The following is a 57,463-nucleotide window of genomic DNA, read 5'->3' as shown; positions in this document are numbered from 1 at the left end:
CTTTAGCCGCCTCGGCCATGGCCTGCATCACCTCGGGCGGATTCCAGGAAGGATCACGAAAGCCAGAAGGAGGAAGCGGATCGGGATCGCCATCGGCGGCGGTTTCGATGCCCCCGGGCGACACGCAGTTGACGGTGATCCCGTCGCGCAGCACTTCACCAGCGAGCGTCGCCGTCAGCCCGACCATCGAGCCCTTGCCTACGCCGGCCAGGATGGTGTGAAAGGGAAAGCCGGTGCGCCAGGCCTCACCGCCGATGTTCACGATGCGGCCGTACTTCTGTTCGAGCATGACCGGCAGCACAGCCTTGGAGCAACGCAGTGTGTTCCATACGTTCCACTGCACGCCCTTCTGCAGCAGTTCCTCGCTCATGTCCACCAGCTTCAACCGGATGAGCGCCGCGGCGTTGTTCACCAGGGCATCGATGCGCCCGAAGCGTTCCTTCGTCTCGCTGGCCATGCGGTCGGCGATGCCGGCTTCACTCAGGTCGCCGGCGAAGGACACGAAACGGTCACCCAGTTCGTCGCACAGCTGCTTCGCGGTGCGCTCGGCGCGTTCGCCCTGAATGTCTGCCACGACGACACTGGCGCCTTCCTGGCCAAGACGGTGCGCGATGGCGCGGCCCAGGCCTTGTGCCGCGCCGGTGACGATCGCAACCTGGCCCTCGAAGCGGCGACATTGGTTGGGAACGGCGTAAGGAAGGGATGCAAAGGCGGTTGCCTGCATACGGGTCTCCGGGTAGGGATGAGGTGTGGCCTAGAAATTGACCGCTTCGCGGCCCTTCAGGGCAAGGATCTGGCGGGCCTCGGCCGGCGTTGCAGGTTCGAGCGACAAGGCCTCCAGCACGGCCCTGATGCGCCGGACCTGCGCCGCGTTGCTCTCGGCGAGCCGGCCCGGACCATCCCACAGCGAGTCTTCGAGCCCCACCCGCACGTTGCCACCCATCGCCGCTGAAAGCGTCGCAATGGGCATCTGGTTTCGTCCAGCGCCCAGCACCGACCACACGTAGGCGTCGCCAAACAGGCGGTCGGCGGTTCGGCGCATGTGCATCACGTCTTCGGGATGGGGGCCGACACCGCCACGCAGGCCGAAGACGCTCTGGATCAGGAAAGGCGCCTTGATCAGCCCGCGGTCGACAAAGTGCGCGGCCGTGTAGAGGTGCGCGGTGTCATAGCATTCAATCTCGAAGCGGGTGCCGTTGGCGGCGCACGATTCCAGAATGTGGGCGATGTCGCGAAAGGTGTTGCGAAAGATCAGGTCATCGCTGTTCTTGAGGTAAGGACGCTCCCAATCGTGCCGAAACTCCTTGAACCGGTCGAGCATCTCGTACAGGCCGAAGTTCATCGAGCCCATGTTGAGAGACGCCACTTCGGGTGCGAACTGCAGCGCGGGCTGCAGCCGCTCCTGAACACCCATGGTGGGTGCACCGCCAGTGGTGATGTTGACCACGACTTCGCTGCGTCTCTTGATTTCGGGCAGGAACTGCCTGAACACGGCAGGGTCCTGCGTGGGCTTTCCGTTGACCGGGTCGCGCGCGTGCAGGTGCACGATCGCTGCGCCAGCCTCTGCCGCTCCCAGTGCGGCATCCACGATTTCTTGCGGCGTCACCGGCAGATACGGCGACATCGATGGTGTGTGAATGGCGCCGGTGACGGCACAGGTGATGATGACTTTTCGTTGGGCCAAGGGTGAATTCCTGACAGATCGGAAACGGATGTGCGCCTTACGCGTCCGGATACACGCGGCCCTGTTCAGGCATGAACCGCGCCGTGTTGAGGATCATGGCCAGCGTGCTGTAGTAGCCGCAGAGCGCCAGCAGTTCCAGCACGCCCTGGCGGCCGAACAGTTGGTTCGCCGCTGCGAACGAAGCGTCCGATGCCTCACCGGTGCGGTGAACGTCATGCGCGAAGTGCCACGCTGCCGACTGCTGCTCCGTCATGTTCTCAGGCTCGCTGCCCGAGTGCAGCGCGTCGAGGGTGGTCTCGTTCAAGCCGTACTTGCGTCCGATTTCCGAATGGATCACCCACTCGAAATGGCACTTCCAGCGAGTTGCCGTGTACAGCACGACGAGTTCGATGACGTCCTTGGGCAACGAGCACTCGAAGCGCAGGTATTCGCCGATGCGATGGATGCGGCTCTCGAGCTCCGGCGCGTGCAGCAGCACCTTGAACGGACCGATCAGCGAGCCGCGAGGGCCGGCGCAGATCTCGTCGTTCACAGCGCGTTGCTGCGGCGTCATCGCTTCCAGAGGGATGGTGGGGAACCGTTCAGTCATGTGCGGAGTCCTGTTCGATCTCGCCCACCGTCGCCTTGCGCGGGTCGAGGAAACTGCGCCAGTAGTCGTACGACTCTGGAATGGGTTCGAAGACGCGCGGCTTGCGGTAGCCGTGCTCCGGGAACTCCTCCATCCCGAAGCTGTATTCCAGGGTGATCCCGTCGGGGTCGAGGAAGTACAGGAACATGCTGCCGGACGCCGGATGCCGGCCGGGGCCGTTGACGATGGCGACCTTCTCGCGCGAGAAGCGTGATATCGCTTTGCCGATGTCGTCGACCTCCGTCACCATGAAGTTGACGTGGTGCAGCAGCGGCGCAGCGCCATGCCCGACCCCGATGCCATGGTGGTATGGATTGGGATGGAATCGCATGAAGCAAACCTGATCGCCGACCCGGTCGGAGATCTTGAACTCGAGCACGTCGGTCCAGAACTTGATGGCCTGCGCGAAGTTGGGGCTCTTCATCACCACATGACCAAGGCGCTGGATCTTGGTGTGAGTGTGCACGTAGGGCTGTCCACCGAACTGCCGCATGGTGCTGTAGAACTCGAACACCGTTGTCGTGGTGGGGTCCGATACGCGCAGGGTGCGACCCTGGTGCCAGGCGGTGCATTCTTCCGGCGGGACGTCGTAGTGACGGACGCCGTGGTGCTTCAACCGATCGGCAAGCTCATCGATCGCCGCGTCATCCTGCATCTCCACACCAATCCGCTTGAGGCCCGGTCTTTGCGAGGGGCACAGGACAATGTTGTGATGGTCCAGGCTGCAACGAAGAAACGCGTGGCCCTGTTCGCTGGTGCCGCTGTACTGCAGACCGACCACGCGTTCGTAAAAATCGCGCGATCGTTCCACATCGGTGACGTTCAGGGCCGTGTAGCCCAGCTTCTCGTAGCGCATGCTTACTCCGGCTTGATGTTGGCGCTTTCCACCATTTCCTTGGCACGGGCGGTCTCCTCCCGGTTGCGCGCCGCGAGTTCCTTCGGACCGCCGTCGAGAATCTGGAAGCCGGCCACCTGCCTGGCAAAGTCCGGCTCCTTGAGGATGGCGCGCACGTCGGCAGCGATCTTGTCGACGACCGCCTGTGGCGTGCCGGCCGGTGCAAACAGGCTGTGCCAGATCGACACCTGCAGCCAGGGCATGCCGAGTTCCGTGGTGGTCTTGACGTTGGGCATGCTGGGATCGCGCTCCGGACTTCCGATGGCAAGTGGCTTGAGTTTCCCGGCTTCGATCAGTTTGCCCGCCACCGCATAGCTGCCCAGAGACAGTGGGATCTCGTTGCCCATCATGGCTGCCATCACCGGGGCCACGCCCTTGTAGGGCACATGCAGGATGTCCAGGCCCTCGCGCTTGTTGAGCAACTCGTAGGCGAGCTGTGGCGTGCTGCCGGACCCATACGAGCCGTACGAAAACTTGCCTTTCTGCTGCTTGGCAAGTGCCACGAGTTCCTTCAAGTCCTGCGCAGGCACTTCAGGCGTGGCCAGAAACATCTGGTTGGCCTGCACCATCATCGCCACGGGTGCGAATCCCTTGTCGGGATCGTAGGGAAGTGACTTGTACAGGTAGCGATTCGCCACCATCACCTGGTCTTGCGCGGCCAGCAAGGTGTACCCATCGGGCTTGGCGTTCTGCACCGCCTGCGCACCCACACCGCCGCCGGCGCCGGGACGATTGTCGATGATCACTGGCTGCTTCCAGCGCTCGCTCAGGCGCTGCGCCACTGCGCGCGTCACGGTATCGAGTCCACCACCAGCAGCGATCGGAACGACGATCCGGACGGCCGAACTGGGGTATTCCTGGGCCAGCGCGCCTTGCGCGACCAGCATCGATGCGGCGAGCAGTGCCACTTTGTACTTGTTCATGTCTTTGTCTCCTGGGTTGATGGACGCCGGTGATCCGGTCAGAGGATGAAACTGAGCTTGCCGTGCGGACGCAGGCTTTCCATGTCGAGGATGGCGCGCCGCTCACGGAAGCGCAGCTCGCCATCGACACGTGTCACGATGTGGACATACCGACCCACGTACACGTCTGTTTGTCCAAGCTGGAATCGCCAGACGGCGAAGTTGGCGCCGATCCGGGCGGTATCGCCGGTCGTCTCCAGGACTTCGACGTTGGTGACGAGGCGACGGGTGCGCGAGCGTGGGTTTTCCGCCCACGCGGTGCGTCCGAGCAACTGCTCCACGCGTGAACGCAAGGTCACCGCGTTGTCCGACACCAGAAACAATGCTGTCTCGGGTTCGGATGCAGGCGAATCAAGCGACGGCACCAGATTGCGCACGTCAGGCGTGAGGAGTTCCATCCACTCCTTGAGTTTCCATTCGTCCAGCAGGCGCGCTTCTCGCACCAACAGGTTCTGGACTTCGCGTTCGGTCAAATCCACGTACATGTCTCCTTTGTCAGTCGCGATCACCACAGGCGATGGGCTCGGTTCGGTCTTGCATCAACGCGTGCCAGCGGCGCCAGAAGGCGCGCATCTGCAGCTCGTCGGTTGCCACCGGTTGTTCCCGAGCCATTCCGCGCGAAATGTCCGACCAGCGCGCCTCTCGACCACCAGCGAAGCCGCGTTGACAGCCCTCCAGGCCGGATACGTCGTCGGGAGTCCCGAAGCCAGCCGGCCCCAGGAAGGAAATGAAGTTCTCCAGTCGCTTCTGGCGCAACCCCTGGCTTTCGCCGCATGGCATCAGCGCCCATGCATCGACCTCCATGTAGTCGGGAGCGACTGGATAGAACGTGCGCAAGGTGCGCCACGTTGAAATCAGGATCAGGTTCGGGAAAATGAAGACGTTGCGGTCGAAGTCGACCGCCTTGTGGGCGCGTTCCTTGCCGAGCTTCTGTTCGATCAGCTGCCGTTGCGCAGCCAGCTCGCTGGCCGCACCTGCGGTGAGACCGGTCATGTGGCGGGGTTTTTCGGTGACCGCATGCCCATTGCCAAGGCTGCGCCCGCGGCTGTCTGTGCTGCCGAGTGAGGTCACATTGCTCTGCAAGCCCAGATCGCTGAGGTACTTGCGAAAGAAGCGCTGGTGAGTCGGCAGGCCGTGGTAGCCGTCGATGCTGTTCTCCACCAACAGCTTCCAGTTGGCGCGCATGCTGTAGTTCTGCGCACCTTGCACCACCTCGACATCGGCAGCAGCCGAGTCGATGACGTGGTCGATCTGCTCGCGCGCCTCGTCTCCAAAGTACGTGACCAGATCGACGCAATTGGCGTCATAGCAGACGAATAGCAGGCCGCGATAGCTTTCGAAACGCGGGACGCGAGCCAGGCCGTGATCCTTGCGGTGGAACGATTCGGAGTAAGCGTCCTCGCCTGGCACGCCGATCAGTGCGCCTGCAGTGTCGAAGCTCCACGCGTGATAGAAGCAGGTGAAGTTTCGGCTGTTGCCGCTTTTTTCGCGGACCACCATGTTGCCGCGGTGAGGGCAGGCGTTGATGAAAGCATTGACGCCGCCCTTCTGGTCGCGAGTCAACAGCAGGGGCCTGCCGCCGACTTGACGCGTGACGAAGTCGTCAGGCTTGGCCAGTTCCGACTCGTGCCCTGCGTACAGCCAGCAGCGGTCGAATATCTTTTGGCGCTCCTGCTCGAACAGCCCCTTGTCGGTGAAGACCTGACGGTCGACGCGAAACAGATTTTTTTCGCGATCGTCCACGATCAGCCCCGCCATCGCGGCCTCTTCCATGATGTCTCCTTATTGGTGCTACCAAATCGATGTCGCAAATGGTAGCACCAATAAAGCAGATGCTTCAAACCCCTAAGGTGCGTGTGGGCTACGCCCGCGAGCGTGTTTTTCGTGGCAGCGGTTTGACCTCGGTCTTGCCCGCCAGGACGCGCGAGAGCGTCTGGTGCAGGTCAAGCAGTTGACGGCTCAGTTCCGCCACGGCCTTGTCGGCGTCTCTGGCCCGCATGTGCTTGAGGACACGCCGACGCGAGGCCACCAGCGTGGTGAGTTGCGGGTTTCCGTCTTGCCATGCGCGCTCGACGAAGACGCTGATGAGATCAATCAGCGAGGAGTCCAGGAGCATCAGCACCCGGTTGCGCGTCGCAGCTGCGAGCAGGTGATAAAAGCCCACCACCCGTTCTTGCCGCTTCGCCATTTCATTGGCTTTGGTCAGTTGCTCGAGCTCATCCACATTCTTCTGAAGTGCGGAGAAGTCGTCGTCCGTCGCCCGCTCGCACGAAAGCCGCACCATCTGCTCCACCATCAGAATTCGGGCTTCGGTGAGCTCTTCCAGCGTGTAGGAACCAATGTCGTGCAGTTCCTGCATCGCGTGTGTGATCCGCCGTGCGTTGGTCGGCAGGATAAACGCGCCGCCTCCTCGTCCCTTGCGCAGTTCAACCACGCCGCCGTTCTCCAGACTTCGTAAGGCTTCGCGCACGGCATTGCGGCCTACGCCGAGCTGCTCGGCCAGTTCGCGCTCCGCTGGCAGCTTGTCCCCTGGCAGCAAGTCACCCGATGCAATCTGGGCGCGGATGCCGCGACATATATCCTCGAATGCGCGGGAAGGGATCGAGGCGGTAGCGGGCTTGTTGGGCATTGGAGGACGTTTGATGGGATGTCGGCAACAATATAGAGCATGACTTCCTCCCTGAATCTCGGCGATCCCGTACTGGACGAAGACCACGCGCGTCTGCTGCACCTCGCCGACCAACTTCTGAAAGCGCCTTCCGGCGGCGCCGTTCCCTCGCTCGAAGCACTGCGTGCCCATGCGGCAGAGCACTTCGCGGTGGAGGACCTCGAATTGCACACCATGCAGGATGGCAACACACAATGCCACCTCGATGAGCATGCGGCCGTGCTGAGGTCGCTGGACGAAGTGCGCGAAGTGTTGTTGCAGGAAGGGACGCCGACGGAAGCCAAGGATTCGCTTGTACGGCGCCTCGCCACGCAGTTGCGCGAGTGGCTGCCGGAGCATGTGCAGGCAATGGACGCTGGCGTGGCGACACATCGTATGCGGCGGCGCTTCGGCGGAGCACCGGTCAAGATATCGCGGCAAAAGATCGGCCAGGAAAATGCGAAGCCCTGACCCATCCTCAGACCAACGACGCCCATGACACATCCCATCCAGCACCAGGAAAGCGCTTCGCGCGGCGCTTTCGTCATCCAGCGCGATGGCCGGCGCATTGCCGAAATGACCTACACCCGCACCAACCCTTCACTGGTGGTGGTGGACCACACGTATGTGGACCCGAGCCTGCGTGGCCAGGGCGTGGCGCGCCAGTTGCAGGACGCCATGGTGGCCTGGGCGCGCGAGAGCGCCACCAAGGTGATTCCCGTGTGTTCGTATGTGAAAGTGCAGTTCGATCGCGATGCCTCGATTCGCGACGTGCTGGCGTAGCCTTGGAGAAAACCCCATGACCCATCCCATTCAACGGCAGGAAGAAGGCTCGAAGGGCGCGTTCGTGTTCCAGCACGAGGGCAAGCGCCTGGCCGAAATGACCTACAGCCGCGTCAACGAGTCCTTGATCGTCATCGACCACACCGAGGTGGACGAAAGCCTGAAGGGACAAGGCGTGGGGCGCCAGTTGCTGGACGCGCTGGTGGCCTGGGCGCGCGAGTCAAAGACCAAGGTGATCGCGCTCTGCCCGTTCGCCAAATCGCAGTTCGACAAGGATCCCTCGATCCGCGACGTGCTGCGCGACTGAACGCCGCAGAACCCTTCAACGTGGCCAACACCACCATCCCCGGCCCCGACGGCCAGCCGCGCTGCCGCTGGTGTGCGGTGGCGCCCGAGTTCTTCCACTACCACGACACCGAATGGGGTTTCCCCGTGAAGGACGACCAGCGTCTTTTCGAGAAGCTGTGCCTGGAAGGTTTCCAGTCGGGCCTGAGCTGGCGCACCATCCTGGCCAAGCGCGAGAACTTTCGCGCGGCGTTTCATGGATTCGATGCGAAGCGCGTGGCCCGCTTCGGCGAGCGCGATGTAGAGCGGCTGCTGAACGATGCGGGCATCGTGCGGCACCGGGGCAAGATCGAGGCGGTGATTCACAACGCACGCATGGCGCAGGAGCTCACTGCGCAAGAGGGTTCTCTGGCGGCCTACTTCTGGCGCCATGAGCCCGAGCCTTCTTCACTCGGTGAGCCACAGACCGTGTCCACGTCGGCCACCTCGCTGGCCCTGTCGAAAGACCTGAAGAAGAAGGGCTGGAAATTCGTCGGTCCGACCACGGTGTATGCCTTCATGCAGGCCATGGGCCTGGTGAACGACCATGCCACCGGCTGCGTGACTCGGGCACAGGTGGAGAAAGCCCGGGCGAAGTTCGTTCGCCCTGCCTGAGCCAGGGTCTGCCGCGCAAAGGCCGGGCGCTGTGCTGGGCTATGGCGGTCATTGGGAAAACTTCGTTGAACGATCGACCGGCTGAAATTAGACTGCCTGCTCACCCGTCAATCAACAACAACCCCAATGGAGAAACCCATGTCGACCGAAGCCAAGTGCCCCTTCTCGGGCGCCCCACGCAATACCACCGGCGGTGCTTCCAACAATGCCACCTGGTGGCCCAACCAGCTCAATGTGAAGCTGCTCAACCAGCATTCGCCGCTGAACGACCCGATGGGCGACGAGTTCGACTACGCCACGGAGTTCAAGACGCTGGACCTGGACGCGGTGATCAAGGACCTGCGCGCACTGATGACGGATTCGCAGGACTGGTGGCCGGCCGACTACGGCCACTACGGCCCGTTTTTCATTCGCATGGCGTGGCACAGCGCCGGCACCTACCGCATTGCCGATGGCCGTGGCGGCGCGGGTTCGGGCACGCAGCGCTTCGCGCCGCTCAACAGCTGGCCCGACAACGGCAACCTGGACAAGGCGCGTCGCCTGCTGTGGCCGATCAAGCAGAAATACGGCCGCAAGCTTTCGTGGGCCGACCTGATGATCCTGACCGGCAACGTGGCGCTGGAATCCATGGGCTTCAAGACCTTCGGCTTCGCCGGAGGACGGCCCGATGTGTGGGAACCAGAGGACATCTACTGGGGCCCGGAATCCGAATGGATGGGCGACAAACGCTACACCGGTGACCGCGAGCTCGAGAACCCGCTGGGCGCCGTGCAGATGGGCCTGATCTACGTCAACCCCGAAGGCCCCAACGGCAAACCCGATCCGGTGGCCTCGGCGCGCGACATCCGCGACACCTTTGCCCGCATGGCCATGGACGACTACGAGACGGTGGCGCTGGTGGCCGGCGGCCACACTTTCGGCAAAGCCCACGGCGCGGGTGACCCGGGCCAGTACATGGGCAAGGAGCCCGAAGGCGCCACGCTGGAAGAACAAGGCCTGGGCTGGAAGAACAGCTTCGGTGCGGGCCACGGCGTGAACACCATCACCAGCGGCATCGAGGGCGCCTGGACGCCCACGCCGACGAAGTGGGACATGAGTTTCTTCGACACCTTGTTCGGCCACGAATGGGAACTGACGAAGAGCCCGGCCGGCGCCCACCAGTGGAAGCCGAAAGACCCAGCCGCCGCCACGCTGGTGCCCGACGCGCACGACCCTTCGAAGCGCCACGCGCCCATGATGACCACGGCCGACATGGCCCTGCGCATGGACCCGGCCTACGAGAAGATCTCGCGCCACTTCCACCAGAACCCGCAGGAGTTCGCCGACGCGTTCGCACGCGCCTGGTTCAAGCTCACGCACCGCGACATGGGGCCGCTCTCGCGCTACCTCGGCCCGCTGGTGCCGAAGGAAGAACTGATCTGGCAGGATCCGGTGCCCGCCGTGGACCATGCCCTGGTGAACGAGGCCGACGTGGCTGCGCTCAAGACCAAGGTGCTGGCCTCGGGCCTGTCGGTTTCGCAACTCGTGATCACGGCGTGGGCCTCGGCCTCCACCTTCCGGGGCTCTGACAAGCGCGGCGGCGCCAATGGTGCGCGCATCCGCCTCGCACCGCAGAAAGACTGGGAAGTGAACCAGCCGGCCGAACTGGCCCGGGTGCTGCAGAAACTGGAAGCCATCCAGAAGGAATTCAACGGCGCGCAATCGGGCGGCAAGAAGATCTCGCTGGCCGACCTGATCGTGCTGGCCGGTTCTGCCGCCGTGGAAGCGGCGGCGAAGAAGGCGGGCCACAGCGTGACCGTGCCGTTCTCGCCCGGGCGCACCGATGCGTCGCAGGAACAGACCGACGTGGAAGCTTTTGCCGTGATGGAGCCGACCACCGACGGTTTCCGCAACTTCGCCAAGGCAGGTCTCGAAGGCTCGGTGGCCGAGCGCCTGCTCGACAAGGCCAACCTGCTGACGCTGACCGCGCCGGAAATGACCGTGCTCGTGGGTGGCCTGCGCGCGTTGAATGCCAATGCCGGCCAAACTGCGCATGGCGTGTTCACAGCCCGCCCCGGCACGCTGACCAACGACTTCTTCGTGAACCTGCTGGAAATGCGCACGGTGTGGCAGAAGTCCGCCAGCACACCGGGCGTGCTGGAAGGGCGTGACCGCAAGAATGGCGACCTGAAGTGGACAGCGACCCCGGTGGACCTGGTGTTCGGATCGAACTCGGTGCTGCGCGCCCTGGCTGAGGTCTATGCCGCCAGCGATGCCCAGGCGGACTTCGTGCGTGACTTTGCCGCCGCCTGGACCAAGGTGATGAACCTGGACCGCTACGACCTGAGGTGAGCCTCAACGGCCGGGTGCGGCCACACTGAAGTAGAAGGCCGCACCCTGCCCCACCGTGCCCTCGCCGCGCACATGACCGCCGTGGCGTTCGATCACGCGGTGCACGGTGGCCAGGCCCACGCCCGAACCTTCGAATTCCTGTGGGCGATGCAATCGCTTGAAGGGTTCGAAGAGCTGCGCGGCGTAGGTCATGTCAAAGCCCGCGCCGTTGTCGCGCACGCAGAATTCCGGTGCGCCGTCGGCCCTTGCATGCGGGCTGCGCCTGAACTCGATGCGCGCATGTGGGGTCTGGCCGGTGTACTTCCACGCGTTGCCCAGCAGGTTCTCCATCACCACCCGCATCAGGCCGGGGTCCGCCGTCACCTGCAGGTCGTCCTCGATGCGCCAGTCGACGGTGCGGTCGGCATCGCTGCGGGCCAGTTCATCGGCCACCGTGCGCGCCATGGCGCTCAAGTCCACGGGCTCCAGGCGCAGTTCGGCGCGGCTGACCTGCGCCAGCGCGAGCAGGTCTGACGTGAGACGGCCCATGCGGTGCACGGCCGCGATGATGCGCCGCAGGTGGCCGCGACCCTGCGGGCTGAGCTTGTCGCCGTCGTCTTCTTCGATGACGCGCGCGAAACCGTCGATGGTGCGAAGCGGCGTGCGCAGGTCGTGCGAGACGCTGTAGGCGAAGGCTTCGAGTTCGCGGTTGAGCAGGGAGAGCTCGCGCGTGCGACCGGCCACACGCGCCTCCAGCTCCTCGTTGAGTTTGCGCAGGGCCTCTTCGGCCAGGTGCACTTCGGTGATGTCCTGCAACGTGCCTACGCTGCGCGTGGGGCGTTCGCCTTCAAACTGGGTGAAGCCGACCTCGCGCACGTGCTTCACTTGACCATCCCGCATGAGCAATCGGTGGGTAAAGTCGTACGGCTTTCGAGTGCTGACGGAGAGCCGATAGGCCTCCTTGACGAACACCTGATCGTCCGGGTGCACGACCTCGATGAAATGCTTGAACGACGCAGCGTGCGTGGCAGGATCGACGTCGAGAATGCGAAAGACCTCATCGGACCATGTGACCCGCTCGTTGTTCAGGTCCACCTGCCAGCTGCCGAGGTGAGCGAGCCGCTGGGCTTCCTTCAAGCGAGCCTCGCTGTTCTTGAGGGCATCCTGGGCGTGCTCTGCTCGCAGCAGCAGCCACACGATGAGCCCCCCGCACAACAACAGCAGGAGCGCCAGCAGTCCCGTGAGGGCGCGGGCGCTGCCAAAGCCGGTTTCCAGCGGGGCCAGAATCGACGCCTCCTCCAGGCCGACACCCACGATGAGGTCGCTCCCCGCCAGACGACGCCAGCCGTACGTGCGCTGCGTTCCATCGATGCGCCCGGGGACCCGGAAGATGCCGCGGTCGATGTCGGCTTGGGCAGTGAGAAAGGGTCTGTCTGCCGGCACCTGGTTGCCCATGGCGTTCGAGTTGTCCAGACTACGGGCCATGAACCATCCATCTCGGTGAATCAGGCTGACGACGTCGCTGGATTCGAGTTGCAGCGCGGCCAGACGCCGGGCCACAAACTCAGTGGACACGAGGAACTGCAGGGTGCCGCCGAATCGGCCCTCGAGCATCAGGGGGCGGCTGATCACAAAGACCCAGTCATCGACCAGCTTGGACTGCACCGGTTTGCCGATGTACAGGTCATCGCGCCCGGAGCGCTGCAGAGTCTGAAAATGATCGCGGTCGCCGAGGTACATCCGATCGATCACGCCACGGCTGTTGTAGACCATGTAACCCTGCGCGTCGATCAGCGAGACGTGCGAGACGAACTGCCGAGGCAGTGCCGTCAGCACCGCCTGCACTTCGGCGTCGAAGTGCATGGGGTTGCGCATCCATTCACGCCGCAGGCCGATCAGCTCCTGGTCCAGCACGCTCACCAGGGCGTCCACCTGGTTGGCCATGGCGTCGGCCAGTTGCAGGCTGCGCTGCGCAGCCTGTTCAAGCATCTGCTCCCGCTGCACGCTTCGGGCCCGCTCCGACTGCAACCACAACAAACCCGTGGAGGCGAGTGTCAGCAGGGCCACCAGCGTCAACAGCAGCCGGGTTCGTCTTCTCAAGCAATGTCTCCCTGGAATGATCGGCCACCAGTCTATGCCTGCCCGCGGGGACAGGGAAACTCATGTGGTCAGCAAGCCACGCAGCAACTCGCTCAGGCCGTCCCACACGATCTGCACGCCCAGGCACAACAGGATGAACGCGGAAAGGCGCAGGAAGATGACCGTGCCGGCCTCACCAAGCGGTCGCAGCAGGCGCTGGGCATAGCGAAAGGCGAGATACAGGACGATGCCGATGGCCAGCACCGCCAGCACGCCGCCGCCGATGCGGGCGAGCGAGAGGCCGAGTTGCTGGTCGTGCAACGCAACGCCCACGGTGATGGCCGCCGCGATGGAGCCAGGCCCGCAACTGATGGGAAAGGTGAGCGGATAGAACGCCTGGCGGCGAGCGTGGTCGGGCGTGAAGGCTTCTGCCAGGGCGGTGCGCCGGTCGTCGCTGGCGTGGCTGGTGTTGAGCAGGCGCCACGCCGCCGAGGCCACGATCAGTCCGCCACCCACGCGCACGATGGGCAGCGAGATGCCGAAGAAGTCCAGCACGTAGCTGCCCACCAGCATCGAACCCACCATGAGGAAGATCATGTTGCGGGCGATGCGGCGGGCCAGCAGCGCCCGGGTGGAGGCCGACGCGCCTTCGGTGAGACCGAGGAAGATCGGTGCCGTGGCCGCCGGGTTCAGGATCGGCAGCAACGCCGCGAACACGAACAGGAAGCTCTTGCCCAGTGCAAACAGCAGCTCGAACGTCATGGAGCGGTCGGAGGCTCCACCATGCTGCGCATGCGGCGGCGCAGTTCACGTTCTCGCCGTTGCTCATCGGCGTGATCGTCCCGCACGCCGCGCCACAGTGCCACGGCCATCAGCACGATCACGACCGTGAAGGGCAACGCGAAGACGATGGTCGCGGTCTGAACGGCCTTGAGTCCACCGGCCAGCAGCAGGCTGATGGCAATGCCCGAGATCAGTGCACCCCAGATGATCTTGATGCGGGCGCCCGGGTTTTCGTTGCCGCCGGAGCTCATCATGCCCAGCACCAGCGTGGCCGAGTCGCCCGAGGTGACGAAGAAGAGCATGACCAGGATGGTGGCGACGCCCGAGAGCAGCCCGGCCATCGGCAGGGTGTCGAACAGGGCGAACAGCGCGGTGGACACGTCGGCCTTCACGGCTTCAGCCATCGGCAGGCCTTGCATGATCTCCATGTTCAGCGCGGTGCCGCCGAACACCGAGAACCAGATGAACGCCGCCAGTGTGGGAGCAAGCATGGTGCCGAGCACGAATTCGCGGATGGTGCGCCCGCGCGAGACGCGCGCGATGAACAGGCCCACGAACGGCGACCAGCTGACCCACCAGGCCCAGTAGAAGATGGTCCAGCCACCCACCCAGCCGCTGTCGCGGAAGGGGGTCATGCGCAGGCTCATGCGCACGAATTCGCTCACGTAGCTGCCCAGCGTGGTGGTGAAGGTGTCGATGATGGCCACCGTGGGTCCGAACGCAAAGACCACCAGCGTCAGGAGCGCGGCGAGCACGAGATTGATATTGGAGAGCCACTTGATGCCCCGGGTGACGCCGGATACCGCCGACGCGAGGAACAGCAGCGTGGTGACCACGATGATGGCGACCTGCGACGCATCGCCCACGGGCACGCCAAACAGGCCATTGAGGCCGCTGTTGATCTGCAGCGCGCCCATGCCCAGCGAGGCGGCAACGCCGAAAGCGGTGGCAATCACCGCCAGCACATTGACCACCGGCCCGAGCTTCTTCATGGGCGCCCAGGGCAGGCTCTGCACCGAGGTGCTCACCAGCGCGGAGCCGCCCTTGCGGAACTGGAAGAACGCGATGGCGAGCGCCACCACGCTGTAGACCGCCCAGGGGTGCAGGCCCCAGTGGAAGAAGCTGTAGCGCATGGCGGCGTTGGCCGCTTCGGGTGTCTCGGGCGCAATGCCGGGCGGCGGCGCGCCGTAGTGCGAAATGGGTTCAGCCACGCCCCAGAACACCAGGCCGATGCCCATGCCGGCGGCGAACAGCATGGAAAACCACGAGCCCAGCGAGAACTCGGGCTCGTCGTCCTCGCCGCCGAGCTTGAGATCGCCGTATCGGCTGAAGGCAAGGAAGAGCGCGAAGACCACGAGACCCAGCACGACCCACAGGTAGAACCAGCCAAAGTCGCGCGTGGTGGCAGCCAGCGCGGTGTCGAACACCGAGGCCAGGGAAACCGGGGCGAGGACGCCCCAGATGACGATGGCCAGGATGAGGCTGGCCGAGACGATGAGCTGCATGAGATGACTCCTCCGGATGAACGGATGACCTGACCCGAGCGCCGCCTTGCAAGAGCGGTCGAACGGCCCGGGCCAGAGAGGCGCGGGTGGCTGGGGTGGCACCGGTTCGGTGGTGAGGGAAACGACGGCGGCGGTGGCCCGATGTGTCAGGTGTTCCCGCCGTGCAGCGGGTCTGTCAGCAAGGGCCGGCACCGCCAGCGCCTTGAAGGTGCGCCAGCCGTGCCGTCGATGAGGGCCTGCATTATCGCCTTTCTCAGTCCGCCCCGTCCACCGTGGGTGGCAGGTCCCGGTAGGCGGCCACCATGCAGCTGGCCTGCGCCTGCAGAACATCGACCGCGCGGTCGAGCACCTCGCACTCGACCGCGCTCAGCGTGGAAACAATCTCGCGGTTGATGGCGGCCACGCGCGGGTAGATCTCGCCGTACAGGCGCCGGCCTTCGTCGGTGAGGAACACCTGCACTTCGCGCCGGTCCGAAGGGCGGGGCTGGCGCGACACGATTTTCTTGGACGCCAGCGAGGTGAGCGCACGCGAGGTTCGTGCACGATCGAGCATGGCGAGTTCTGCAAGCTGGGATGACAGGACACCCTCCCGCTCAGCCAGGAAAGACAGGATGCGCCACTCGCGCCGGGTGATGCCGTAGTCGGTCTCGCACAGGTGCACCACCATGCGCCCCGCCGTCACCTGAATGCGGTAGAGGCGGTAGAGCAGCAGATCGGCCAGGTGGCGAGGGTCCGCGAGGCGGTTGTGAGGGTCGGAATCCGGCATGTAGGGAAAACACCCGCAATGATTGATTTCTGCAATTGATTGTGCGTGCATAGGATGCTGGGTTGCACCGGAAAACCCCGGGAACCTCAGGAAACACCATGACGACACGTCGCCAGTTGATCACGCTCACCGCCGCAATGGCAACCACCATCGCCCTGCCCGTTCACGCCCAGGCGCAGGAAGGGCCGCTGCGCATTGTGGTGCCTTACGCGCCGGGCGGCTCCACCGACCGCGTGGCGCGGCTGGTCGCCGACAGGCTCGGCCCGAAACTGGGCGTGACGGTGGTGGTGGAGAACCGCACCGGCGCGGGTGGCCGCCTGGCGGCGCAACAACTGCGCAACGCGCCGGCCAGCCCGAGCGTGCTGCTGATGGCCAACCCGGCGGTGATGGTGGTGGCGCCGTTGGTGTTCAAGGACGCCGGCTACGACCCGGAGAAGGATTTTCAGGCGGTGTCGCAGGCGAACGCCTACGAATTCGGTGTGGCCGTGGGGGCGGGCGTGCCGGTGCGCGAGCTCAACCACCTGCTGGCCTGGCTGCGCGCCAACCCGGAGCAGGCCAACTTCGGCGTGCCGGCCACCGGCAGCCTGCCGCACTTCTTCGGCCTCATGGTCGGCGAAAAGGCGGGTGTGAAAGCGCAGGTGATCGGCTACCGGGGCTCCGGCCCGCTGCTCACCGATCTCATGGGCGGCCAGGTGCCGGTGGCCTTCGACACCTTCGACACGCTGCTGCCGCAGCACGAGGCGGGCAAGATCCGCATCCTCGCGGTGTCGAGTGCGAAACGCTCGCCCTTCGCTCCGGCGATTCCCACGTTCGTGGAGGCCGGGCTGAACCTGAGTGCCGACGGCTGGAACACCTTCTTCGCGCCGGCCAGCATGCCCGCTGCGCGCGTGGAACAACTGGGCCAGGCCATTCGCGAAGTGATGCAGGAACCACAGACCGTGCAGCGCTTCAATGAAGCCCGCATGCGCCCGGTGGCCAGCACCCCGGCGCAGACCCGCGCCTCGCTCGCCGCCTACCGCGCGCAGTGGGCACCGGTGGTGCAGAAGTCGGGCTACCAGCCCTGAGCCACTTTCCAGCACTGCCATGACGAGCCAGCGCCCCAACATCATCTACATCGTCTGCGACGACCTCGGCTACGCAGACCTCGGCTGCTACAGCGGGCGCGAGGCCAGCTTCGGAGCGGTGTCGCCGAACATCGACCGCCTGGCCGCCGGCGGCATGAAGTTCACCCAGGGCTACTCCAACTCGCCGGTGTGCTCACCCACGCGCTTTGCGCTCATCACCATGCGCTACCAGTACCGGCTTCGTGGTGCCATGGAAGAACCCATCAACAGCCGCAGCAAGGGCAGCACCACGCTGGGCCTGCCGCCCGAGGTGCCCACGCTGCCATCGCTGCTGAAGAAGGTGGGTTACCACACCGCGCTCATCGGCAAGTGGCACCTGGGCTACCCACCTTCGTTCGGGCCGAGGCGCTCGGGCTACGACGAGTTCTTCGGCATCATGGCCGGCGGGGTCGACTACTTCACCCACTGCACATCCACCGGCGAGCACGATCTCTACGTCGACGAAGAGGAGCACCACGAGGTGGGCTACCTCACCGACGTGCTGTCGCAACGCGCGGTGGACCACGTGCACCAGCGCGCCGCCGATGCAAAGGCCGGCAAACCTTTCATGCTCAGCCTGCACTACACCGCGCCGCACTGGCCGTGGGAGACTCGCGACGACGCGCACGTGGCACCCGACGTGGCGAAGCACCTGTTCCATCTGCACGGCGGCGACATCCACACCTACCGTCGCATGATCCACCACATGGACGAAGGCATCGGCAAGCTCATGGCGGCGCTGCGCGAGGAAGGGTTGGAAGAGAACACGCTGATCGTGTTCACCAGCGACAACGGCGGCGAGCGGTTCTCCGACAACTGGCCGCTGGTGGGCGGCAAGATGGACCTGACCGAGGGCGGCATCCGTGTGCCGTGGATCGCGCACTGGCCGGCCGCCATCCCGGCCGGCACCGTGAGCACGCAGCACTGCATGACGATGGACTGGTCGACCACGCTGCTGGAGGCCGGTGGTGGCCAGGCCGACCCCGATTGGCCGCTGGACGGCTTGAGCCTGCTGAAGGTGCTGCGCGATCCCGACCAGACATTCCAACGGCCGCTCTACTGGCGCATGAACCACCGGGGGCAGCGCGCGCTGCGCGAAGGCGACTGGAAATACCTGCAGGTGGACGGCCACGAATACCTGTTCAACATCGGCAAGGACGAACGCGAACGCGCCAACCTCGCCGCGCGTGAACCCGAGCGGCTGGCGCGCCTGCGCGCGCAGTGGTTGCATTGGAACGAGAGCGTGCCGCCGATCCCCGCCGACGCCACGGTCAGCCTCGGCTACTCCGCCAAAGACATGCCGCAGCGCTGAAGCCCTCGCGCCTGCCGGTACGATCAGGGCATGTCGCGCCTCAAACGCCTGTTCCCCTTTCTCTCCTGGCCCCGCCCCGACGCGACCCTGCTGCGCGGTGAGGCCATGGCCGGCCTTACCGTCGGCCTGATGGTGATTCCGCAAGGCGTGGCCTATGCCGCGCTGGCGGGCATGCCCCTGATCACGGGCATCTACGCCTCGCTGATCCCGGCTTTGATCGCCGTGCTGTTCAGCGCATCGCCGCGCCTCTCGGTGGGCCCCACGGCGCTCACCTGCCTGCTGGTGAGTGCCTCGCTCAGCGGGCTGGCCGAGCCGGGCAGTGCGCAGTGGATCGCACTCGCTGTGTGGCTGGCCCTGCTCAGTGGCTTGCTGCAGATCGTGCTGGGCTTCGCGCGTTTCGGCTGGCTGCTCAACCTGGTGAATTCACCCGTGCTCATGGCCTTCACACAGGCCGCAGCGGTGCTGATCATTGCCTCTCAGTTGCCGTCGCTCCTGGGCTTTGCGGGGTGGGACTCGTTGTTCCCGCAACCCCAGGTGCACTGGCCCGCGTTGGCGTTCGGCGTGGCCAGCCTTGCCCTGCTGATCTTCGCGCGACGACTGCGGCCGGGCTTTCCCACGGTGCTCACGGTGGTGGTGAGCAGCGCTGCCATCAGCTACGCCGTGGGCTTCGAGGCCCGGGGCGGGGCGGTCATCGGCGCCTTGCCGCAGGGTCTGCCCATGCCATATCTGCCGGACTGGCCGGGGTGGTCGACGCTGGGCCAGCTGGTGGTGCCCACGCTGGTGATCACGCTCGTGAGTTTTCTGGAGACGGCCTCCAGCGCCAAGGTGGACAACGGTCAGCGCAACCAGCGCTGGGACCAGGACCAGGACCTGATCGGCCAGGGCCTGGCCAAGCTGGCCTCGGGCTTCAGCGGCGCCTTTCCCACCAGCTCTTCTTTCTCGCGCTCGGCGCTGAACCTGTATGCCGGCGCAAGAACCGGCTGGGCCACGGTGTTCTCGGTGGGGGTGGTGCTGATCGCCCTGCTGTTGCTCACGCCGTTGCTGCACCACGTGCCGATGGCGGTGCTGGCGGCTATCGTGCTGGTGGCGGTGATGGGGCTGATCAAGCCTCGCTCTTTCACCTACCTCTGGAAGCTCTCGCGCGTGGAGGCGGTCATTGCGGCGATCACCTTCGGCGTGACGGTGCTGGCCGCGCCGCGCCTCTACTGGGGCGTGATCGCCGGTGTGCTCATGGCGCTCTCGCATTTCCTGTATCTGCGTCTTCACCCGCGCATCATCGAAGTGGGCCTGCACGCGGACGGCAGCCTGCGCGACCGCCATCTCTGGAAACTGCCGCCGCTGGCACCGCACCTGTACGCGCTGCGCATGGACGCCGCGCTGGACTTCGCCACCGCCGCCGGCTTCGAACGCGCCGTGGCCGAGCACGTGGCCGCGCACCCGGGCACGCGCCACGTGATGCTCATTGCGCACCCGATCAACTGGATCGACGCCACCGGCGCCGAAGCCTTCGGCCGGCTGCGCGAACAGCTCGACGACCAGCGCATCGAGCTGCACCTGGTGGGCATCAAGCTGCCGGTGGAGAACGTCCTAAAACTGGCCGGGCACCTCAGCGAGAGCCCCCGGCTGCACCTGTACCGCACCGAAGCCGAGGCGCTGCGCGCCACCGATGCGCTGGCCCGGACCGAAGCGTTCTGAACCAGCGGCAAGTCTTTATTGCAGTTCGATGGTCTGCTTGACCAGCTCCTCGCGCGTGAGGCGCGGGAACATCTCGGCGTACATGTAGCTGTAGCCTTCGTTCTGCCACTTGGCGAGATCGATCACGGCGGCGGGTACCACGGTGATGACGTCGTAGAACTCGTCGGGCTTGTAGCCGCGCGAGCGCGCCGCATTGCTGCACACACGGATGGTGACGCCCGCCTCCTTCAAGGCCTTGAGCTCTTCGTACATATCGGGGTAAGCCGCGCGGTTCAGACGCGAGAAGGCATGCAGTTCGTTGCCATGCGCCACGATGACGATGTGCGACTTGTCCGGATCGCCGTATTCCTTGATGGCGCGCAGGTGGTTCTTCACGTAGCCGAACGCCGCCTTGCCTTCGAGCGGCTTCGCGAAGTTGAAGTCGTACAGCGCTTTCTGCGGCGCGTATTTGGTGCCGTCGAAAGGCGACGGATCCTGCGGACCCGCCAGTGCAGCGGTGCCGATGAGCGCGACGGTAGCGAGGGAAAGTAGACGGCGTTTGATGACGTTCTCCTGAAAAAAGAGGGATGGAAAGGGACCCGTAGAGTAGCAAGAACAATGCCGATATTCGCAATTACGGATTTTTGTCCTTCAACGGGTCGACACAATAGCGGCCATGGAACTGCCCAACCACCAACTCAGCATGACGGTGTTGATGACCCCCGACACCGCCAACTTCTCCGGCAATGTGCACGGCGGCACCATCCTCAAGCTGCTCGACCAGGTGGCCTACGCCTGCGCCAGCCGCTACGCCGCGGCCTACGTGGTCACGCTCAGCGTGGACCAGGTGATGTTCCGCCAGCCCATCCACGTGGGCGAGCTGGTGACCTTTCTGGCCTCGGTCAACCACACCGGCACGTCGTCGATGGAGGTGGGCATCAAGGTGATTGCGGAGAACATCCGCACGCAGGCCAAGCGCCACGTCAACAGTTGCTTCTTCACCATGGTCGCGGTGGACCCGCAAGGCAAGCCCACACCGGTGTCGCCCTTGAAACCGTCCACGCCCGACGAAATGCGGCGCCACGCAGCGGCCGAGTTGCGCCGGGCCATGCGGCAGGAAATGGAACAACGCTATTCCGCCATCCGTTGAATCTGGAAAGGACCCTCGATGACGTTCTCGCGCCGATCCGCCGTGCTTGCGCTCTCCACTTCGCTGCTGCTCGCCGGGTGTGCCAAAGACGATCCGCAGGCTTCGCTGGAAGCAGCCGTGCAGCAACTGCAGGACCACATCGAGGCAAAAAAGAAGGGTGCGGTCATGGACATGCTGCACACGCGCTTTCGCGCCCAGGCCGAGCTCGATCGCGAGTGGGCCGAGCGCACCATGACGCTGCTGTTCCTGCGGTACCCGAACGTGAAAGTGGTGGCGGTGACGCGGCGCAGCCAGGTGGACCCGGCCACGCCGTTGTCGGGTCAGACCGAGGCGCAGGTGGTGCTATCGGGTGCCCAGGGTTTGATTCCCGAGCGCGTGGCGCCCTACGCCATCACATTGCGCTGGCGGCGCGAAGGTGACGACTGGAAGCTGCTCGACCTGGAATGGCAGTGACCCAGTCTCACGACCGAACTTCTCGCCGGTGCAGCGTCAGCATCGCCACCGATGCGCAGAGCGCGAAGCCCAGCATGATCCAGCCCAGGTTGATCGCGCCGTCGTGCGGCACCAACCCCACCGCATAGCCGCTGAACGCGCCCAGCACCTGCTGGGTCAACCCGGCCACGGCGGCGGCCGAGCCGGCCAGCGCGGGCAACAGGCCCACGGTGCCCACCAGCGCGGCGGGCACAAGCAAGCCGTGGCCCAGTCCGAGCAGAATCAGCGGCAGCGAAAATGCCAGCGGCGTGTGCACACCGGCCAGACCGAGCATGACCATCAACGTGAGCCCGCCGACGGTGAGCGCCTGGCCCAGGCGCATCATGGTTCGGTCGCCCGCGCGGTGCGCCATGTGGGTGATGAGGTAGTTGCCCACAAGATACGAAAGTGGCACACACATGATGTAGTAGCCAATGCGGTCCGGGCCCACGCCGTAGCTGCCCAGCACGACAGGCGCGCCCGCCAGGAAGGCATAGAACGTGGCGGTGGTCATGGCGAGGATGAACACGTGCAGCAGGAATCCGGGCTCACGCGCGAGCCGCGCATAAGACCCGAGCATGGCGCCCAGCCAGTGCAGTTGCACAGTGGTGGCCGCCTTGTGCGCAGGCAGCGTGCGCCAGGCGGTCGCCAGCAGGATCAGGGCGAACACGGTCATGAGGACGAAGTTGGCCTGCCACCCGAGTTGCACATGCAGTTGCCCGCCGACAATGGTGGCCAGCGGTGGGCACAGGCCCATCACCATGCCGATGTAGGCCATGACGCGCGTGCGCTCGGGACCGCGGAAGAGGTCCTGCACCATCGCCCGCCCCACCACCATGCCCGCCGCGCTGCCCGCACCCTGCAGCACACGAGCGGCGGTGAGCTGGGTGAGATCGGTGGCCATGGCGCCCAGCGCAGAGCCCAGGCCTGCCAGCGCCAGACCGAACATCAGCACCTTCTTGCGCCCCAAGCGGTCTGAAAGCGGGCCATAGATCAGCTGGAAGCCACCGTAGGCCGCCACATAGCCGCTGAACGTGAGTTGCACGGCCGCCTGGCTGGAGCCGAACTGCGCGCCCCACTCCTGCATGGACGGAATGCAGATCGTCATGGCGATCAGGCCGAAGGCGAGCTGGGCAATCAGGTAAACGACGAGGGGGCCGTGCGAGGCCGGGGGAAGGGGCTTGGAAGAGGTCATGGGCAGGCGGCCATTCTGGCAGACGCGTGTGGGCGCCCTCCCCACAGTGCGTGACCCGAAAGCACTGCCTGGGAGACAGGGGGATGCAGCTCATGAACCGGCAGCCCGTCGAGAAGTTGCGCCGATATGCTCGCCGGTCCATGCAGACCGACTGGTTGATCGATTTCATGACGCTGGCGCAGACACGCAGCTTCAGCCGCGCCGCCCAGCTTCGCCATGTGACACAGCCGGCACTGTCTCGCCGCATTCGCTCGCTGGAGGCGTGGGCCATGACGGCGCTGGTGGACCGAAGCACCCAGCCACCGCGTCTCACGCCCGCGGGTGAGTTGCTCTACGCAGAAACGCCGGCCATCGTGGCCTCGGTGCAGCGCACCCAAGCATCGATGCAGACGCACACGGTGTGCAATCGCGGCATGCTCGCTTTCGGTTGCACGCACGCCCTGGCGCTCAGCTTCTTTCCGGATTGGTTGTGCAGACATAGTCAGTCCCTGGGCGCCACGAGAACAAGCCTGACAGCGCTTGACCTCCGCGAGGCCATTCAACAACTTCACGATGGCGACTGCGATCTGCTGCTCACCTATGGCCTGGGGCCGGGCTCGGAGATGCTCCATACCTCTCGCTTCGACAAGGTGCGGCTGAGCGGCGATCGACTGATCCCGATCTCGCGCCCCGATACGAACGGCCGGGCCATTCACGTGTTCCCCGGCACGGCCAGGCGGCCCTCGGCATACCTCGGACACTCTTCGCGCTCGGAGTTTGGCTCGCTTGTCGAACGGGCCGTGTTGCACACGAAATCAGGCTCGCACCTGCGCAGCGTTTTCGAAGCCGACTCCACACAGAGCCTCAAGGCGATGGCATTGGCTGGACGTGGGCTCGCGTTTCTGCCCGAGCACAGTGTCAGAACAGAGCTGGCAAACAACAGATTGGTGACTGCCGGCGCAGCGCTCCAGATCCCTCTGGATATCCACCTCATGCGCAAGCCGATGGTGAGCCGCATGCCTGGTCACAAGGTGGTGAATGCTTTTTGGGCATCTCTCGGTGCGAATCCTGAGAAATACAGACTTCGCGAACCCGCCTGACCGCTCTGTCGTTGTCGCTGGTGCCCCGAAGGAGGCGTCCGGTGCCTCCTGCTCGCCACTTCGTGGCGGGAAGCTCCCTCGCGCAATGGGCTAAATTCCGCGCATGGGGAGCACCACGGAATAGCAGAACGCGCGATGGATGCGGCTGCATGCCTTCGGAAAAGAGGGATATTCAATGTCATCAGCGCAGCCGGCTTCAGTTGAAGCCCCTGGAATGCAAGGGCTCGACGATTCCAGCCCCCGTCAGCAATTCGGCCTCAGCGACTCGGAGCTCAAAAGAGAACTCGAGTACATGGATGTGGATCAGTCCATGGCGGCGGCCCGCGGGATCGTCATCCCGTACTCCGTTGTCCTGGTCGCGCTCTTCGGTCTGATGGTGCCTTTCTCGCCACTGTCGGCCAGCGTCCTGTGGGCCGTGAGCTTCGCGGTCTACATCCGCATGCGCTGGCACATGAACAGGCAGTACGCGCAGTGGAGCGTCGAAGAGCGAAAGTCCCGCATGCGGCGATGGCACGCCACGATGATCGTGGCCTCCTTCGGCTTCGGCTCTGTCTGGGGGTCCGGCATGGTGATCGCCTTTCCCGGTTCACCGCCCGAGTTGCAGATGTTGTGGACCCTGGCAGTGACCATGGTGGTGGCCGGTGCACCGAGGTTGCTCACCATCCCGCAATTTCTGGCACTGGTGGGCGCGCTGCTGCTGTTTGCGTGCGGCGCCTGGCTGGCCTGGGGAGGGTGGTTCGGCCTGCTGATGGCTTTTGCCCTGGGCATGCTGGCGGGCCTGTTCGTCGTCATGGCGCGGCACTTTCATCGCGGTTTGCACGAGAAGTTCGAGCTGCAGTTGCGCAACGAGCACCTGGCCAGGATGCTGGCTCAGCGCAACACCACGCTGGAAGAAATGGCCCACGCGCGCACCATGTTGCTGGCGGCGGCCAGCCACGACTTGCGTCAACCCGTGCATGCCCTTGGACTACTCATGGAAACGCTGCAGCGCACAGCGGATCCACTGGCCCTGCAAAGGCGCCAGTCCATGGCGACCCAATGCGTGGATTCGCTCTCGGAGATGCTGAGCAATCTGCTGGACTTCACCCGCATGGACAGCGGCACCTTTCCGGTCAGTCAACGCGTTGTCCCCTTGCAGGAAATTCTGGACGAGTCCCTGCAAACTTTCGGACCCATCGCGCGCCACAAGGAACTCGTCCTGCGCGTCGTTCATACATCTGTGGCTCTTCGCACCGATCCACACCTGACGCGTCGCATGCTTTTCAATCTGATTTCCAACGCCATCAAATACACCGACGCAGGCACGGTGGAAGTTCGCATCGAGGAACTGGACGGGCAGGTGATGCTGCATGTGGATGACACCGGCGTGGGCATCGCACCTGAACGGCTGGAGGACATCTTCAGGGACTACGTGACGTCCGACGCGCAGGCGATTCGCTTCGACATGGGCATCGGTCTTGGCCTGGGCATCGTGCGCCGCTGCGCCGCTCTGCTGGACCAGCAGGTCTCTGTACATTCCGTTCCGGGCAAAGGCAGCCGCTTTTCCATCCATATGGGCGCGGCTGCCGCGTCGGCGGACGCAACACCCGTTGCGATCGTCGACGCTGTGGCGCTCTCGGGTGTGGTGGCCATCATCGAAAACGACCCGGTGATTCTGGAAGGCCTGAGCGAGATGTTGCGCGAGTGGGGCTGCCAGCCGGTAGCGGGCGCCACACCGGAGCGCGTGCGCGGTCTTCTGGAGGAAGCACAGCTCACGCCACGTTTGATCCTGTCGGACCTTCACCTGGGCACATCAGGAACGGGTTTCGATGCCATCGAATCCCTGCGGCGCGATGTGGGAGGACAGGACGTGCCCGCGGTGGTGTTGACCGGCGACATCAGTCCGGTGCACCAGCAGCGCGCTGTCATAGAGAACGTGCGCCTCGAGCACAAGCCGCTCCCGCCGGCCAGGCTGCGCGAGGTGCTCGGGGGCATGCTGGTGACCGGCCTGGCCGATGCCGGCAATCCGGAAGCTTCAGCGGCCTGCTAGGGCTTCCACTCGCGCGCCTGCCTGATCACCTTCTCCCTATCGAAGTTGTTGATCTCGCGAATCATGCTGGCATCCCAGACCTTGTCCAGGGGCATGGGCGCCTTGACCTGGCCGCCGGCCACCATCAGGTTCATGTAGCCTCTGATCTGCTCGTCAGTCGCGTTGCCGAACAGGCCATTCGGCATGTCCACGTTCTTCAATCGGGCCTGCAGCGGCATCAGGCTCTTTCGCATCGCCTCGGCCTCACTCACGCCACGAGGCTTTGTGGCGGGATAGACCTTCCAGTGGATGAGAACCGCCGCTTCCGGGTTGGTTTGTGCGAAGAGGATCGACTTTGCCACGCCGCGTGCCAGGCCCACCAGCATGGCGCGGTTCTTCTCGATGTCCTCCTGGCGCACGATCAGGCCCGCATTGAAGCCCACCTTGTCCCGCGCCACGAAGTCGGCCGAGATCTCGCGCAGCTTGACACCCTCGGCTTCGATAGCCGCGTAGAGCCCGTCGTAGAGCGACAAGGCGTCGACCCGGCCGGTGGTGAGGGCATGCGCGGCTTCCACCCCTTCGCCGACGGCGAGAAATTTCAGACTGGCGGGATCACCACCGGCTTGCTGCAGCAGGGCTTTGAGCATGGGCACCTGGCTGTTGGCCAGGCTCTGCACCCCCACGGTCTTGCCTGCAAGATCACGAATCCCGCGCAAGGAACTTTTGTCCAGCACGGCGGGCAGGCTGTTCAAGGCGCTCGTGTGGATGAAATAGGTCTTCAGTCCCACATCGGGAAATTTCTCCAGCAGAGAGAAGAGGGCCGAGTGCGTGCCGGGCACCATGTCCACCTTCTTGGCCTGCAGTGCCTGCAGGGCCACGTTGGCACCGGGCAGGCCGATCACCTCGACATCCAGGCCTTCCTCCTTCCAGTACAGCTCGGTGGGCAGCGAGCTGAAGTAGGCGGCCAGTGTCTGCATGGTGGTGACGGCACCTCCCACGATCACCTTGCGGGGAGCGCTCTGGGTCTGGCCGATGAGGGGCACGGCGGCCAGGGCAGCGGTCAAGGCCAGGGTGCGCAGGGCTTGTCTCTTTGTTGTCATGTCGTGTCTCCAGTGGGGTAGGAAAGTTGGCTCACCCGTTGCGCAAGGCGTCCACCTGGTAGGCGGCAGCCACCTTGCGCACGAGTTCGGCCGGCGGGGACTCATACAGCATGTGGCGGCTCACGCACACACCGGTGAGTTGGTGCATGGAAACGGCCGTCTCGGCGGCCTTGGCCAGCAGCGTGTAGGTGTCGAGCATGGGCACACCGTCGATCTCGAAGATGCCGCGCTGGGCCAGCAGGGCACCAGGAGGTCCAGGTGCGATCAGGACCTCGGCACCCTGGGCGATGGCGCGCTTTGCGGCTTCCGTCGTGGCCTTGACCACCGCATCGCCCAGGGCAACGTCGGTGAAGGCGTCGTCCTGCTTGCGCACATCGTCAAAGAACAGGGGCTCGACAGCGGCGAGTCGATCACGCAGCCCGTAGCCAATGGGAATCTCGCGGTAGCGCGCGATCATCTTGCGGTTGGGCACGATCAGGCCGAAGCGATCGCCCATGGTGCAGGCCGTGAAGCAGTTCACTTCCATGAACGAAACCACGGGAATGTTCAGCATCTCGCGCAATTCGACCAGCGCCGGATCGAGCGAGTTGGCCAGCACGAAAGCGTCGTAGCCGCCTTGCTGGCGCAGGCGCAATGCGTTGTCGATCACTTCCCGCGTGTCGTAGTTGTAGAACAGGCGGAACTGGTCCCCCAGCACGCCTTGCGTGGTGCCGCGAACTTCCACGGTGGTGCCGGGGAACACGATCCGGTCCACCAGTTTCTGGGTGGCGGCGATGAAGTTTTTCATGCCGGTTTCGGAAGAAAGCAGTTGGTACCAGATGCGCATGGATGATCCTTTTTGGTTGAAATGTGCCGTTGGCGGAAAGGTGTCAGGCCGAGACCTGGCTGATGTCCTGGGCCCAGAAGGCCACGCGTTTCTCAAGCTGCTTCATCAGGCCATGCAGGAGCACGCCGATCACCATCAGCAACAAGAGACAGGCGTAGACGCTGGCGATGTCGAAATTCGCCTTGGACTGCAGCATCACGTAGCCAACGCCAGCATTGGTGCCGACGAATTCGGCGACCACGGTGCCGATCAGCGCGAAGATCACGCCGATGTGCAGGCCGGCAAAGATGTAGGGCAGCGCGTGGGGCAGGCGAAGGCGAACGAACAGTTGCATGCGGCTCGCGCCGAGCGAGCGCATCAGCTCCAGATGGTCGCGGTCGCGCAACTTGAGCCCGTGCAGTGCATTCATGAGGATCGGGAAGAAGCACGCGGTGATCACGATCACCGTTTTGGACAGTTCACCGAAGCCGAACCAGATCACGATCAACGGAGCGATCGCGACCTTGGGCATGCTCTGGAAGGCCACGAAGAACGGCGTGAGGATGCGTTCGAGCACCGGGATGCTGGCCAGCAGGCCAGCCATCAGGATGGCGCTGCTGCCAGCAATGAAGAAACCCGCCAGGATGGAAGACAGGGTCGAACGCAGATGCGGCAGGTAGAAGCCGGAGGAGAAGCCGTCCACCAGCACCAGCCAGATGTTGCTCGGCGCCGCCAGCACGAGGGGAGAAACCCAGCCATGGCTGACGGAAACTTCAGCCGCCATGAGCAGCAGTACCAGAATCGCAGCCGACACCGTGTACTCGCGCCAGTGGGACTCTCGGTGGGCAAGGGGCGCACCCTTGACGGGCGCGGGGAGGGTCAACTCGGTCATGCGTGCTCCTCGACGCGGGTATCACCGCGATCCAGCAGGGTGCGAATCTGCGCGACGATGCGCAGGAAATCCGGATGGGCCCTGTCGGACACCACCCGTGGCCGGGGAATCGCCACCTCCAGGGTCTGGGCGAGCTGGCCAGGCCCGCGGGTGAAGACGAAGACACGGTCAGAAAGCAGCACCGCTTCCTCGATGTCGTGCGTGACGAACAACACCGTCTTCTTCTGGTCCACGCTGATGCGTTGCAACTCCATGTTCAATTGTTCGCGCGTCATGGCGTCAAGTGCGCCGAACGGCTCATCCATGAAAAGCACGGTCGGGTCGTGCAGCAGCGCCCGCGCGATCGAGGCGCGCTGCTGCATGCCGCCCGAGAGCTGGTTCGGGTAGCTGCTGGCGGCCCGCCCCAGATGCACCAGTTCCAGCAGTTGCCGTGCACGCTCACGTGCCGCGTGCAGGGGGAGACCGAGAATCACGGCCGGCAGCATCACGTTCTCCAGCACGGTGCGCCAAGGCAGCAAGGCGGCGCCCTGGAACACGAAACCGTAGTGGCCCGGCCGGATCGGCGTGCCGGTGGCGGCGTAGGTGATGGCGCCCTCGCTGGGCGTGATCAGGCCGGCGGCCATCTTCAGCAGCGTGGTCTTGCCGCAGCCACTGGGGCCGACGAAGCTGACGAACTCGGCTTCGGCGATCTGAGCCGTCACCGGCATCAGCGCCGGTACGGGCACCCCCTGGTTGTTGAAGTAGGTCTTGCCGGCGGCATCGATCCGGAGGATCGGCGAGGTATTCACCCTGTTCATGTCGGTCTCCTTGGGCATGGATCCACGGCTAGTCGCGGCCGAAGCCACCATCCACCACATACACCGCACCGGTGGTGTAGCTCGCTGCGTCGGATGCGGCAAAGAGCACGGTGCTGGCGACCTCGTCGATACTCGCCCAGCGTTGCTCAGGGAGGGCCACGCGGGCCGCCCACTTCTGCTGGAGCTCACGCGGGGTGAGGCCCTCGCGATCCATCTGCGCCTGCCAGCGGTCGAAGCGCTCGGGCACCTCGACAAAATTGGGGGCGACACAGTTCACGCGGATGTTGTGCGGTCCGAGTTCGGCCGCGAGAGCCTTGGTGAAGCGGATTTCGGCGGCCTTGGCCGGGCCGGTGCAGGTGGAGAAGAATGGAGGCTCCAGCACCTGGAGGCCGGAGCAACCCGCCACGTTCACGATGGCGCCGCCGCCCTGCTGGATCATGAGCGGCACGAAGCACTGGGAGACCCTGAACTGCGCAAAGAAATTGAGCGCCATGCCGGAGACCAGATCTTCCTCGGTCACCTCCAGGAAGGGTTTGTAGATGCCGGTGCCGGCGTTGTTGACGAGCACATCGATGCGGCCGAATCGACGCAAGACCTCATCGCGCAGCGCCGCCACATCGGCCGCGCGCGTCACGTCGGCGGCGGCAAAGGCGACTTCTGCGCCGGTCTGGGTGGCCAGGGTCTCTGCAGCTTGCCGCAGCACGTCCTCACGCCGCGCGCACAGGAACAGGCGCGCCCCTTCTTCCGCAAAGCGACGGGCAGTGCCCAGGCCGATGCCGCTGCTGCCTCCCGTGATCACCACCACCTTGCCGTCGAGTCTGAGGTTCATGTTCAATCCTTGGCTGGCGCTGTGGGCCGGTAGGTTGCAAGATCGTTGCGCTGCACGAATTCCAGGCAGTTGCCCTCGGGGTCGCATGCGAAGAACAGTTCCACGCCCGCACGAAACGCCACCGGCTGTTCTCCTGTGGGGAAGGTCATACCGGCAGCCTTCAAGGCGACCATGACGGCGTGCAGGTCGGGCACGATGAACGTGAGGTAAGCGAACCCTCCGCGCTCCATTGCCCACTGGCGCGCGGGCTGGCTCTGCGGCGGATGCTTCGGCGCCACCAGCTTCAGGCGGTCGCCGCCCTGCGTTTCCAGCCGCGCTATGCGGTAGGCGCCGGGCGACAACCGTGCAGCCACCGACGCACTTTCGCCAATGTCGTCAATCGAGAACACCGACATGCCGAGCACCTCGGTGTAGAAGCGCAGCATGCGACCGAAGTCGTGCGCGCACAGGGCGGGTTCGAAGGGAGCGGTGACTTTCATGCGTGTGTCCTTTGCTCACTTGGGCCAGGTGGCCGGGTCGCGCATGCGAAAGCCTTTGCGGATCAACTCCACGAAGAAGCCGCCCAGCGCGGTGGTGTCCATGTAGATCGCCACCGGCGTTCCGCCGAGCTTTTGCAACATGGGGTGAAAGCCCGCTGCCCGGAAGGCGGCAATGGAAGCGTCGAAGTCCTCGACCTCGTACGCGATGTGCTGCAGCCCTTCGCCTCGCTCGCGCAGGAACTTCTCGTGCACCTCGTTGCGCCCCGACTTGAGCTGGATGATCTCCAGGTCGAGCGTCGGCGACAGCGGGGCCAGCGCCATGTGCAGCGTGTAGGTGGAAGGCTCGCCGTAGACCAGGGCGGTGTTGGTGTATTCAAATCGATCGAACGGTCCGCTGGTCAACATCGACAGGTTCTGGATCGCCTGTTCGCGATCGCGCACAAGCAGCGAGAAGTGGTCCAGCCGCGCCCCTTCCAGCAAAGGCACGAGTCGCGGATGCGCACCGGGCAGGGAAGCTTCCATGGTCAAGCTCCGGCGGGTTCCGTGAAGAAGCGTGTGCCGGCCTCGAACACGTTGGGCTGGTTGAAGATGGAGAGGAAGATGGCCCCGCCGCGCGTGCGGGCGATGTGCCGGTTGCCACCGGGTCGCCAGACGAAATTTCCGGTGGTCACCGCGCCTTCATCGTCCTCCAGATCGCCCTCGAGCATGTAGGTCATCTCCAGATCGCGGTGTTCGTGCAGGGGCACGACCGCGCCAGGCGCAAGCCGGAACAGGATCGCCGATCGGCCGCCCTCGTCGCTGTAGAGGATCTTCATCTCGATACCGGGAAACTGGGTGGGAGCCCAGGACATGGCCATCGCGTCCACGAAGCGGGACCGCAACTCGGGCGGGTTCATGTCGTCGTTTGTCATGCACGGATTCCTTCGGAGGTCTGTCGGGATGGGTGTTCGCCGCACCGCCGCAGGTCGAACGGTGGCTGGCTGGAGAGAGAGGTGATGGCGCCACGAGCGCGTTCGACGGCCGCCAGATCGAGGTCGGCGAAGATCGTTGCCGGTGAGTCCTGCGCTTCGGCCAGGGTCCGGCCCCAGGGGTCGACGATGGCGGAATGACCCCACGTGCGCCACTCCCCGGGGTGCGCGCCGCAGGTGGCGGCGGCCACCACGAAGCAGCCGTTCTCGATGGCGCGGGCGGCAAGCAGCGTGCGCCAGTGGGCCGAGCCGGTTTCGTGCGCGAAAGCAGCCGGCACCATGAGGATCCTGGCACCGGCCTGCGCCAGGGTCCGGTAGAGGTGAGGAAAACGCAGGTCGTAGCAGATCGTCAGACCGATGCCGCCCCAGGGCGTGTCCACCAGCACAGCCTCCTGGCCCGCGCGGTAGGCTTTCGATTCCGACACGAACTTGCCACTGGGCAGAGCCGCGTCGAACATGTGGATCTTGTCGTAGCGCGCCGCGATGTCCCCCCGGTCCGTGATGACGAAGGAGCGGTTGGAGAGCAGTCCGCACTCATCGTCGCGCACCACCAGGCTGCCCAGCATGAGCCACACGCGGGCTTCGCGCGCCGCCTCACGCAGGCTCTCCAGCGCAGGGTTGTCTGCTTCGGGCGCGGCCGCGGCGGCCATCTCGCGACCGCGCCGGTCGAGGAACAGCGCGAACTCAGGTAAAGCGACCATGTGTGCGCCCTGCGAGGCCGCACTGGCCAGGCCCTCGCGCGCGATGCGCAGGTTCTGGGCCAGATCGTTGCCAGGCGAGAGCTGGAGGCAGGCGACCCTGAGCTTCATGCTGTCTGCAGCGTGGGGAGTTCAAGGATCTCGCGCGCCCGGGCCGGCGTCGCCAGGCTCGCACCAAGCAGGTTCACGATGCGCCCTGCCTTCTCCACCAGTTCGGCATTCGACCGCGCGGGCGTCCCCCGGTCGATGTAGAGGTTGTCCTCCATGCCGACGCGCACATGCCCGCCCAGCAGAACCGCTTGCGCCACCATCGGAAACTCCGAACGGCCAATACCGAAACCGGCCCACACGGCGCCGTGCGGCAGCATGTCTTTCATGCAAGCCATGGCGCCTGGGGTCGCCGGGGCACCCCAGGGAATGCCCAGCGCGAACTGGAAAAATGGCGTGCCCTGGATCAGGCCGTCGGCGATCATTCTGTTGGCCAGCGCAATGTGCCCGGTATCGAACACCTCCAGCTCGGGCTTGGAGCCGGCTTCACGGATGCCTTCGGCGATCACGCGAATCTGCGCCGGCGTGTTCATCAGCGCGCCTGCGCCGAAGTTCACCGTGCCCATGTCGAGGCTGCAGATCTCGGGTCGCAGTTCAAGGATGTGCCGCACGCGTTCGGACGGCGGACGCACGTTGGAGCCCGGCGCTGCCTGGTTGGTGGCCTGCAGGTCGGGCACATAGCGCGCACCCGGCCCGGTCGTGAGGTTGATCACCACATCGACGCCGCTGTCCCGGATGCGCTCGACGGTTTCGCGGTAGAGGGCCAGCTCCATGCTCGGCTTGCCGGTGGCCGGATCGCGCACATGGATGTGCACCACCGCCGCACCAGCCCGCGCAGCATCGACCGCTGACTCGGCAATCTGCTGCGGTGTGACCGGCAAGTGGGGAAACTTCGAAGCGACGTCGTCGCCGCCCGTGATGGCGCAAGTCAGGATGATGTCGTGGTTCATTGTTTGAATCAAACGTTTGTTTTATTAAATGGCAACAGCCAGCCCTTGGTGATCGCGGGCGTTACTGGTAGGCCACCGTGCCGGCGGTGCTCAGGCCGGCGGTGCAGAAATCGACGATTTCGGCGATCGCGTTCTCGACCACCCAGTTCACCGGTGGCGCGGGGGGCAGGCCGTCCGGTGGGCGCAGCATGCGCTGAGGCCCGGCAAGTGCATAGATGAGGGCGCCAACCATCAGGTTGTAGCGCCAGAGCACCGACTCGAAAGGCAGCCCGGGCAGGATTTCGCGCAGCGTGGCGATGAAGCTGCTGCGGACTTCACCGTAGTAGGAGTCAAGGAACACGTGTTCACGCGGCATGGCGAGCATGCGGCTGAGGAAACGCATCATCACGAGACCCCGTTCGCCGTGCGAGGCTGGATCACCCAGCAGCAAGGGCGGACGCACAAAGGCCTCCACCAGTTCGCGCAACGCCGGTTTGCCGTTGCGCCCGCGCTGGCGCGCCGCTGCCAGCAACACCAGACGCTCTTCGTTCACGGGCACCACGCGGCGCGCGAACAAGGCCTCGAAGAGCCGCTCTTTCGAGCCGAAGTGGTAATTGACGGCGGCAACATTGGCTTTGGCATGCAGCGCGATGTCACGGATCGACACGTCCGCATAGCCCTGCTCAGCGAACAGGGCCTCTGCGGCGTCCAGGATCAGCGTCTTCTTCTTGTCGGCAACCTCGCCCGAGGCGGGGATCGGGGTTTGTTCGTGTTTCACCAAAGGGGCCAATCGAAAGAGGGCTGTGCGGGCCGGGGAATTATGGCTGAGCGCGTGCGCTTGACTCAATCGGCCTGGATGCCTGCGCGCTTGATCACGACGGCCCATTTGTCGGTCTCGGCCTTCAGAAACTGGCCAAACTGGTCTGGGGACCAGGCAGAGAGCACCACTCCCATCTCCGTCAACCGCGCCTTCATCGCAGGCTCGTTCAAGGCCTTGTTGATCTCGCGATTCAGCGTGGCCACCACGTCCTTTGGCGTCTGAACGGGTGCGACAAAGCCCCACCATACGGTGGCATCGAACCCCGGCAGGCCGGCTTCGGCAACGGTGGGCACTTCGGGCAGGAGGTCAAAGCGCTTGATGCTTCCCACCGCAATGGCCCGCAGCCGCTGCGCCTTGATCTGCGGCATGGCCAGTGGCGGATCGATGAACATGACGGACACGCGGCCGGCCTGCAGATCCGTGAAGGCTTGCGTGCCGCCCTTGTAGGCCACATGACCAAGGTCGATCTGCGCGACCGACTTCAGCATCTCGCTCGCCAGATGACCGGATGTACCGTTGCCACCCGAAGCATAGGTGACTTTGCCGGGCTGGCTTCTGGACAGCGCGATGAGATCCGCCAGTGTGCGCGCTTCCAAAGACGGTGCACTCAGCAGAATGAGGGGCGATGCGCCGATGTACGCTACTGGCGCGAAGTCCTTCAACATCTCGAACGGCTGATTGGGGTACAGCGTCGTGTTGGCGGCCAGGCCGTTGGCGCCGATGAGGATGGTGTATCCATCGGCCGGAGCCTTGGCCACGAAGGCGGCCGCGATGTTTCCACTCGCACCTGGCTTGTTCTCCACGATCACCGGCTGCCCCGTCTGTTCCGAGACGCGTTGCCCCACCAGGCGCGCGAGCGTGTCAACGCCACCTCCAGCGGAAAAGGGCACGACGATGCGGATCGGCTTGTCCGGATAGCCCTGCGCATGAACCAGGCTTGAAATCACGGCGAGGAGTGCAGCCGACAACCAGCGAGACCAACGGTCTATGAATGAAATCTTCATGATGGGACCTTTCTGTTCCAGGGCGTGCTTTCAACCATTGCGCAGGCTGTCGACGCCGTATGCGGTGCCGACTTTTCGGATCAGTTCGCTTGACGGTGACTCATAAAGGAGATGGCGGCTGACGCAAACGCCGGTAAGCCGGTGCATTGACACCATCATCTCGGCGGTCTTGGCCAGCAAGGTGTAGGTGTCCAGCAAGGGAACGCCATCGACCTGGAATATCTTCCGCTCGGCCAGCAGCGTGCCCGGAGGCCCACCGACAAACACCACCTCGGCCCCCTGCTCGATGCAGCGGCGCGCCGCTGCAATCGCCTGCGCCTGCAGCTCGTCGCCGAAACGGGGATCGGTGAATCCGTTGTCCAGGCTGCGCGTATCGGCCACTTCCATGGGCTCCACCGCGGCCAGGCGCGAGCCGAGTCCGTAGCCCCGCACGATGGAGCGGTACCACGACATGAGCTTGCGATTGACACCGATCACCCCAAAGCGATCACCCATGGTGCAGGCGGTGAAGCAGCACACCTCCATGAAGGACAACACAGGAATGTCCAGCATCTCGCGCAGCTCCACCAAAGCGGGATCGAGCGAGTTCGCGATGACGAAGGCGTCGTAGCCCCCCTCCTCGCGTATCCGCAGGGCGTTGTCGATCAGCTCGCGAGAGTCGTAGTTGCAGAACAGCCGGTACTGGTCGCCGATGACGCCATGGGTGGTGCCACGCACCTCCACCACGTGGCCGGGCACCATGGCGCGGTCGATCAGCCGCTGGGTGGCTGAAATGAATCCCGACATGCCGCTCTCGGAAGAAAGCAACTGGAACCAGATTTTCAATATTGCTCCTTGTTTAAATCGAACGTTTGTTTCATTTTCAAGGCTTGCCAATCCCCTGTCATCGGGGTTGACCCTAGTGCGGTACGCAGGCCACCTGAAAAAGCCTAGAAACTGCCGGTGAACTGGTAGCGGGATGCCGGGTGCCACAAAGTCGCCACCGCCGCCACCTGGCCTTGCGACTGTGTCTGTCGGTGCAGCACGAGGCAGGGTTCCTCGCGTGGCATCTGCAGCATCTCGCGCACGTCGGCGGGCGGCAGACGGGCCTCGATCGAGAACTGCACCCCCTGCAAGGGCGCCACGCGCATCAGGTAGGCGTTCGGTGTGAGGCGGGAAAAGTCCTGTTGCATGTATTCAGCCGCCACCAGCGGATTGACGTAGCGGTCTTCCACCTGAATGGGCAATGCATTTTCCAGGTGGACCACCACGGAATGGAACAGAACATGGGCAGTTGGCAGGCGGAACTGCCGGGCCAGCGACTCCGTGGCCTTGACGCGTTCAAGGCGCTGCAGGTCGCTGCGGTGCACGTGCCCCCGCGCGGCGATTTCGTCGGCGATGTTGCGGATGGCCACCAGCGTGGACTGGTACTTCTGTTGCGTCACGTAGGTGCCCGATCCCTGGATGCGCTCCACGGTCTGCTCGTCGCTGAGTTCTCGGATGGCGCGGTTCACCGTCATCCGGGAGACGCCGAATTCGCGCGCCAGCGCTTCTTCGCCCGGAATGAGGTCGCCTTCCTGCCAGACGCCACGGTGAATCTGGGCAAGGACATGGGCCTTGATGCGCCGGTAGGCAGGCTCCTGGATGCTGGACAAGGCTTTTCCTTTCAACAAGGGTTTTCACTCAGCTGAAAACAGCCGCCATTGTATTTACGAACCTACTTATGCAAGCTCATAATGTATATACGTATTCGTCTTATCAGATCGAATTTGTACAGTATTTCGACTTCACGCCGACAGAGGAGCCTCGTCCGACATGAACACCAACACCGATCCCCGCCTGGACCCCACCCGCAGCGTGCGCGCGCCCCGGGGCAACACGCTGACCTGCAAGAACTGGATCACGGAAGCCGCCTACCGCATGCTGCAGAACAACCTGGACGCCGAAGTGGCCGAGAACCCGCAGCATCTGGTGGTGTACGGCGGCATCGGCCGTGCGGCGCGCGACTGGGCCTGCTTCGACCAGATCCTGGCTTCGCTGCGCGACCTTGAAGAGGACGAAACCCTGCTGGTGCAGTCCGGCAAGCCGGTGGGCGTGTTCAAAACGCACGCCAACGCACCGCGTGTGCTGATCGCCAACTCCAACCTGGTGCCGAAATGGGCGAACTGGGAGCACTTCAACGAGCTCGACCGCAAGGGCCTCTTCATGTACGGCCAGATGACCGCGGGCAGCTGGATCTACATCGGCAGCCAGGGCATCGTGCAGGGGACCTTCGAAACCTTTGTGGAAGCCGGTAGGCAACACCATGGCAACGACTGGTCCGGTCGCTGGATCCTCACCGCCGGGCTCGGCGGCATGGGCGGCGCGCAACCGCTGGCTGCCACGCTGGCCGGTGCGGTCTCGCTCAACATCGAATGCCAGCAGAGCAGCATCGACTTTCGACTGCGCACCCGCTATGTGGACAAACAGGCTCGGGACATCGACGAGGCCCTCGCCCTGGTGCGGCAGCACACCGCCCGCAAGGAGGTGGTGTCGATCGCCCTGCTGGGCAACGCCGCCGAAGTCATGCCCGAGCTGGTGCGCCGCTGCCGCGCCAGCGGCTTCAAGCCCGATCTGGTGACCGATCAGACCTCGGCCCACGACCTCATCAACGGCTATCTGCCCGCCGGCTGGACGCTGGAGCAATGGCGCGCCGCCCAGCGCGACCCGGCACAGCACCAGGCGCTGACCCAGGCCGCTGCACACAGTTGCGCTCTGCATGTGCAGGCCATGCTGGACTTCCAGGCCATGGGAGTGCCCACAGTGGACTACGGCAACAACATCCGCCAGGTCGCCTTCGACCATGGTGTGAAGAACGCGTTCGACTTTCCGGGTTTCGTGCCTGCCTACATCCGTCCGATGTTCTGCGAGGGCAAGGGGCCGTTCCGCTGGGTGGCGCTCTCGGGCGATCCGGAAGACATCTACAAGACCGACGCGAAGATCAAGGAACTGTTCCCGAACAACACGCACACGCACCGCTGGCTGGACATGGCGCGCGAGCGCATCGCCTTCCAGGGCCTGCCGGCGCGCATCTGCTGGTTGGGCCTGGGTGAACGCCATGTGGCCGGCCTTGCGTTCAACGAGATGGTGAAACGCGGCGAGCTCAAGGCACCGATCGTGATCGGACGCGACCACCTCGACACCGGCTCGGTGGCCAGCCCCAACCGCGAAACCGAAGCCATGAAGGACGGCACCGATGCGGTGAGCGACTGGCCCTTGCTCAACGCGCTGCTCAACACCTCGGGCGGCGCGAGCTGGGTGAGCCTGCACCACGGTGGTGGCGTGGGCATGGGCTATTCCCAGCACTCGGGCATGGTGATCGTGGCCGATGGCACCGATGCCGCCGCCGAACGGCTGGCGCGCGTGCTGGTGAACGATTGCGGCTCGGGCGTGATGCGCCATGCCGATGCCGGCTACGAACTCGCGGTGGCCACGGCGAAGAAGCACGGCCTCAAACTGCCCATGATCGGCTGATGAAATCCAGAACGATGAACACGAAGTCTCTTACCCTGAATCCCGGCCAGATGACCCTGGCCGACTTGCGAACCCTCTGGCAGCAGCCGGTGCGCATTGCCTTGCCTGGCGAAGCCAGCGCCGACATCGAAGCCTCTGCCGCCACCATCCAGCGCATCGTCGGAAAAGGCGATGCGGCCTACGGCATCAACACCGGCTTCGGCAAACTGGCGCGCACCCGCATCCCCGACGACCAGCTCGAACTGCTCCAGCGCAACCTGATCCTCTCGCACTCGGTGGGCACGGGTGAGCCCATGTCGGATGCCACGGTGCGGCTGGTGATGGCAATGAAGGCGACCAGCCTGGCACGCGGCTTCTCGGGCGTGCGGCCGATCGTCATCGACACCTTGCTGGCGGTGTTCAACGCCGGCATCGTGCCCCTCATCCCCATCAAGGGTTCGGTCGGGGCATCGGGCGATCTGGCGCCGCTGTCGCACATGACGCTCACCCTCATGGGCGAGGGCGATGCGCGCGTGAACGGCCAGGTCATGCCCGCCGCCGCAGCGCTGCGCCAGGCCGGCATCGCGCCGCTGACGCTGGCGGCCAAGGAAGGCCTGGCACTCATCAACGGCACGCAGGTTTCCACCGCGCTGGCCTTGCACGGCCTCTTCATGGCCGAACGCCTGCTGGAAGCCGGCACCGTCACAGGCGCCCTGTGCGTGGACGCCGCCAAGGGCAGCGATGCGCCGTTCGACCCCCGCATCCACGCGGTGCGCGGCCAGCCAGGCCAGATCGCCCTGGCGGCGGTCATGCGCCGGTTGCTGCAGGGCAGCGCCATCCGTCTCTCGCACCTGGAGAACGACGAGCGCGTGCAGGATCCCTACAGCCTGCGCTGCCAGCCCCAGGTGATGGGTGCCTGCCGCGACCTCATCGTGCAATCCGCGCGCACGCTGCTGATCGAAGCCAACGCCGTCACCGACAACCCGCTGGTGTTCACCGACACGGGTGAAGTGCTCTCGGGTGGCAACTTCCACGCCGAGCCGGTGGCCTTTGCGGCCGACACGCTGGCCCTGGCCATCGCCGAGATCGGTGCCCTGGCCGAACGCCGCATCGCGCTGCTGATCGACGCGAGCCTGTCGGGCCTGCCGCCGTTCCTGGTCGACAACCCGGGCCTGAACTCGGGCTTCATGATCGCGCACGTCACCGCCGCCGCGCTGGCGTCCGAAAACAAATCGCACGCCCACCCGGCCAGTGTGGACAGCCTGCCCACCTCGGCCAACCAGGAAGACCATGTGAGCATGGCCACGTTCGCGGGCCGTCGGCTCGACGAAATGGCACAGAACACGGCCACCATCCTCGGCATCGAATGGCTGGCCGCCGCGCAAGGCGTTGATTTCCACCGTCCGCTGGCCACCTCGCCGAAGCTGGCGCAAGCCCACGACACGCTGCGCGAGCGCGTGCCCTTCTACGCACAGGACCGCCTCTTTGCGCCCGACATCGAAGCCGCGCGGTGGCTGGTGATGCAGGGCGCGGCCAGCGAGGGCTGTGCCGACCTGTTCGAGACCGTCTGGAACGCCTGACCTACTCCCGTGGAGGATCACGCATGACAAACCTCGTCCTTTGGCGCAGTGCGCGCATGGCCACCTTGACGGACAACGGCTGGGGCCTGATCGACCACGGCGCCATGCTCACCCGGGGAGAGCGCATCGAATGGGTGGGGCCTGCGAGCGAGATGCCCGCTGAACTGCGACAGCGTGTGGACACGGAGCACGACCTGGGCCATACCCTCGTCACGCCTGGATTGGTGGACTGCCACAGCCACCTCGTCTACGCGGGCAACCGCGCCCATGAATTCGAGTTGCGCCTGAACGGGCTGAGCTACGAGGCCATTGCGCAGGCAGGCGGCGGCATCCGCTCCACCGTGGCGGCCACGCGAGCCGCGACCGAAGAAGCCTTGTTCGACAGTGCCGAGCAGCGCGCCCGGCGGCTGATGGCCGAAGGCGTGACCACGCTGGAAATCAAATCGGGCTACGGCCTGTCGCTGGAAGCCGAAGCGCGGTGCCTGCGCGTGGCCCGCCGCCTGGGGCGTGAACTGCCCTTGAGCGTGCAGACCACTTTCCTGGGTGCTCACGCTGTGCCACCCGACTTCGATGGCCGCGCGGACGAGTACATCGACGCGGTTTGCGACTGGCTGCCAGACCTCCACGCCCAGGGCTTGGTCGACGCCGTGGATGCCTTCTGCGACAACATCGGCTTCTCACTGGCCCACACGCGCCGCGTGTTCGACGCCGCCCGTGCCCTGGGGTTGCCCATCAAGCTGCACGCCGAGCAACTCTCCAACCAGCATGGCGCCGCCATGGCCGCCTCGCTGGGCGCGCTGTCTTGCGACCATCTGGAACACCTGAGTGAGGCCGACATCCCGCTCATGCGCCGCTGCGGCACGGTGGCCGTGCTCCTGCCTGGTGCCTTCTACTTCCTGCGTGAAACCAGGCTGCCGCCCGTGGCGGCGCTGCGCACGGCGGGGGTGCCCATGGCCGTGTCCACCGACCACAACCCCGGCAGTTCACCCAGCCTGTCGCTGCTGCTCATGGCCAGCATGGCCTGCACCCTGTTCCGGCTCACGCCGCTGGAGGCCGTACAGGGCATCACCCTGAACGCCGCGCGCGCCCTCGGGCTGCACGACCGCGGCAAGCTGGCGCCCGGCCAGCGCGCCGACTTCGTCGCCTGGAATCTCGACCACCCCAACGAGCTGGCCTACTGGTTCGGCCATCATGCGGTGGCGCGCACCATTCAGGAAGGCCGGGAACGACCATGAGCACCATCGAAACCCTACCGCCGTTCCCATGGCAGGGACGCGTTGACGCCGAAGACAGCGGGCCCACCCCTCGATGGCACCAACACGTGCGACCGCTCGCGGCCGGTTCGCGCGGAGGCGTCACCCTCATCGGCTTTGCCGTGGACGAAGGCGTGCGTCGCAATGCCGCACGCACCGGCGCCGCAAAAGGCCCCCACGCGCTGCGCACCGCCCTGGCCAACCTGCCGGTGCTGGGCGAGCCCGCGCTGCACGACGCAGGCGATGTGCACTGTGAGAACGGCGCGCTCGAAGCGGCACAGGAGGAACTGGCCGTGCGCGTGGCTGCCGCCCTGGCGCGAAACAGCTTGCCGCTCGTGCTGGGTGGTGGCCACGAAATGGCCTGGGGCACGTTCCAGGGTATCGTGCGCGCGCTCCCCTCCAGCCACCGCGTGCTGATCGTCAACCTGGATGCCCATTTCGACCTGCGCGAGGCGGCGCAAGGCAATTCAGGCACCCCCTTCCGGCAGATCCACGGCTGGTGCGCGGCCCAGGATCGACCGTTCAACTACCGCGTCTTCGGCATCAGCGAGTACGCCAACACGCAGGCACTTTTCGAGCGCGCACAAGCCATGGGCGTGCGCCACTGGCTCGACGACGCCCTGCAGAGTCCGGCGGGCGTGGAGCTGGCGCGGCAGGCGCTGGCGGCTGACCTGCAGGACTGCGATGCGGTCTATCTCACGGTGTGCCTGGACGTCCTGCCCGGCGGTCAGGCGCCTGGCGTCTCGGCGCCTGCCGCACTCGGAGTGCCGATGGCCGCGGCTCAGGTGCTCATCGACGAAGTGCTGGCGTCAGGCCGTCTGGTTGCTGCCGACATTGCCGAGCTCAACCCTTCGCTCGACCGCGACGGCCTGACCGCCCGCGTGGCCGCTCGACTGGCCGCGCGCATGGCCAGGGGAGCCCGGGCCCTGACGGATCGCCCTCCACAAACTTGAGGCCTGAAGTACCCAGAAATGGCAACTGACACCTCCGATCAGCAATTCATACCTTCAAGTCGACGCTTCATACCCTTCTTGCTACCGAGTGTTGCCTTACGAAGATGATTTGACCTATGCAGCTGGTAGCGTGGGCCGTCCTGCCCGGCTCCTGCATGCCGGAGAACACCATGTCTAGGCACTCCCCCCCCAGGAATACCACCTGGGACCTGTTCACGCCGGCCCAAGGGCTGGACGGATTGCGAGACCTTCCCCTGCTGGCCGCCCAACTGGCCACCGTACCCACCCAGCGGGTGCGAATCTTTGTCGACGACCCTGGCCGTCTCGGTGTCATGAGCGCACGCATCGAGAACACCCTCTGGGTCCAGCCGCTCGCCAACTACGAGATCTGGCGCCTGAGGCTGGCCGATGCCATTGCACCCGCCGACAACGTGGTGTGCCTGGGCGACACCGATGTGCCTACCCGCTACCGTGAGCGCATGGTTTACGGCGCCAGCAACCGCTGCAAGCAATTCCGCATCTGGCCCGTAGGCCACACACTCGCCACCGGCGAAGCGGCCTCATCGACCGCCGTCATGAACACCATGGTGTTCGACGTGGTTCAGGATGAAAAGGTCCAGGGCGTCGGCCTGATCAAGGACATGCGCAACAACGTCGAACTGCGCACGCGCTGGAAGGCGCACCCAAGCCTCACGCAAACCACGCTGGAGGCACTGGGCCTGTCGGGTGACCGGGCCAAGGGCGCACTCATCATCAGTTGCTGGGGTGCCGCCATTGCCGACTTCCCGTTGTTTGTCCAGAGCCTGGCGCAGGCCTTTCACCAGCCGGTGCTGGTGCTGCGGGCCCGGGGACCGGAAGGGCTCATTCCGGTGGAGGCACTGCAGTTGAAGGCGTCTGCCAGCACCGCGCATGTCCACGTGATGGATCTGCCGGCCCTGAGCTGGAGTCAGCAGGACGAGATCATCTGGAGCAGCGACCTGCTCTTTTGCGGGCTACGCGACGTGGCCAACCGCGCCATGGAAGCGGGCACCCCCATGCTGTGGCTGCCCAAGCCCGCCGCCACGGCCGGCGCGCAAGCTCTGGATCGCTTGAGCGACTGGTATTTTGATGGCCTGGACCCCGGATTCAAACGCGGTCTTCTGGTCACGGCGCACTGCCTGCGAGAAGGCGAATCGCTGGAGCAGACGCTGGCTTGGTACCTGAAGCAACGAGACGACCTCGAACAGATCGCACGCCAGGTGGCCCGGCGGATTGCCTTGGCCAGGCCCCTCGCAGATACTTTGCCTTCGCTCTCACCGACCATGCTGGAGCAGGTGCGCCGGCAGCAACTGCGGCGTGAAAACGCACACCCGCCCACCTGGCCCATGAGCCTGCCCGGCCCTGTGGAGTCGGCCTGACGAGCACAAGAGAGACAAGAGAGAACTTCAATGACAAACTGGTTGATCGGGGCACTGGGAGTCTCCATCGCGTTCGTGGCGGGCATCGTGGTGGGCGCCCTGCTATGGCGATGGCGGGCAGGCAGCGAGTCGCACCGAACGGGCCGTCAGCAGAACCGGTCGGCGCCGCTGCTGTGGGACATCCACAGCGTTCTCAACGCCATGAACAAGCTGGCTCTGGCCGCCGAGCGCGGTCGCCCGGTCGAACCTTCCCTGGTGTATTTGCTGTCCGACTACCTGCTGCACAGCGCGCTCATTCAGCGTGAAGACGGCTGGGCCGACCGCAACTCACTGGAGAACTGGCTGCTTTCTCATGTGCGTGTGCTGGCAGACCACCGCGGACAAATCACCCTGCCCGCAGCCACCATCCAGCTGGGGGAAGGCGTGCAGCGCATCCACGCCAACCCGCTGCTTCGCCAGCTCCTCTGGATTCTGCAGAAGGCCCCCACCATCAACCGCATCCAGATCGACGTGCTGGCCCTGAAAGCCGAAGATCGCGCGGTGAAGGTGAGGATCGAAGTGGAAGGAGACCATGCAGAACTGACCAGGCTACTGGAGGACAGAAGCACCGTTACCGGGTGGCGCATGGACTCCGGGTTGTGCGCTTGCGAGCTTCGCACGGCCTACGAGTCGGGCGCTGCCGCCTGACACCTGGCATTCAAGCAAGCTGAAGAACAGGTTGCCGCTGGACGCCGGCCGCAACGCTGGCAGGCATCTCAAGGTCGGACAGATCGATGTCCAGCAGCAACTCCAGTTCCAGGTCGGGATGGATGTAGCTGCCGCGGTGGCCTGAGGTCTTCTCGCCATCGTTCTCTTCGAGGGAAGCCAGCGCGACTGCAAGCCGGCGTTCACTCTCTTCAATCAGGGTCTGCCAACCGCTCTCGTCTGCCATCGGCTGCGGCATTTGTGCGGGAGCATCCATCTGCAGAAGCGAGGGCTGCAAGGCCCGGATGGAGGCGCCGGCGGTCAGCACCGGGCCGACCTCTACATCCAGATTGCTGCGGCCGGTAAGCGTCAACCCCTTGGTTTCACTGCCCGCCCCCTGGGCCACATCGTCTTCGGTGACCGTGTAGACAAAGCGCAGGGTGTCGGTGCCGCTGCCGCCACTGAACTGCGCGGCTCGGTGATGCCCGCCCACGCACAGGTGCAGGCGCGGGGTGCCATCCACCTTCACGGCCTCTTCCAGAGAGACGCTGGCCTCGAACACCTGGCCGACCCGGCAACCCCCAAACAAGCCACTGGGCAACGCACCCGGCCAGTCGTCCGACCAGTCGATGTCTGCCGAATTGACGTCCAGTGCCACGGCGGTGATGCGAGGCAACGCGATCAAGGCCTCCCCATGCGGTGTGGGCCAGGCCTCGTTGTGTTTCACAGCACGAAACATGGCCTCTGACTGCACGCTGCCATCGGCGAACACCAGCCGCGCAGGTCCAACCACGTACGCGGTCTCCAGGAGCCCGCTTGAACGACGGCTCAAGGCGATCGCCCTGCCCGAAAGCCGCGCCTTGTGCTCGGCAAGCCTTCCATCCAGATGCACGCAAATGCGGGGGTCGCCGGCGTATACCGTTTCCACGCCGGCCAGCCCTTCCAGCTGAAGCAGGGCGCCCTCGGGAAGGGCTCCCATCGCCATTCGAGGCTCAGCCCTCACGTGGCTGGCCACGGTGGCCTGCGCGCAGGCAGCGGCCTCTCCGACCACGCCCAGCAAAGCCGAGACCTGCCCTGCGCTGCGCCAGAGTGAGCCCAGCATGACCGCGCCATCGTCGAACACGAGCTCTCTGGGGCCTCGACTGGCATGCAGCTTGATCTGGGTGCCATGTGCCGCGTGCCGGAGCGTCAGCACGTCGGAGCGCACACTCACCTGGTGATCCGCGCTCGCGCCTTGAAGGAACACGCGGTCAGCACCACCCACGCCGCAGGTGAGATCGAAGCACTTGCCCGAGCCAAGAAAAAGGTTCTGGATGCCGCGCGCACCCCAGAACCCCACGGCCTGGCCATCCACCACGACCGCTCCCTGGAGCAGGTCGAATCTTGCTTCGTCATGATCCACCTGCAAACAGGCGTCTGTGGTTCCCATGATGCTTCCTCCGGTTGATGAGCAACACATGGCGTCGCGAGGTATTCGCGACGCAGTCGAAGGGGCGCTTGCCCAGGGCCGGTGGGCCTTTGGCAGCACCTCAACGACACGAATTCCATTGCATCAGTCGGGGCTACAGGGTGGCGCGGGAAGTCACCAACTGAGCCCGCCGCCGCACCAGCAGTCCGGGATTTCGAACCAAATTTCCAAGTGCCAACTAATACCGTTTCTGCCTGCGAAGAAGGTCACACCCGCACCACCCTGGCCCGGGAATCCGCGTGCCAGAAAGGAGGGCATTGAGTCGATTTCGTCACACATCGAAATCGCTCGGCGGCAGCCCGCACAAATGTCTTGCGTGCATTTCGTGAAATGCGCGCTCGAGCTGGCGCGCAAAGCCCGCAGTGTCGAACAAGGGCGCTTCGCCACGTTCCGACTGCAATTGCGCGCGCAACGCCTTCAACCGCTCCGGAGCGTCCAGCAGGCTTTGCGCCAGCGTTGCGTACGCCTCCAGGGACGAAGTAACCAACTCTGGTAGCCCGACCGCGTGCAGCAGGCTTGCACCCACGCGCGAGGCCAACGAATCACCCATGCAGGTGATGTGCGGCACGCCCGCCCACAACGCATCGCTGGCCGTGGTGTGCGCGTTGTAGGGAAAGGTCTCCAGACTCAGATCGGCGAGTTGAAGACGCGCCAGGTGCAGGGGCAGATCCAGCGGCGGAGCGAACACCAGCCGGGCCGGGTCCACCCCATGTTCGCTGGCGCTTTGGCGCAGATGGGCCACGGCGACGTCGTGCGTCTTGAGCAGCCACAGCGCGCTGCCCGGCGTTTGCACCAGCAGCGCCATCCAGACATCCCAGACCTCCGGCGTGATCTTGAAGCTGTTGTTGAAGCTGCACAGCACCAGCCCCGCTTCCGGCAGCCCGTGGGCCGCGCGCGACTGGGGCGTGGGGTCGATCGGGCGCTTGTCGTCGTTGGGCTGGTAACAGTGCGGCATGTACGCCACCGCCTCTCTGCAGTGGGCGCGCTGCGCTTCACCCATTACCCGATGGTCGGCCAGCAGATAGTCGTAATACGGCGCAGCCATGGTGCCGGGGTACCCCAGCCAGTTCACTTGCAACGGTGCTGCGCGGTGCGCAAAGATGCCCGGGCGGCTGTCACGCGTAAGGCCTTTCAGGTCCACCGCCACATGCACTCCGAGCTCCCGGCACAGCGCCGCCACCTGGGCATCCGTCCTGTCGCGAACGTCCATCCATTGGCAGCCGTTCTTCATCAGCCGATCCCGCATGCCGTCCTGACGTGGTGTGCCGTAGTTCAGCAGCAGCACCTCCACAAGGCTGGCGTCATGCTGTTCCAGAACCCCTGCCAGCAAGTAAGCCGTGGCGTGGTTGTAGAAGTCGCTGGACACATAAGCCACGCGCAGCCGCCCGTGCTCCGATGGCCGCATCGTGTCGGGAGTTGAGAGCGACTGCGGCGGGAACATCCGCCCCATCCAGAGTGCGGCCACCTGGTGGTGCAAGGCAGGGTCGTCGTACAGCACCAGGGAAGCAAACGGCTCCAGCGCGGGTTCGCCGCGCAACGCACGCTGACGGAGCAGCGCCAGCTCACCTGCCTGGTCTTCAGGCTGCGCGCCCGCTTCTTCCCCCGGCAACGGTGGCAGGCCCAAAGCCGACCACTCACACAGCTGGCGCGCCAGGAACATCCGCAAGCACGCAACGAAAGGGGCACCGGGTTGCCGGCGCTCCAGTTCACCGAACGCCACAAGAGCGCGGTCGAACGCGCCAGCCACCAGCAGGGCGTTCGCCTGCGCCTGCAACGCGCCCACATGCGCGGGGTTCAGGCGCAAAGCCTCCGAGGCATCCCTGCCAGCCTTGCCGTGCTCACCCAACGCCCGCCATGCTTGCGCTCGACCGAAGAACGCTTCCGCATGGCCAGGCTGCAACTGCAACACACGGTCAAACGCCTTCACCGCACCAGTCCATTCCTGTGCCATGTTCAGTGCCTGCCCCAGATTGAACCAGGCAGGTTCCGCGTCGGGGGTCAGCCGCAGCACCTCGCCCAGTGCTCGAATGGCGTCTCCCGGACGGCGCTGCGCCAGGGCGACCACCGCCCGGAGTTGCAACACCATGGGGTCCAACGGGCGCGCGACTTCAAGCCGGCGCAAGGGTCGATCCACACCCTCGATGTCACCTTTTTGCAACGCGTTCAGCGCTTGTGACAACAAAAGTTCGGCCTGATGGGGACCTTCATCCCAATTCAGCACGTCGGAAAGGTGGAACGGTATCTCGTCTGAGGACATGGCAAAAAAGTGAGAGTGCCGCTCAACAAGCCGGCATTCGCGACTTTCATCCCGCTTCGCATCGCCTCGCAATAAAAGAACCAACGGACATCTGAAAGACATCAGATGTCATTTGTCGGCATCCATCTGCAGAAGAGGCGCCCACGCGCTGAGGCCCGCGGCGGTCTCCGCGCAGATTTTCGAAGCGCTCATCCGCTCGCGTTGGCGCACCCTTTTTCCTCATTCCTACCCAACGGCCGCGGCCTTCGTGAAACAGCCCATTTCCCTCCAGATAGGCATTTAGTTCCCACTTCGATGCAAACCGTGCTTGCCAAATCTCGCCTCGATCCTTCGCCGCAAGCCCATCAGCCAGGCCCCTAGATTCCTGTTTTCGACGTGCTCGATGCGCAAAACAGATTTGCCTGTCGGCCACGACGGAGCCGCCCGACACCCAAAAAGCAGATCCCGGCGGCTTTTTCAAAAACTGTGTTTTCAACCTTTATCAAGGAATCTTCATGAAGAAAACGATGATCGCCCTGGCCGCCTTCGGCGCCGTGGCCGGCGCCGCCCACGCTCAGTCCAACGTCACGATGTACGGTGTGATGGACATGTTTGTGGGCGAAGGCACCACGAAGACCACCTTTGGCGGCGCGCCGTTCAATGGCATCGTCAATCCAGGCGCTCCTGTCGAAGAGCAAGTTGCCGGCGGTGTCAAAAAGGGTGCGAGCCTGAACAGCGGCGGCTTGAGCGGCAGTCGTTGGGGCCTGCGTGGCGCGGAAGACCTGGGCGGCGGCTTGAAGGCAACATTCCAACTGGAAGCTGCCGTTGGCGCCGACACGGGTGCCAGCACCGCATTTAGTCGCACCAGCAAGATGGGCCTGAGCGGTGGCTTTGGCTCCATTGAAATGGGCCGCCAGTACACGCAGCTGTTCGGTCTGATGGACAGCTTCGACGCTCAAGGCACGTCCGCCTTCTCCGCCACCAACGCCATCTTCGGCACCGCCGTGACGGATGCTCTTGGCGCGCTGAGCCCTGGTGTCCGCTGGAACAACTCGCTGCTGTACACGGCTCCGGCCATGGGTGGCTTCACCGCGTCTGTGCAATATGCATTCGGCGAAAATGGCGCCCCAGGCGCATCCGCAGGTCGCGCCATCGGCCTTTCTGCTGGCTACGCGGTGGGCAAGTTCGCCGTGCAAGGCGTCTATGAAACCCTGAAGAGCGGCGGCGTCGGTTCCGTCACTGCGAAGAACACCGGCCTGGGCGCCAGCTACGACTTCGGCATGGCGAAGGTCCTGGGGCAGTTCGTCACCCAAGATGACGGCGTGGCCAATGGTCAAAAGGAAAGCGGCTACGTGTTGAGCGTGTCGGTGCCCTTCGGCTCGGCAGGCAGCCTCAACGCCGGCTTTGGCGGTGAGAACACCAAAGTGGCAGGCGTGAAGATTGCCAAGACCACCTCCCACGGCGTTGAGTACCGCTACGACCTGAGCAAGCGCACCACCTTGTACGCAGGCTTGACCAACGTCAAGGCCAAGCTGGTTGCACCTATGCCAGCAGGCGACACGAAGGACCAGCTCTACGGCATCGGCATGCGCCACAAGTTCTAAGCTCAGGCTGGCCTCGGCCAGCTGAAAGCCTGGAAACGGAAAAAGCCCGCTGCAGAAATGCAGGGGGCTTTTTCATTTCAGGCGCACCGAATCGTCGCGACTTCTAGTTGTGGCCTGGGCCTCGATCCCTGGACGATGGAAGGGAAACGCTCTTGATCTCGCCGACATCGGGACCAGCGTCACCCACTGGCCGAAACGCCGATGATCGGCTTCGCAGCCCGCCGCCTGGTGACGACACCACCGACGTACGACCCGGTCGTTCTAGAGGTGGCATCGGCGGCAGAAAACTTGCGAGGGGCGCCGCCGGCACTGGCACTCGCTGCGGAATGGGATGCAGCCGAGATACCGGGGCAACTTGATCCCTCCCGAAGGATTGGCCAGCGAAGGGGGATACGAAATTGCTCCAAGAAGTGCTCGCTGAGGGAGCCACCGCCGGTGGCAGTCGTCCCAGTAGCTCAACGGCGGAGATCCATCCTTTAGCCAGGGCAGCCTCACGCGAGGCAGGGAGCTCATCGTTCACAGGGAGGGGAGCATCCCGTCCCGAGCCGGAAGTGGCCGGTTTTTGGGGTTTGTCCATGGTCGCTGCCTAGCACCCCATCAATGAGCAGCTGCAGCCAGCGTTTCAGCCGCGGGCGTTTCAGCCTTCGCCTGTGGATCGTGCGGCTTGAGGACGCCATCGGCGATCAGCTTGTTCACGGCCTGCTGCTGCACGCCAAAGCCGCGCACGAAACCATCCAGCGGCATCACCAGTTGCTGGGTGGGCACCAGCCGGGCTTCCTGCTTGCCGTCCTTGTTCACCACCGTCACGGTGCCCAGATCGATGCGCACGAGCGAACCGGTGAGTGAAACTTGAACAATCGTGTCTGCGAAATGAGGGGTCATGGTGGTTCCTTTAAAAAACAAATGGGAAAACTTGGTGAAAGGGTTTTGGACAGTGCAGATCACAGCCCGGGCCCGCGACCGCCACTAGCGGGCGGACGGCGAATTGGCCCCAAGGTCGGGACGGGCCCGCGACCACTCCTCGCAGGCGGACGGCGAAGCGGCCCCGCGGTCGGGGCGGGCAAAGCGCCCGATGAAGGGGACGCTGCGACGGGGACTACCGGAGTGACACGTGCATGGTGCAATGCACGCGCAATAGGTGGAGCCACTGGATGCTGGAGCCTGCCGGTCGCCTGAACATCCTGGATAGCCTGTACCTGTGGATGAACGGTGCGCGAGGCGTCGTAGGGATGCCGTTTTCGCGGCAAATGCTCATCCATTCTCTCGCCCCCGAGCACATCCAGCGCGTTCAAGCGCAGCTGTACCAGCTCCAGTTCCCCGCTGAGTGGCGCCAGCAGCTGATTCAGCTCGATGAGCGGCGCCAGTTCTTCCTTAGTCAGCCGCTCCAGCCTCTGCTGCTGCTCAGGCTCCAGCTCCTGCCGCAGCAGTTCCAGCTTGAATTTCTCCGCCATCAAGGGCTGCATTCCTGGCATCTGCTCCTTCTCCCACTTGCGCAGAGACTGCATCCGAGGGTGCAGCTCAAGCTCCTTTTTCTTCTGAAGCAGTGCCTCCTGCCACGTAAGCAGCTCCCGCCTTAGCTGCTGCTTCTGCTGAAGATCGCCTGAGGATTCTGCATGTGCGCTGGCAACATCTGCCCTACTCTGAGGGGCGCCGCCGCCAGCAATCGGTGACGCCTGCGGCGCGGATCTCTGTCTCATCGCGTTCTCCAGCCCTCATGGGGCGTTCATCGTTGCCGGACTTTCCTGGCCCAAGGGGCGCAAGTGGGGTCCGAAGTACCCATCCACGCGCTCACAAGACCTGGAACACCACGTAGTTCATATCCGCATCGCTGTTGCTCGGGTGAACGTGGCCGTTGTTCATTTGCAGTGAGGTGTGTCCCACGGAAGAAGGTGTTGCCGTCCAGTAGTAGGGCGCGCCCCACCCGGACGGCACCCCACTCGTCCCGGTCCCGGTCCCGTTGCCGTTGTGCGCGTCCCAGATCGCCAGCATGTCGTCGTACGTTGGGTTGTTCTGCGTGGGGCTGTTGACCGCCGTGCCGTTCTTGAAGACTTGTGCCGGACTGGCGTTGGCGCCACTCAGCGCCGCCCCGTAGGTGGGCAGTGCCAAGGTCACGCCGTTGATCGCGAAGTAGCGGAAAGTGTTGTCGATGGAACCCACCAAACCCACCGCGTTTGCGTCCGTCTCCCGCACGCCGTTGATGTTGAAACGGACCATCGCGCCAAGATCGTGGTGGGTCATGGCGTCGCCACTGCCGTGGACGCCATCCCTGTTCAAGTCGAGCACGTAGTACCACTTGCCTTCCACCTGCACCCCACGAATGAGCTGGCCGAGAGTACCGAGGTCGATCACGGTGTGGCCGGCCGCACCATCGACCACGTTGTTCACGGTGATGGCCACGTTCCGCTGCGTGGTGTTGTTGCTCACGTCCGTCGCGGTGATGGTGATGTCATAGACGTTGTTGGCACCGGCGTCCAGTGGTATCTCATGGTCCAGGCCTTGTGCGAGCGTCACCACGCCCGTGCTGGCATCCATGTTGAAGAAAGCCGCATCCGTTCCGCCCAGGGTGTAGCGGATCCACTGGTCGACACCACCACCGTCGCCGTCGTTGGCATTGGCGTCGTACACCACCGTACCAATGGCGGCGGTCTCCAACATGCTGGCGGTACCGCCGCTAAGGAACACCGGGGCGTTGGCATCCAGGACCTGCAGCACCACGTACACAGGATGGGTGTTGTTGGTGTCGTTGAGCTCGCCATTGCTCAGCGCTACGGTGGCGTGTCCACCCGTGAGCGTGGGCGTGGATGACGCGTAGGAACCCGTGCTCCACCAATGGGATGGTGTTCCCTGCAAGCTGGCTCCACTGCCATTGTGGGCATCCCAGATCGCCAGCAGGTCGTCATACACAGCGTTGCTCTGATCTCCGCTGTTGACCGCGGTGCCGTTTGCGCTCCCTGCCGAAGTGCTCGCGTAGATGCCACTGAGCCCTGCCCCCTGGGTGGGCAGCGCAACCGAGATTCCGTTGATCGTTGCATAGCGGAAGGTGTTGTCGGTCGAGCCCACAGCGCCCACCGCATTGCCCGCTGTCTCCAGAACGCCGTTCACGTTGTACCGGAAGATGGCGTTCAGGTCACCGTAGTTGAACGTGTCATGGCCATGGGCTCCGTGGCTGCCGTCATCGTTTCGGTCCCACACGTAGTACCACTTGCCCTCCACCTGCACACCGTGAATGAGTTGCCCCCAGGTACCCAGGTCGATCATGGGGTCACCTGCTCCGCTATCTGGCGCATCCGTCACGGTGATGACGACGTTCTTGTCCATGAAGCCGCCGTTGCTGGTGGTCGCGCGCACGGTGATGCGGTAGGTGTTGTTGGCACCGCCGTCCGTGGGCGCCTCATAGTCCGGACTGGCCAGGAAGCGCACCTCGCCACTTCTGGCATCGATCGTGAGGAGCGCCGCATCGGTACCACCCACGATACTCCAGGTGAGCTCACCATTGCCCAGCGAGGTCCAGCCTTCGGCGTCGTAGACCACGGCGCTGGCCGCGGTGTTCTCCGCCACGCTGGCTGAAGAGCCGCTGGTGATCTGCGAGAGCACCTGCAATGCCGCGTAAAAGGTGACCACGTTGTCCAGGGAGTGGTTGACGTAGCCATTGCCCATGTTCACGATGACGTGATGGGGGGCGTGAGGCGTCGCCGCCATGAGGTAGACGCCGGACCAGCCCGCCGGCGTGCCAGAAATGCTGTTCCCGGTCCCGTTGCCGTTGTAGGCATCCCAGATGGCCAGCAGGTCGTCGTAACCCGGGTTGTTCACCGCACCACTGCTCACGGCGGTGCCATTCTGGTACCCAAAGGAAATCGGAGTCAGGGGCCCCCCGTAGGTGGGCAGGGCCACATGCACGCCGTTGATGCTGGCATAGCGGTAGGTGTTGTCGGTCTCACCCACCTCCCCCACGGCGTTGCCCCCGGTCTCCAGAACACCGTTGACGTCGTACCGGAAGAGGGCATTCATGGTGTCGTGGGCGAACTGATCGCCAGAGCCCCCGTGGGTGCCATCGCCATTGAGGTCCCACACGTAGTAGGTCTTGCCTTCGACCACCACGGGCAGGATGAGCTGGCCCCAGGTGCCCAGGCTGAGCGCGGGCGCGGTGGGCAAGTCCTTGACGGTGACGGCCACGACCTGCGCTGTGGAGCCCACGCTGTCGTGCGCGTACACGGTGATGTGGTAGACCGTGTCGACCGCAACGCTGGGCACGGCCTTGAAGGTGACCACGCCGGTGCTGGCGTTGATATCGAACAGGTCGTTGTGGCCGCCTGCGGCCAGGCTGTAGTGCGTCACGGCCACGTCGTCGGTGGCGTTGGCGTCGTACACCGTGGTGGTGGTCAGGATGCCTTCGAACACGCTGGCCGTGTTCCCGCTGCTGAAGACCGGTCTGTGGCTATCCAGGTTGACCGTGACTTCGCTGTCAACGAGCAACTGCAGCCTGCGGCTCGCATCGTTGTAGATCTGGTACGCGCGGCCATCGGCATGCACCATGCCACCGGGCTCCAGCGTCAGGTTGTGGTTGCCATCGATCCAGAACGTATCCCCGACGTTGCCCTTGATCAGCACTTGCTGGTAGTTCGTGCCGTTGATCGCGGCGACGTTGCCCGTCACGCTGGTGCCCCAGTTCGCGCTGTTCCACACGTTGTGCGCGCTGTTGCCTTCGAGCTGGAGCAGATCCAGGACGCTGACGCGCGCGTTGACGTTGCCGCCTCCGGTCAGGTCCAGTGCCTCGATGCTCTTGAGCGAGGAGCCACCCAGGCTGCGCAAGTCCACCAGACCGGTGACGTCGGGGCCAAAGACCACGGTGTCGCGTCCGTTGCCACCATCGATCCGGCTGGCGCCCAGGTGGGCGATGTTCGAGGCATTGAGCACGAAGGTATCGTTGCCCGCACCGCCGTAAAGCACGTCTGCACCACCGCCACCCATGATGGTGTCGTCGCCCGCACCGGCTGCGATGCGGTCCGCGCCACTGCCACCATGGAGCACATCGGCTCCGCTGCCGCTCAGCTGGGTCAGTTCGGCACCGAAGAGGCCTTGCCCTATCTGGCTGCTGAGAATGACGTAGCTGCGGCCTGCGGCTGTGCCTGCCGCCGGGTTGGCGGCGGGTGCACCGATGATCAGGTCGGCCAGGCCGTCACCATCCACATCGCCCGCGCTCGCCACGGAACGGCCACTGACCTGGTACATCCCTTCTCCGTTGATCACGAAGCCACCGATGCCGTCGGCCACCGCCGAGAGGTCGATCGCCGTTCCATCGGCCTTCCCGTACACCACGTAGCTGCGGCCCGCACCTTCTCCCGTGATGGGATCGCTCTGGTACGCCCCGACGATCAGATCGTCCAGTCCATCGCCGTTGACATCACCTGCGCTCGCTACGGACCAGCCACTCTCGTCCAGGGCCGCCTGCCCGTTGATCACGAAACCACCCACGCCTGCGGCCACGGCCGAGAGGTCGATCGCTGAGCCATCTGCCTTGCCGAACACCACGTAGCTGCGCCCGGCATCCGGGCCGGCCAGCGTATCGCTGGCGCGGGCGCCCACAATCAGGTCGGCCAGACCGTCGCCGTTCACGTCGCCCGCGCTGGCCACCGAAAGACCGCTCTCATCTCCGGCCGCCTGGCCGTTGATCACGAAGCCCCCCACGCCCGCAGCCACGGCCGTGAGGTCGATGGCCGTGCCATCGGCTTTGCCGAACACCACGTAGCTGCGCCCTGCGTTGATGCCCCCCATCGGATCGCTGTTGTGGGCCCCGACGATGAGGTCGTCCAGGCCGTCGCCGTTGACGTCGCCGGCGCTTGCAACGAAGACACCGCTGCTGTCGTCTGGCGCTTCGCCGTTGATCACGAAGCCGCCAATGCCATTGGCCACGGCCGAGAGATCGATCAATGCACCATCGGCCTTGCCGAACACCACGTAGCTGCGGCCAGCGTCTATCCCTCCTGCGGAGTCACTTTTGTACGCACCAACGATGAGGTCATCCAGACCGTCGCCGTTGACGTCGCCTGCGCTTGCCACGGAATAGCCGCTGTTGTCATCGGTCGCCTGACCATCGATCGCGAAACCACCATTGCCTGCAGCCACGTCCGCGAGATCAATCGCCGTGCCATCGGCCTTGCCGAAGATCACATAGCTGCGCCCCGCGCCAGCGCCCTGCGTCGATTCGTTGTAGGGCGCCCCCACGATCAGGTCCGCCAGACCGTCGCCGTTGACATCGCCCGCACTTGCCACGGAATAGCCGCTCTGATCCCCAGCCATCTGGCCATTGATGACGAAACCGCCAATGCCGTTGGCCACCGCCGAAAGATCGACCGCCAGGTTGTCGGCCTTGCCGAACACCACGTAGCTGCGGCCAGCAACCGGCCCTCCTGCAGGCTCGCTGTTGAACGCTCCGACGATCAGATCGTCCAGCCCGTCACCGTTGACATCCCCTGCGCTCGCCACGGAATAGCCGCTGAGTTCGAACATCGCCTGCCCGTTGATCACGAAACCGCCGTTGCCCGCGGCAATGTCCGAGAGATTGATGGCAGTCAGGGCGGGCCGGACGGATATCTGGACGGCGTGTGGGGCCGAGCTGTTGATGCCGTCACTGACGGTGATGGTGATGTCGTAGACGTTGTTGGCGCCGGCATCGGCTGGCGCGCCGTAGCTGGGAGGGTTCTTGAACGTGACGACGCCGGTGCTGGCGTCGATGTCGAAGAGCGCCGCATCGGTGCCAGCCAGGCTGTAGACCAGCGCATCGCCATCGGCGTCGGTGGCCGTGGCGGTGTATACCGTGCCGGTGCGGTTTTCGAGGAAGTTGACCGCCGTTCCGCTGGTGAACACCGGGGGGCTGTTCAGTGTGAGGATGGTGAAGTCACGCTGGTCCTGCACACCGTTGGTGTTGCCCGCCAGGTCGCTGGCCGTGGCGGTGACGCTGTGCGCACCCACGCCCAGGGCGGCGAAGTCCGCCGCGGTCAGGCTGTAGCTCCAGTCTCCATTGCCATCGGCCTGCACGTGGCGGGTGAAGCCGCTGCTGAAGCTCAGCTCGATGAAAGCGTTGGCCTCGGACGTGCCCTGCACGGTGGCGCTCGGGCGCTCCAGCGCCTCGATCTCGTCATCACCCGCAATCACGCCAATGACCGGCGCATCAGGCGCCACGGTGTCGATAGTCACCTGCTGCGAGGTCACCGCCCCGCTGCTGACCTGGTTGATCACGCGGAACTGGATGTTGGCCGTGCTCGTGAGCGTGGGGTCGTGCAGGGTGATGCTGGTGCCGTTCGCCCCAATGGCGTGGTTCACGTCCTGCCAGGTGATCCCTCCATCGTTGGAGTACTGCAGCTTCTCCACCACCAGCGGACTGCCTCCGGCGCTGAGCCAGCTCGCATCGACCTCCATGAAGCGCTCGGCGACTTCGTCGTACAGGCGCGTATCGGTCACCGCATTGAAGACGATGT

52 protein-coding genes (1 of these 52 cut by a window edge) are annotated in these 57,463 nt (G+C 64.7%); 20 read left to right on the top strand and 32 right to left on the bottom strand.

Annotation, left to right across the window (positions count from 1 at the left end; genetic code table 11):
* The 8 genes from ACTIF6_RS23960 to ACTIF6_RS23925 form a co-directional block, all read right to left on the bottom strand.
* Positions 1-724: the 5' portion of an SDR family NAD(P)-dependent oxidoreductase gene (locus ACTIF6_RS23960; protein ID WP_439590263.1), read on the bottom strand. It extends 140 nt beyond the left edge of the window; only the first 724 of its 864 coding nucleotides appear in the window; the start codon lies at positions 722-724; its stop codon lies off the left edge, out of view.
* 30 nt (positions 725-754) lie between these two features.
* Positions 755-1,684, bottom strand: coding sequence for a 3-keto-5-aminohexanoate cleavage protein (locus ACTIF6_RS23955; protein ID WP_439590262.1), 930 nt, complete (start codon positions 1,682-1,684; stop codon positions 755-757).
* A 37-nt stretch (positions 1,685-1,721) separates the two neighbouring features.
* A complete protein-coding gene (locus tag ACTIF6_RS23950) occupies positions 1,722-2,273 on the bottom strand; it encodes a carboxymuconolactone decarboxylase family protein (RefSeq protein WP_439590261.1) in 552 nt (183 codons plus the stop codon).
* Positions 2,266-3,168 (bottom strand): VOC family protein, encoded by a 903-nt coding sequence (locus ACTIF6_RS23945; protein ID WP_439590260.1) that lies wholly within the window; start codon positions 3,166-3,168, stop codon positions 2,266-2,268. Before ACTIF6_RS23945 ends, ACTIF6_RS23950 begins: the two co-directional genes overlap by 8 nt.
* Positions 3,169-3,170: 2 nt before the next feature.
* A complete protein-coding gene (locus tag ACTIF6_RS23940) occupies positions 3,171-4,130 on the bottom strand; it encodes a Bug family tripartite tricarboxylate transporter substrate binding protein (protein WP_439590259.1) in 960 nt (319 codons plus the stop codon).
* Positions 4,131-4,168: 38 nt separating this feature from the next.
* Entirely contained in the window at positions 4,169-4,648 is a 480-nt protein-coding gene (locus tag ACTIF6_RS23935) for an aromatic-ring-hydroxylating dioxygenase subunit beta (RefSeq protein WP_439590258.1), read from the bottom strand.
* A gap of 16 nt (positions 4,649-4,664) precedes the next feature.
* On the bottom strand, positions 4,665-5,942 hold the full coding sequence (locus ACTIF6_RS23930) for an aromatic ring-hydroxylating oxygenase subunit alpha (RefSeq protein ID WP_439590257.1): 1,278 nt from the start codon (positions 5,940-5,942) through the stop codon (positions 4,665-4,667).
* Between the two features lie 88 nt (positions 5,943-6,030).
* The gene (locus ACTIF6_RS23925; protein WP_439590256.1) at positions 6,031-6,798 is read right to left on the bottom strand and encodes a FadR/GntR family transcriptional regulator; all 768 of its coding nucleotides are present in this window, start codon (positions 6,796-6,798) and stop codon (positions 6,031-6,033) included.
* 39 nt (positions 6,799-6,837) lie between these two features.
* Between ACTIF6_RS23925 and ACTIF6_RS23920 the strand changes: the two genes are divergently transcribed.
* From ACTIF6_RS23920 to katG, 5 genes are all read left to right on the top strand, one after another.
* Complete coding sequence (locus ACTIF6_RS23920) at positions 6,838-7,287, top strand: bacteriohemerythrin (protein WP_439590255.1); 450 nt, start codon at positions 6,838-6,840, stop codon at positions 7,285-7,287.
* A gap of 24 nt (positions 7,288-7,311) precedes the next feature.
* Entirely contained in the window at positions 7,312-7,599 is a 288-nt protein-coding gene (locus ACTIF6_RS23915; protein WP_439590254.1) for a GNAT family N-acetyltransferase, read from the top strand.
* A 16-nt stretch (positions 7,600-7,615) separates the two neighbouring features.
* Positions 7,616-7,906 carry a GNAT family N-acetyltransferase gene (locus ACTIF6_RS23910; protein WP_439590253.1) on the top strand — a complete coding sequence of 97 codons (291 nt, stop codon included), beginning with the start codon at positions 7,616-7,618 and terminating at the stop codon, positions 7,904-7,906.
* A 20-nt stretch (positions 7,907-7,926) separates the two neighbouring features.
* Entirely contained in the window at positions 7,927-8,538 is a 612-nt protein-coding gene (locus ACTIF6_RS23905) for a DNA-3-methyladenine glycosylase I (RefSeq protein ID WP_439590252.1), read from the top strand.
* A gap of 138 nt (positions 8,539-8,676) precedes the next feature.
* Positions 8,677-10,869 carry a catalase/peroxidase HPI gene (gene katG, locus ACTIF6_RS23900; RefSeq protein WP_439590251.1) on the top strand — a complete coding sequence of 731 codons (2,193 nt, stop codon included), beginning with the start codon at positions 8,677-8,679 and terminating at the stop codon, positions 10,867-10,869.
* Positions 10,870-10,872: 3 nt separating this feature from the next.
* Here katG and ACTIF6_RS23895 read toward each other — a convergent pair whose 3' ends face one another.
* The 4 genes from ACTIF6_RS23895 to ACTIF6_RS23880 all read right to left on the bottom strand — a co-directional run bounded on the left by ACTIF6_RS23895 (position 10,873) and on the right by ACTIF6_RS23880 (position 15,981).
* A complete protein-coding gene (locus ACTIF6_RS23895; protein ID WP_439590250.1) occupies positions 10,873-12,948 on the bottom strand; it encodes a sensor histidine kinase in 2,076 nt (691 codons plus the stop codon).
* Between the two features lie 60 nt (positions 12,949-13,008).
* Positions 13,009-13,689, bottom strand: a complete 681-nt coding sequence (locus ACTIF6_RS23890) for a MarC family protein (RefSeq protein ID WP_439590249.1) — start codon at positions 13,687-13,689, stop codon at positions 13,009-13,011.
* On the bottom strand, positions 13,686-15,215 hold the full coding sequence (locus ACTIF6_RS23885; RefSeq protein WP_439590248.1) for a BCCT family transporter: 1,530 nt from the start codon (positions 15,213-15,215) through the stop codon (positions 13,686-13,688). Before ACTIF6_RS23885 ends, ACTIF6_RS23890 begins: the two co-directional genes overlap by 4 nt.
* Before the next feature lie 253 nt (positions 15,216-15,468).
* Positions 15,469-15,981 (bottom strand): MarR family winged helix-turn-helix transcriptional regulator, encoded by a 513-nt coding sequence (locus ACTIF6_RS23880; protein ID WP_439590247.1) that lies wholly within the window; start codon positions 15,979-15,981, stop codon positions 15,469-15,471.
* A gap of 98 nt (positions 15,982-16,079) precedes the next feature.
* Between ACTIF6_RS23880 and ACTIF6_RS23875 the strand changes: the two genes are divergently transcribed.
* Genes ACTIF6_RS23875 through ACTIF6_RS23865 form a run of 3 tightly spaced genes read left to right on the top strand, consistent with a single transcriptional unit; the run spans position 16,080 to position 20,091 of the window.
* On the top strand, positions 16,080-17,045 hold the full coding sequence (locus tag ACTIF6_RS23875) for a Bug family tripartite tricarboxylate transporter substrate binding protein (RefSeq protein ID WP_439590246.1): 966 nt from the start codon (positions 16,080-16,082) through the stop codon (positions 17,043-17,045).
* Between the two features lie 19 nt (positions 17,046-17,064).
* A complete protein-coding gene (locus ACTIF6_RS23870) occupies positions 17,065-18,396 on the top strand; it encodes a sulfatase family protein (protein ID WP_439590245.1) in 1,332 nt (443 codons plus the stop codon).
* A gap of 30 nt (positions 18,397-18,426) precedes the next feature.
* Positions 18,427-20,091, top strand: a complete 1,665-nt coding sequence (locus ACTIF6_RS23865) for a SulP family inorganic anion transporter (protein ID WP_439590244.1) — start codon at positions 18,427-18,429, stop codon at positions 20,089-20,091.
* 15 nt (positions 20,092-20,106) lie between these two features.
* On the opposite strand, the gene ACTIF6_RS23860 is transcribed toward ACTIF6_RS23865, so the two are convergent.
* Complete coding sequence (locus tag ACTIF6_RS23860) at positions 20,107-20,466, bottom strand: DsrE family protein (RefSeq protein ID WP_439590243.1); 360 nt, start codon at positions 20,464-20,466, stop codon at positions 20,107-20,109.
* A gap of 280 nt (positions 20,467-20,746) precedes the next feature.
* Between ACTIF6_RS23860 and ACTIF6_RS23855 the strand changes: the two genes are divergently transcribed.
* On the top strand, positions 20,747-21,220 hold the full coding sequence (locus tag ACTIF6_RS23855; protein ID WP_439590242.1) for an acyl-CoA thioesterase: 474 nt from the start codon (positions 20,747-20,749) through the stop codon (positions 21,218-21,220).
* Positions 21,221-21,238: 18 nt separating this feature from the next.
* Positions 21,239-21,673, top strand: coding sequence for a hypothetical protein (locus tag ACTIF6_RS23850; protein ID WP_439590241.1), 435 nt, complete (start codon positions 21,239-21,241; stop codon positions 21,671-21,673).
* A 7-nt stretch (positions 21,674-21,680) separates the two neighbouring features.
* On the opposite strand, the gene ACTIF6_RS23845 is transcribed toward ACTIF6_RS23850, so the two are convergent.
* On the bottom strand, positions 21,681-22,886 hold the full coding sequence (locus tag ACTIF6_RS23845; RefSeq protein WP_439590240.1) for a Bcr/CflA family efflux MFS transporter: 1,206 nt from the start codon (positions 22,884-22,886) through the stop codon (positions 21,681-21,683).
* Positions 22,887-22,969: 83 nt separating this feature from the next.
* Here ACTIF6_RS23845 and ACTIF6_RS23840 point away from each other — a divergent pair, with 83 nt between their 5' ends.
* Positions 22,970-23,965 carry a LysR substrate-binding domain-containing protein gene (locus ACTIF6_RS23840; RefSeq protein ID WP_439590239.1) on the top strand — a complete coding sequence of 332 codons (996 nt, stop codon included), beginning with the start codon at positions 22,970-22,972 and terminating at the stop codon, positions 23,963-23,965.
* Positions 23,966-24,179: 214 nt separating this feature from the next.
* Complete coding sequence (locus ACTIF6_RS23835; RefSeq protein WP_439590238.1) at positions 24,180-25,994, top strand: ATP-binding response regulator; 1,815 nt, start codon at positions 24,180-24,182, stop codon at positions 25,992-25,994.
* On the opposite strand, the gene ACTIF6_RS23830 is transcribed toward ACTIF6_RS23835, so the two are convergent.
* The 14 genes from ACTIF6_RS23830 to hutC form a co-directional block, all read right to left on the bottom strand.
* A complete protein-coding gene (locus ACTIF6_RS23830; RefSeq protein ID WP_439590237.1) occupies positions 25,991-27,073 on the bottom strand; it encodes an ABC transporter substrate-binding protein in 1,083 nt (360 codons plus the stop codon). The two genes, ACTIF6_RS23835 and ACTIF6_RS23830, sit on opposite strands and share 4 nt — an antisense overlap.
* A 31-nt stretch (positions 27,074-27,104) precedes the next feature.
* A complete protein-coding gene (locus tag ACTIF6_RS23825; RefSeq protein WP_439590236.1) occupies positions 27,105-27,899 on the bottom strand; it encodes an aspartate/glutamate racemase family protein in 795 nt (264 codons plus the stop codon).
* A 43-nt stretch (positions 27,900-27,942) separates the two neighbouring features.
* Positions 27,943-28,770, bottom strand: coding sequence for an ABC transporter permease (locus tag ACTIF6_RS23820; RefSeq protein WP_439590235.1), 828 nt, complete (start codon positions 28,768-28,770; stop codon positions 27,943-27,945).
* Positions 28,767-29,567 (bottom strand): ABC transporter ATP-binding protein, encoded by an 801-nt coding sequence (locus ACTIF6_RS23815; protein ID WP_439590234.1) that lies wholly within the window; start codon positions 29,565-29,567, stop codon positions 28,767-28,769. Before ACTIF6_RS23815 ends, ACTIF6_RS23820 begins: the two co-directional genes overlap by 4 nt.
* 28 nt (positions 29,568-29,595) lie before the next feature.
* Positions 29,596-30,396 (bottom strand): SDR family NAD(P)-dependent oxidoreductase, encoded by an 801-nt coding sequence (locus tag ACTIF6_RS23810; protein WP_439590233.1) that lies wholly within the window; start codon positions 30,394-30,396, stop codon positions 29,596-29,598.
* Positions 30,397-30,398: 2 nt separating this feature from the next.
* Positions 30,399-30,875 carry a VOC family protein gene (locus tag ACTIF6_RS23805; protein WP_439590232.1) on the bottom strand — a complete coding sequence of 159 codons (477 nt, stop codon included), beginning with the start codon at positions 30,873-30,875 and terminating at the stop codon, positions 30,399-30,401.
* Positions 30,876-30,890: 15 nt separating this feature from the next.
* Entirely contained in the window at positions 30,891-31,397 is a 507-nt protein-coding gene (locus ACTIF6_RS23800) for a VOC family protein (protein WP_439590231.1), read from the bottom strand.
* A 2-nt stretch (positions 31,398-31,399) separates the two neighbouring features.
* Positions 31,400-31,786, bottom strand: coding sequence for a cupin domain-containing protein (locus tag ACTIF6_RS23795; RefSeq protein ID WP_439590230.1), 387 nt, complete (start codon positions 31,784-31,786; stop codon positions 31,400-31,402).
* A complete protein-coding gene (locus ACTIF6_RS23790; protein WP_439590229.1) occupies positions 31,783-32,652 on the bottom strand; it encodes a carbon-nitrogen hydrolase family protein in 870 nt (289 codons plus the stop codon). The genes ACTIF6_RS23795 and ACTIF6_RS23790 overlap by 4 nt, the downstream gene beginning before the upstream one ends.
* Entirely contained in the window at positions 32,649-33,539 is an 891-nt protein-coding gene (locus tag ACTIF6_RS23785) for a 3-keto-5-aminohexanoate cleavage protein (protein WP_439590228.1), read from the bottom strand. Before ACTIF6_RS23785 ends, ACTIF6_RS23790 begins: the two co-directional genes overlap by 4 nt.
* Positions 33,540-33,600: 61 nt before the next feature.
* Positions 33,601-34,296 (bottom strand): TetR/AcrR family transcriptional regulator, encoded by a 696-nt coding sequence (locus ACTIF6_RS23780; RefSeq protein WP_439590227.1) that lies wholly within the window; start codon positions 34,294-34,296, stop codon positions 33,601-33,603.
* A gap of 65 nt (positions 34,297-34,361) precedes the next feature.
* Positions 34,362-35,342 (bottom strand): Bug family tripartite tricarboxylate transporter substrate binding protein, encoded by a 981-nt coding sequence (locus ACTIF6_RS23775; RefSeq protein WP_439590226.1) that lies wholly within the window; start codon positions 35,340-35,342, stop codon positions 34,362-34,364.
* A 30-nt stretch (positions 35,343-35,372) separates the two neighbouring features.
* On the bottom strand, positions 35,373-36,167 hold the full coding sequence (locus ACTIF6_RS23770; RefSeq protein WP_439590225.1) for an aspartate/glutamate racemase family protein: 795 nt from the start codon (positions 36,165-36,167) through the stop codon (positions 35,373-35,375).
* Between the two features lie 104 nt (positions 36,168-36,271).
* A complete protein-coding gene (gene hutC / locus ACTIF6_RS23765) occupies positions 36,272-36,976 on the bottom strand; it encodes a histidine utilization repressor (protein WP_439590224.1) in 705 nt (234 codons plus the stop codon).
* Positions 36,977-37,136: 160 nt separating this feature from the next.
* Here hutC and hutU point away from each other — a divergent pair, with 160 nt between their 5' ends.
* The 6 genes from hutU (at position 37,137) to ACTIF6_RS23735 (ending at position 44,683) form a co-directional block, all read left to right on the top strand.
* Positions 37,137-38,834, top strand: coding sequence for a urocanate hydratase (hutU, locus tag ACTIF6_RS23760; protein WP_439590223.1), 1,698 nt, complete (start codon positions 37,137-37,139; stop codon positions 38,832-38,834).
* A gap of 14 nt (positions 38,835-38,848) precedes the next feature.
* Positions 38,849-40,393, top strand: coding sequence for a histidine ammonia-lyase (gene hutH / locus ACTIF6_RS23755; protein WP_439590274.1), 1,545 nt, complete (start codon positions 38,849-38,851; stop codon positions 40,391-40,393).
* 23 nt (positions 40,394-40,416) lie between these two features.
* Positions 40,417-41,628, top strand: a complete 1,212-nt coding sequence (hutI, locus tag ACTIF6_RS23750; protein ID WP_439590222.1) for an imidazolonepropionase — start codon at positions 40,417-40,419, stop codon at positions 41,626-41,628.
* Entirely contained in the window at positions 41,625-42,599 is a 975-nt protein-coding gene (gene hutG / locus ACTIF6_RS23745; protein ID WP_439590221.1) for a formimidoylglutamase, read from the top strand. The genes hutI and hutG overlap by 4 nt, the downstream gene beginning before the upstream one ends.
* 170 nt (positions 42,600-42,769) lie before the next feature.
* On the top strand, positions 42,770-43,996 hold the full coding sequence (earP, locus tag ACTIF6_RS23740; protein WP_439590220.1) for an elongation factor P maturation arginine rhamnosyltransferase EarP: 1,227 nt from the start codon (positions 42,770-42,772) through the stop codon (positions 43,994-43,996).
* 30 nt (positions 43,997-44,026) lie between these two features.
* Complete coding sequence (locus ACTIF6_RS23735) at positions 44,027-44,683, top strand: hypothetical protein (protein ID WP_439590219.1); 657 nt, start codon at positions 44,027-44,029, stop codon at positions 44,681-44,683.
* 10 nt (positions 44,684-44,693) lie between these two features.
* On the opposite strand, the gene ACTIF6_RS23730 is transcribed toward ACTIF6_RS23735, so the two are convergent.
* A complete protein-coding gene (locus ACTIF6_RS23730; protein ID WP_439590218.1) occupies positions 44,694-46,109 on the bottom strand; it encodes a hypothetical protein in 1,416 nt (471 codons plus the stop codon).
* 310 nt (positions 46,110-46,419) lie between these two features.
* Positions 46,420-48,327 (bottom strand): O-linked N-acetylglucosamine transferase family protein, encoded by a 1,908-nt coding sequence (locus ACTIF6_RS23725; protein ID WP_439590217.1) that lies wholly within the window; start codon positions 48,325-48,327, stop codon positions 46,420-46,422.
* 572 nt (positions 48,328-48,899) lie between these two features.
* Here ACTIF6_RS23725 and ACTIF6_RS23720 point away from each other — a divergent pair.
* Complete coding sequence (locus tag ACTIF6_RS23720; protein WP_439590216.1) at positions 48,900-49,988, top strand: porin; 1,089 nt, start codon at positions 48,900-48,902, stop codon at positions 49,986-49,988.
* Between the two features lie 597 nt (positions 49,989-50,585).
* Here the strand turns inward: ACTIF6_RS23720 and ACTIF6_RS23715 are convergent.
* On the bottom strand, positions 50,586-50,870 hold the full coding sequence (locus ACTIF6_RS23715) for a hypothetical protein (protein ID WP_439590215.1): 285 nt from the start codon (positions 50,868-50,870) through the stop codon (positions 50,586-50,588).
* Between the two features lie 269 nt (positions 50,871-51,139).
* Here ACTIF6_RS23715 and ACTIF6_RS23710 point away from each other — a divergent pair, with 269 nt between their 5' ends.
* Positions 51,140-51,565 (top strand): hypothetical protein, encoded by a 426-nt coding sequence (locus tag ACTIF6_RS23710; protein ID WP_439590214.1) that lies wholly within the window; start codon positions 51,140-51,142, stop codon positions 51,563-51,565.
* A 211-nt stretch (positions 51,566-51,776) separates the two neighbouring features.
* Here the strand turns inward: ACTIF6_RS23710 and ACTIF6_RS23705 are convergent.
* A partial coding sequence (locus tag ACTIF6_RS23705) for a cadherin domain-containing protein (RefSeq protein ID WP_439590213.1) occupies positions 51,777-57,463 on the bottom strand: 5,687 nt, incomplete at its 5' end.

It is taken from the genome of Hydrogenophaga sp., assembly GCF_051860785.1.
In the GTDB taxonomy this organism is placed as follows: domain Bacteria; phylum Pseudomonadota; class Gammaproteobacteria; order Burkholderiales; family Burkholderiaceae_C; genus Hydrogenophaga.
This window is presented reverse-complemented; position numbering and strand designations above follow the sequence as displayed.

Excerpts from the sequence above, each read along its gene's own strand:
- ACTIF6_RS23805 (WP_439590232.1), bottom strand. The coding sequence starts at position 30,875 with ATGAAAGTCACCGCTCCCTTCGAACCCGCCCTGTGCGCGCACGACTTC.
- ACTIF6_RS23890 (WP_439590249.1), bottom strand. The coding sequence starts at position 13,689 with ATGACGTTCGAGCTGCTGTTTGCACTGGGCAAGAGCTTCCTGTTCGTG.
- ACTIF6_RS23930 (WP_439590257.1), bottom strand. The coding sequence starts at position 5,942 with ATGGAAGAGGCCGCGATGGCGGGGCTGATCGTGGACGATCGCGAAAAA.
- ACTIF6_RS23730 (WP_439590218.1), bottom strand. The coding sequence starts at position 46,109 with ATGGGAACCACAGACGCCTGTTTGCAGGTGGATCATGACGAAGCAAGA.
- ACTIF6_RS23915 (WP_439590254.1), top strand. The coding sequence starts at position 7,312 with ATGACACATCCCATCCAGCACCAGGAAAGCGCTTCGCGCGGCGCTTTC.
- ACTIF6_RS23735 (WP_439590219.1), top strand. The coding sequence starts at position 44,027 with ATGACAAACTGGTTGATCGGGGCACTGGGAGTCTCCATCGCGTTCGTG.
- hutI (WP_439590222.1), top strand. The coding sequence starts at position 40,417 with ATGACAAACCTCGTCCTTTGGCGCAGTGCGCGCATGGCCACCTTGACG.
- ACTIF6_RS23910 (WP_439590253.1), top strand. The coding sequence starts at position 7,616 with ATGACCCATCCCATTCAACGGCAGGAAGAAGGCTCGAAGGGCGCGTTC.
- ACTIF6_RS23710 (WP_439590214.1), top strand. The coding sequence starts at position 51,140 with ATGCTGGAGCCTGCCGGTCGCCTGAACATCCTGGATAGCCTGTACCTG.
- katG (WP_439590251.1), top strand. The coding sequence starts at position 8,677 with ATGTCGACCGAAGCCAAGTGCCCCTTCTCGGGCGCCCCACGCAATACC.
- ACTIF6_RS23825 (WP_439590236.1), bottom strand. The coding sequence starts at position 27,899 with ATGCGCATCTGGTACCAACTGCTTTCTTCCGAAACCGGCATGAAAAAC.
- ACTIF6_RS23810 (WP_439590233.1), bottom strand. The coding sequence starts at position 30,396 with ATGAACCTCAGACTCGACGGCAAGGTGGTGGTGATCACGGGAGGCAGC.
- ACTIF6_RS23950 (WP_439590261.1), bottom strand. The coding sequence starts at position 2,273 with ATGACTGAACGGTTCCCCACCATCCCTCTGGAAGCGATGACGCCGCAG.
- ACTIF6_RS23785 (WP_439590228.1), bottom strand. The coding sequence starts at position 33,539 with ATGAACCACGACATCATCCTGACTTGCGCCATCACGGGCGGCGACGAC.
- ACTIF6_RS23815 (WP_439590234.1), bottom strand. The coding sequence starts at position 29,567 with ATGAACAGGGTGAATACCTCGCCGATCCTCCGGATCGATGCCGCCGGC.
- ACTIF6_RS23775 (WP_439590226.1), bottom strand. The coding sequence starts at position 35,342 with ATGAAGATTTCATTCATAGACCGTTGGTCTCGCTGGTTGTCGGCTGCA.
- earP (WP_439590220.1), top strand. The coding sequence starts at position 42,770 with ATGTCTAGGCACTCCCCCCCCAGGAATACCACCTGGGACCTGTTCACG.
- ACTIF6_RS23920 (WP_439590255.1), top strand. The coding sequence starts at position 6,838 with ATGACTTCCTCCCTGAATCTCGGCGATCCCGTACTGGACGAAGACCAC.
- hutG (WP_439590221.1), top strand. The coding sequence starts at position 41,625 with ATGAGCACCATCGAAACCCTACCGCCGTTCCCATGGCAGGGACGCGTT.
- ACTIF6_RS23855 (WP_439590242.1), top strand. The coding sequence starts at position 20,747 with ATGGAACTGCCCAACCACCAACTCAGCATGACGGTGTTGATGACCCCC.
- hutU (WP_439590223.1), top strand. The coding sequence starts at position 37,137 with ATGAACACCAACACCGATCCCCGCCTGGACCCCACCCGCAGCGTGCGC.
- ACTIF6_RS23875 (WP_439590246.1), top strand. The coding sequence starts at position 16,080 with ATGACGACACGTCGCCAGTTGATCACGCTCACCGCCGCAATGGCAACC.
- ACTIF6_RS23925 (WP_439590256.1), bottom strand. The coding sequence starts at position 6,798 with ATGCCCAACAAGCCCGCTACCGCCTCGATCCCTTCCCGCGCATTCGAG.
- ACTIF6_RS23720 (WP_439590216.1), top strand. The coding sequence starts at position 48,900 with ATGAAGAAAACGATGATCGCCCTGGCCGCCTTCGGCGCCGTGGCCGGC.
- ACTIF6_RS23845 (WP_439590240.1), bottom strand. The coding sequence starts at position 22,886 with ATGACCTCTTCCAAGCCCCTTCCCCCGGCCTCGCACGGCCCCCTCGTC.
- ACTIF6_RS23830 (WP_439590237.1), bottom strand. The coding sequence starts at position 27,073 with ATGACAACAAAGAGACAAGCCCTGCGCACCCTGGCCTTGACCGCTGCC.
- ACTIF6_RS23880 (WP_439590247.1), bottom strand. The coding sequence starts at position 15,981 with ATGCCGGATTCCGACCCTCACAACCGCCTCGCGGACCCTCGCCACCTG.
- ACTIF6_RS23870 (WP_439590245.1), top strand. The coding sequence starts at position 17,065 with ATGACGAGCCAGCGCCCCAACATCATCTACATCGTCTGCGACGACCTC.
- ACTIF6_RS23840 (WP_439590239.1), top strand. The coding sequence starts at position 22,970 with ATGCAGCTCATGAACCGGCAGCCCGTCGAGAAGTTGCGCCGATATGCT.
- ACTIF6_RS23800 (WP_439590231.1), bottom strand. The coding sequence starts at position 31,397 with ATGGAAGCTTCCCTGCCCGGTGCGCATCCGCGACTCGTGCCTTTGCTG.
- ACTIF6_RS23795 (WP_439590230.1), bottom strand. The coding sequence starts at position 31,786 with ATGACAAACGACGACATGAACCCGCCCGAGTTGCGGTCCCGCTTCGTG.
- ACTIF6_RS23715 (WP_439590215.1), bottom strand. The coding sequence starts at position 50,870 with ATGACCCCTCATTTCGCAGACACGATTGTTCAAGTTTCACTCACCGGT.
- ACTIF6_RS23835 (WP_439590238.1), top strand. The coding sequence starts at position 24,180 with ATGCAAGGGCTCGACGATTCCAGCCCCCGTCAGCAATTCGGCCTCAGC.
- ACTIF6_RS23790 (WP_439590229.1), bottom strand. The coding sequence starts at position 32,652 with ATGAAGCTCAGGGTCGCCTGCCTCCAGCTCTCGCCTGGCAACGATCTG.
- ACTIF6_RS23850 (WP_439590241.1), top strand. The coding sequence starts at position 21,239 with ATGACGTTCTCGCGCCGATCCGCCGTGCTTGCGCTCTCCACTTCGCTG.
- hutH (WP_439590274.1), top strand. The coding sequence starts at position 38,849 with ATGAACACGAAGTCTCTTACCCTGAATCCCGGCCAGATGACCCTGGCC.
- ACTIF6_RS23865 (WP_439590244.1), top strand. The coding sequence starts at position 18,427 with ATGTCGCGCCTCAAACGCCTGTTCCCCTTTCTCTCCTGGCCCCGCCCC.
- ACTIF6_RS23940 (WP_439590259.1), bottom strand. The coding sequence starts at position 4,130 with ATGAACAAGTACAAAGTGGCACTGCTCGCCGCATCGATGCTGGTCGCG.
- ACTIF6_RS23885 (WP_439590248.1), bottom strand. The coding sequence starts at position 15,215 with ATGCAGCTCATCGTCTCGGCCAGCCTCATCCTGGCCATCGTCATCTGG.
- ACTIF6_RS23945 (WP_439590260.1), bottom strand. The coding sequence starts at position 3,168 with ATGCGCTACGAGAAGCTGGGCTACACGGCCCTGAACGTCACCGATGTG.
- ACTIF6_RS23820 (WP_439590235.1), bottom strand. The coding sequence starts at position 28,770 with ATGACCGAGTTGACCCTCCCCGCGCCCGTCAAGGGTGCGCCCCTTGCC.